Below are 52,769 nucleotides of genomic sequence, written 5' to 3' on the forward strand. Positions count from 1 at the left end.
ATATTCCGTGCTCGATCCCGACAAGCCGGCCGATTTAGCGGATACGCGCAAAGATGCGCCGGCGCTCGCCAAGATGTTTACCGCGGCCAATCCGGAAGTTCGCGTCCTGCTCATGTCGACCTGGAGCCGGGCGGATCAGATCTACCGGCCCGAAGGCCATTGGTACGGCAAGCCTGTAGGCCAGATGGCCATCGACCTGCGGCGCGCGATCGATCTGGTCGCCCGCGAGGCGGACGACATCGACGGCGTAATCCCGGTCGGCGATGCGTGGAACCGCGCGATGCTGGCAGGGTTGGCCGATCCCAACCCTTATGACGGTCGCGATTACGGCAAAGTCGATCTGTGGAGCTACGACCACTACCACGCCAGCGCCGAAGGATCCTATCTCGAGGCTCTGGTGGTCTTCGCATGCGTCACCGGGTACGATGTACGCGACTTCGGCGCCAACGAACGTGCTGCGCATGAGTTGGGCATCGAGCCGAAGATGGCAGTCGCCTTGCAGCAGATCGCGATGCAACAGATGGAGCAAGAGGCTACCCGCTGAGAGTTGTCTATCGGATTGGGATGACTGACATTTCCTGACGTGGTAGACGATCGCCATGAAACAGTGGTTTACCTACCGCTACCTCGACCTGCTCGGCTCTATCTACATCTACAACGAGCACCGCGGGTACACTGCTCTCGACCGGGTGCTGGAAGCGGTCAGGGCCAAGCATCCCGAAGCGGTCGAACTGATCGCGGCGGTCGAAAAGCACCGGGCGGACGAGCGCAAGCACTATACAATGTTCAAGCGCTGGTTCGAACTGCGCGGCAAGATGCCGATCGCACTCGACCGCATGTTCGGCCATATCGACCGGTTCATCGAGATCACTTTCGGATGTACCATCGACAGCCTCGACACCGACGAGATCATAGCGAGCGACGACCTGTTCGAACGCCTGTGCCGGGTAATCTCGCTGACCGAGAAGCGCGGATTGAAGCAGGTCGAAATCCTGCTCGACCATCCGCTGGTCAAGCAGGATAAGGCGCTTCACCGCATCTTCGAGGTCGTCCATGTCGACGAGCCCGACCACTTCCTGCCTTATGACAAATGGCTTGCCGAAAATGCCCGGCGGATGCCCAACCGCCGCGAACGGTGGATCGACCGGCTGATCCATTCCGAACTGCTGTTCATCAAGCTGCCGCTGCTGTTCCTGTGGTTCGGCGCGCCGCGACTGACCGAATGGCGCGATGCGGGAGAGGACAATCCTCGGCCCGTTCCCAAGGTTCTGGCGTCCGCCTGAGCGCAATCGGTCCCGGCATGTTTTCGCGTTTCTTCACGCGCCGTACGGGCGGCATGCTGGTCCGCAACACGGTTGTCAGCACCGGTGTGTTTCTTATGGGGCTGGGCGTATTGTGGCTACTGGTCGAGCGCGCCGGTGTCGATCCGGTGATCGCGACCGGTCTCAGCTTCATCATTGCGAACAGCGTTCATTACGTTTTCGGGCGGACGTGGATCTTCGCCGGTTCGGACCGCAAGTTGTCGACCGGCTATGCGCTGTTCCTCATCAATGCCGTTGTCGGCCTGGCAGTGACGGTTGGCCTTTTCTGGGTACTGACAGAGTTCACACCCATCAACTATCTCGTCGTGCGGGTGATCGTCTCGGTCTTCGCCGGGCTGGCGGTGTTCGCGCTGAACGCGACAGTGAATTTCCGGCAGGTATGATGCGCTTCAGACCAGCGCGAAATACATGACCGCCAGCGCACCCATCACTACGACGCCCGCAAGGCTCAGCACCTTCATCGCTGGGCTGGGACGCGCCTTCTCGGGCATCTCGCAGCGGGTAACCACAAGATAGTTCAGCAGCGCGAGCAGCGGCGCGACGAGGAAGGTGGCCGAGGTCACGAAGTCGAGAAAGGCCGTAAACTCGCGCATCATCGTGAACAGCGCGACCACCGCCAGTACGGCGAGGATCAGGGTGCTGCCGACATATTGCGCGCGGGTACCGGTCTCCTGCTCTGCTCCGCGCAATACCTGGATGGCAGCGGGCAGGGAGCGGGCATAGGCGTCGATCGCGGCGATTACGGTGGTCAGCATCACCGAGAGCGCGGCGATGGCGGCGAGTGCAGCAGCAGCGGGCCGAGCGCCTCGCGGTAGAGATCTATCAACTGGCCGGCGAAACCCGGCGCATCGGGCAGCGGCGCGATCTGTTGTGCGTGCATCACGCCGGCGCCCATGATGCAGAAACATACCGCCATCAGCGTGGTCATGACATAGGGCCACAGGAAGCTCTTGCGCGCCTCGGCCAGCGAGGGGTGCGCATCTTCCGGAAGCGTGCGGTCGGCTTCGACCTTCCATAGCGACAGTGCCACGGAAACATCGACCGGATTGGGCATGAAGCCCGCCAGCGCGACGATGAACAATAGGGCGGTAGTCTGGCCGGCCCATGACAGATCGCCGAGCGTGTCCCACTCGACACGCGGCAGAACCATCACAGTCGTGATGACGGTCGCGATCACGAGAAAGGCCAACAAAACCCCGTTTACACGGTCGAGCAGGCGATATCCGCCCAAAAGCAGCAGCAGCGAGGAGACGGCAATGACCAGCGACGCCATTACCGGGATCGACAGTGTCGGACCGAATATCGTCGCGAAGATTCCCGCCGTTGCCGCGCCCAGTGCCGCCCAGACGATCGGCACCAGCGGGATAACGGCGATCAGGAACAGCCACACGGCCCACGCGCCGAGTTCGCGATAACCCGACAGCAGGGAGCGCCGCCGGACATGCGCATAATCCACTCCGAACCGATAGGCCGGATATTTGAGCAGATTGGCGAGCAGGATCACCGCCAGCAGTGCGACACCGAACATCGCCCCCGCACGCGTCGACTGGACCAGATGCGATGTGCCGATGGCGGCCCCGGTAAAAATCAGGCCGGGGCCGGCTAGGCGGCGCATGATTTCGTTCTTCACCGGCCGCTTTCCCTAGGATTCATAGGCTGCGGCGTGCCCCCAAGCCAATAGTCGTGCAAGCGAAATGATCGAACGTGCAGGCGAAAGAAATTGACTTTTTGCACTGCAACATCCATTTTCAGCGTATCGAAGCGCGCTAGCCAGCGTGAAGCGGCGATGTGGAAACATCCATCGCCCCGGCCGCGCCTCGGTCCAGTTTTCTCAAACTTCCCTGTTCACGCGGGCGGTTTCAAACCCCGCGACCGCGCGACGAATCCGTCTGCGCGCCGCATATTCGATGCGAGTAATCATGACTCAGTTTTCAGATCTCGGGCTGTCGCAGCCCGTCCTCCAGGCCCTCGACCTCAAGGGCTACACCGAACCCACGCCGATCCAGGCTCAGGCGATTCCACCCGTGCTGGAAGGGCGCGACCTGATGGGTATCGCCCAGACGGGTACGGGCAAGACCGCCGCCTTCATGCTGCCCAGCATTGATCGGCTGCGCGAGGCGGACCGGCAGACGCCGTTCAAGTCCTGCCGTATGCTGGTGCTGGCCCCGACGCGCGAACTCGCCGGACAGATTGCGCAGAGCGCCAAGGACTACGGAGCGCTTGCAGGCCTCAAGGTACATTCCATTGTCGGCGGGACTTCGGTCAACAAGGATCGCAACAAGCTGCATCGCGGCACTGACATCCTTGTAGCAACGCCGGGCCGTCTGCTCGACCTGATCGACCAGAACGCGTTCAAGCTCGACGGCGTCGAAATTCTGGTACTCGACGAAGCGGACCAGATGCTCGACCTGGGTTTCATCCATGCGCTGAAGCGCATCAGCCAGCTCGTGCCGAAGGACCGCCAGACGCTGTTCTTCAGCGCCACCATGCCCCGTTCGATCAAGGATCTCGCGGCGCAATATTGCCAGTCGCCGGTCCATGTCTCGGTGACGCCGGAAAGCACTACGGCCGAACGGATCGACCAGTATCTCTTCATGGTTCAACAGGACGAGAAGCAGACACTGCTCGAACTGATCCTCGGGGAGCGCCACGACGTGCCCGGCCAGTTCGAGCGCGTGTTGATCTTCACCCGGACCAAGCACGGTGCGGACCGTGTGGTGAAGAAGCTCTCGCAAAAGGGCATTCCGGCCAATGCCATCCATGGCAACAAGTCGCAGCCTCAGCGCGAGCGGGCCCTGGGTGAATTCCGTTCCGCCCGCACTCCGATTCTTGTCGCGACCGATGTTGCCGCGCGCGGCATCGACATTCCGGGCGTCAGCCACGTGATCAATTACGAATTGCCCAACGTGCCCGAACAATATGTCCACCGCATCGGCCGCACGGCCCGCGCAGGCAAGGACGGCATCGCCATCGCCTTCTGTGCCGAGGACGAGCGGGACTATCTCAAGGACATTCGCAAGAAGACCAACGCGGAATTCGAGCGCCTGCCCCTGCCCGATAACTTTCGCGCCGTGGTCGAAGGCATTGGCCCGACCAAGCGCGAACAGAAGCCGCGTCTCGCCAAGCCGAAAGTCCGACCGACCGGCGATGCCGCGAAGAAGCGCAAGCCCAAGAACAAGCACCCGAACCGTGCCGGCGCGCCCAAGCACGACGGTGCGCCCGGTGGCAACCGGCCGCCGCGCAGCCGCAACCGTAATCGGAGGCGCGCGGGGCGCTAATCCGGGCATGGCGGCGGCCTGCGTGTAACTCGCGACTTGCCGAACGCGTATGGCGGGCCATATCGCACGCCTGCGCAAAGGGAGCCGCTGCATGTCCGAGCAATACGATTTCGACCTTTTCACCATCGGGGCCGGTTCGGGTGGCGTGCGCGCCAGCCGGGTGTCCGCGGCGCACGGGGCGAAAGTCGCGATTGCCGAGGAATTCCGCGTCGGCGGGACCTGCGTCATCCGCGGCTGCGTACCCAAGAAGATGCTCGTTTACGGTGCCCATTTCGCCGAAGATCTCGAGGATTGCGCCAATTTCGGTTGGGAAATCGGCGAAAGGAAGTTCGACTGGATCAAGCTGCGCGACAATGTCCTGAAGGATGTGGACCGGCTCGAGGGCGCTTACACCGATACGCTCGAGAACCACGACGTTACCATCTTCCAAGAGCGCGCCGAAATAACCGGCCCGCACGAAATCACCCTGGCAAGCGGCAAGACCGTCACCGCGAAATATATTCTCATCGCCACCGGCGCGCGTCCGCAGATTCCCGACATCGAGGGTGCCGAACACGCGATCACTTCCAACGAGGCATTTCATCTCGACGAATTGCCGAAGAAGATCATCATTGCCGGCGGTGGCTATATTGCCAATGAATTCGCGGGGATCTTCAACGAGTTCGGCAGCAAGGTCTGCATCGTCAATCGCGGCGACCAACTGCTGCGCAGCTATGACGAGGCGCTGCGGGAACGCCTGCTGCTGATTTCGATGAAAAAGGGCATCGACTTCAAGTTCAACACCTCGTTCGAATACATCAAGCCTTGCGACGAAGGCGGCTTTTTCGTGAAGCTGACCGACAGCGAGGAGGAACGGGTCGACCAGGTCATGTTCGCCACCGGCCGCGTTCCAAATACCGAAGGGCTGGGGCTGGACAAGGCCGGGGTCGAACTGGGCGATAAGGGTGAGATCAAGGTCGATCGCTTCAGCAAGACCAATGTCGATCACATCTATGCCGTGGGGGACGTGACGGACCGGGTGCAACTGACGCCGGTGGCCATCCGCGAAGGACAGGCCTTTGCCGATAGCATATTCGGCAAGGGCGATCCGGTGGCGGTGGACCATTCCTGTATCGCCAGCGCCGTGTTCAGCCATCCGCCGATCGCCGCGGTCGGCATGACCGAAGGCGAGGCGAAGAACAAGCTCGGCTCGGTGAGGGTCTATCTGTCGGACTTCCGCCCGATGAAGAACGTGCTGGCGGGCCGCGACGAACGCAGCCTGTTCAAGATGGTCTGCGACGGCGACAGCGGCAAGATCGTCGGCATCCACATCATCGCACCCGAAGCGGCGGAAATGATGCAAGCCGCGGCCATCGCGGTGAAGGCAGGGCTGACCAAGGCCGACTTCGACGCGACCACCGCGATCCACCCCACCATGGCCGAAGAACTGGTGCTGATGCGCTAGGCAAGGCGGTCGAGCGACAGATTCGATGGCCCCACTCCGACCGCCCGCAATTCGTCGGGCCACTCGCCGTTGGTTGCCAGTGCCTCGGCCGCGAGTGCCATTGCAGGCGACGTCTGCAGGCCGAAGCCGCCCTGGCCCGCCAGCCAGAAAAAGCCCGGCGCCTGTAGATCGAAGCCGCATATGGGCAGGCGGTCCGGGGTGAAGCTTCTCAAACCGGCCCATTTGCTGGCAAGGCGAGGGATGGTGAGGGTGGTCGCCTGCTCCACGCGCCAAGCGGCGAGGGCGACGTCCTCTTCCTCGGGCTGGGCATCGCCCGGTGTACTCTCTCCCTCGTCCATGGGGCTGGCGAGCAAGCGATGGCTGCCCTCTGGCTCGATATAGAAGCCGGGGCCCACAGTCTTCGTGAAGGGCCAGCCGGATACGTCAATATCGGTGTCGAACGTAATCACCGTTCGTCGCAGCGGGCGGATCCCCACCGGAGCTACGCTGCCCAGCACTGCCACCTCATCCACCCAGGCGCCGGCAGCATTGACGACGATGCGCGCGGCATAACTCGCCCCGGGGGTGTCGACGATCCAGCGATTGCCATCATGTCCAAGCGAGATCACCGGTGCTTTGAACGTAAGCGAACCGCCAGCGGCAATCAGCGCTTTGCGATGCGTTTCGAGCAAGGTGTGCGCATCCAGCTTGCGTCCGTGCCGATCGAACAAGGCGCCGACGATACCGCCATCGCCTTCGCGTAGGATCGGCACCTGCTCCTGTGCCTCGGCCACGGACAGGCGACGGACATGCGGCGACCATTCGCGGTAGGCAGATTCAAGTCGATCGAGCGCTTGTTCCTGCTGTTCGAGCGCCAAGAACAGTGCCGGGTGGGGCCGAGCGCCCGGCGCGTCCAGCAGCGGAATGCTCGCAGCGGTCAATGCGCGCACGAGCCAGCCATCCATATCGAAATGGGCAAAGGCCGCGCTGCGTCCAGACGAATGAACCCCCGGCGCCTCCTCCGCCTCGCACACCATGGTCTTCCCGTGTCTTGCCAGCCGCGCCGCTGCCGACAATCCGGCGATCCCGGCACCGATGACGAAAAAATCGACCTGCTGCATCTCGCCTCCGTTGCTCCGCGAAACCATTCCGATTAGTCTTCTCGCGACAGATGACAAGGGGGCAGTCAAATGGCAGGAACGGTACTGGTGACCGGGGGCACGGGCTATATCGGCGGCGAGGTGATCGACCGGCTTCTGGCCAAGGGCTACACCGTTCACACCACCGTGCGAAATACGGCTAAGAGCGAGCCGAAGCTGAGGGCGCGCTGGCCCGAGGCAGGCGATCGACTTAAGGTCTTTCAGGCCGACCTGATGAGCGACGAGGGCTGGGCCGACGCCAATTCCGGCTGCGATGCGGTGGCGCATGTCGCCTCGCCGTTCCCGCTCGGTGTGCCGAAGGACAAGGACGAACTCGTCATCCCCGCCCGCGAGGGCACATTGCGAGCCTTAAGCTTCGCGCATCGGGCGGGCATCGGCCGGTTCGTGCAGACCAGCAGCGCCGCCGCGATTGCCTATGGTCAGCCGGAAAAGGATCACTTCACCCATCTCGACTGGACCAATCTGACGGCCGGCGTTCCGCCCTATATCGAAAGCAAGACCGTGGCCGAGCGTGCCGCGCGCGACTGGGTGGCGACGCATGCGCCGGACATGATCTTCTGTTCGATCAATCCGGTCGCCGTCTTCGGTCCCGTCTACGATGACGATATGTCGACCAGCGTGGAAATCGTGAAAAAGCTCGTCGACGGGTCCATCCCGTTGATCCCGAACATGGGTATCTGCGTGACAGATGTGCGCGATGTGGCCGAAGCACATGTCCGCGCGATCGAGGCCCCTGCCGGGAAGGTGCGCGGAGAACGCTTTCCCACCAGCGAGAAGTTCATGTGGATCCGTGAAATGGCCGATGTGATCCGCGCCCGCGCGCCCGAATATGCGAGGAAGGTCCCCAGCAAGCCGATGCCCGATTGGCTGGTAAAGATACTCGCGCTGTTTATGGACGAGATGGCGCAAATCAAAGGCGAGCTTGGCAATATCCGCGATGTTTCCGGCAGACACACCGAAGAGGTGCTCGGCTTTACCTTCATCCCGGCGGAGCAGACGCTGGAGGATACGGTACGCAGTCTGGTGGCGAAGGGCATCGTGAAAGCGTGATCGAAATGACCGGCGCATCGCCATGGGACGGAATGAACCTGCCGCATTGCCACTCGTACCTGGCCCCGCCAGAAGGCGCATGAAACGAATCGCTGACGGGGTATCTGCATGAACATGCTGGCGTCGCGCGGGCAGCTGCGCGCAAGTTTCATTCGCTGGGCACTGTTTACGGTCCCGCTCTGCGTATTGCTGGGCTTTCTTGCCGGCACGGTGGGCAGCGCCAGCTCCCCATGGTTCCAGAGCCTCGTGAAGCCGGACATCTTTCCCGAACCCAAGTGGTTCGGTATCGTCTGGTCCGTCCTCTATGCGATGATCGGCTTTGCGGTGGCCATGATCGCCGCCGCCTGGGGTGCGCGCGGGAGGACCGCCGCGCTGGCCGTGTTTGCGGCACATTTCCTGCTTAACCTGTCATGGTCGCCGGTGTTCTTCGGCGCGCACCAGATCACCATCGCGCTAGCGATCCTGGGGGCAATCGTGCTGAGCCTGCTCGTCGTGATCGTACTGTTCTGGCGTGTGCGCCGGGGCGCCGCACTGTTACTGTTTCCGTATCTTGCCTGGGTCTGCTTCGCCACCGTGCTCAATTACGAATTCCTCCGCCTCAATCCCGATGCAGACGGGGCGAGTGGCGAAGGGCAGGTCGAGCGGGTGCGGATCGGGAATTGATCCGCGCAGGCGGTGCGCCTAGATAACTGCCATGCAAAGCCAGAACCCGCTGATCGCCGATTTCGTCAAACTCGCCAATTCGGCAGCCGGTACGCTCGCCGGTATTGGTCGTGAGGCACGCGATGCCGCGCGGGAAAGGGCCAAGGAAACCTTCGGCGGCATGGACTTCGTCAGCCGCGAGGAATTCGACGCGGTCAAGGCGATGGCCAGCAAGGCTCGCGAAGAAGCAGAAGACCTCAAGGAACGCGTAGCGGCGCTTGAAGCGAAGCTGAAATAGCCGTCAGCCCGGCGAAAGCCGGGATCGCTCGCCGGTTGGTACCCGACCCCGGCTTTCGCCGGGATGACGAGTGGTCTACGCGGTGACCATGCATCTCACTGCACCCGCCATTCTCGTTGCCGCTCGCTCCCACGGGGAAACGGCGGTGATCGCGCGGATGCTGACCGAGCAAAGCGGGCTCGTTGCCGCCTATGTCGCAGGCGGGCGCGGGCGTCTGTTGCGGCCTGTGGTGATCCCCGGCAATATGGTCCAGGCCGAAATCCGCGCGAAGTCGGATAGCCAACTGCCGTTCGCGCGGCTGGAACTGGTCGCAAGCCGCGGGCCATGGCTGAACGAGCCGCTTCCCGCGGCAGCGATTGCATGGGTAACCGCGCTCACTGCCAGTGCGCTTCCCGAACGCAATCCCTATCCCACGCTCTATGCCGCGCTTGGCGGGTTGCTCGACGCCATCTGTTCGGCCGAGGCGGCGCGGCAATGGGTCGAGGCGTTGGCGACCTACGAAGCGCTGCTGCTCCGCGAGCTTGGCTATGGCGGCGAACGTCCCGCAATAGCGGGCCTTGGGCAGGCCTTGGAAATTCTCGACCGGCAGGAGCCACTTATCGGTCGCTACCTGCTTGCCGACACGCATGCCGACGTCCTAGCTGCACGCGGACTCCTGAGACAGCGGCTGGCAAGGATGATTTCCTGAGCCCGTCATGGCGAGGCGCCGGAAGCGACGAAGCGGTCCACGGAGTTTCGCCGCTCGCAGCGACGAGGTATTGTTTTGAAGATTGCGGTATTTGCAGGCGATGGGATCGGACCGGAAGTCACCGCGCAGGCGCTGCGCGTGCTGGACGAAATGTCGCTGCCCGGCCTCACTCGGTTCGAAGGCGATGTGGGCGCTGCCGCCTATCGCCGCCACGGCCACCCGCTGCCAGAAGAGACGCTGGAGATGGCGCGTGCCGCCGATGCGGTCCTGTTCGGTGCGGTCGGCGATTTTACATGCGACGACCTGCCGCGCCATTTACGGCCCGAGCAGGCGATCCTCGGTCTGCGGAGCGAACTCGGCCTGTTCGCGAATCTGCGGCCCGCGGCGGGTTTTTCCGGCCTGGAGCACCTTTCGTCCCTGAAACCCGAAGTCGCGCGCAGCATCGATCTGCTCGTCGTGCGCGAACTCAATGGCGACGTCTATTTCGGCGACAAGGGCGAACGCGACAGCGCGGGCGGGCGCGAGGGATGGGACGCAATGTCCTATAACGAGGCCGAGGTGCGCCGGATCGCAGATACAGCCTTTCGCGCCGCAATGGGCCGCGGCAAGAAGCTGACCAGCGTCGACAAGGCCAATGTTCTCGAAACCAGCCGCATCTGGCGTGAAACGGTGATCGAGGTGGCCAGGGAATATCCCGAAGTCGCGCTCGACCATATGTATGTCGACAATGCCGCCATGCAGCTGGTGAAATCGCCCGGACAGTTCGATACCATCGTTACCGGCAACCTCTTCGGCGATATCCTGTCCGACCAGGCCAGTGCTTGCGTCGGATCGATCGGTCTGCTCGCCAGTGCCAGCCTCGGCGAACGTCGGACGGATTTCGGCACTTTCGGCCTCTACGAACCGATTCACGGCAGCGCGCCCGACATTGCCGGTCAGGGCAAGGCCAACCCCATCGCGGCAATCCTCAGTCTTGCCATGCTGCTGCGCCATTCGCTCGGGCGTGAGGAAGAGGCCATGCGGATAGAGCGTGCGGTCGAAGGCATTCTGGCCGAGGGGGTCTTCGGTGGCGACCTGGGAGGTACAGCCTCGACGGGCGAAATCGGCGATGCGATTGTTAGGAAGCTGCTAACCATATCTTGAGGATTGCGGCATAACCGGGTCAAGCAATGGATATGACACCGGAATCGCAGCCTTCCATGGCTATGGCCGCCGCTACCAGTCTTGGTTCGCTGGAACTCGCCATCATCCTGCCGACGCTCAACGAGCGCGACAATCTCGCGCCGTTGATCGATCGTATAGAAGGCGCACTCGGCGAAAGCGGCTGGGAAGTCCTGGTTGTCGACGACAACTCCGCCGATGGCACCAGCGACGAAGCGCGCCGTCTTTCGCTGTCCGACCCGCGCGTGCGCGTGATCCAGCGCATCGGCCGCCGGGGACTGTCGAGTGCGGCCATCGAAGGTTTCTGCGCTACCGCTGCGCCTTATGTCGCGGTGATGGATGCCGATCATCAGCACGATCCGAAGCTGCTTGTGGATATGCTGGCCTCGGTCAAGTCGGGCGAGGCGGAAGTCGCCGTCGCCAGCCGTTTCGCCGATGGCGCGAGCATGGCCGAATGGGGCCGCCCGGATCGCGAAAAGCTGTCCAGCGTCGCCAACATGCTTGCCCGCAAACTGACCGGCGTCGAACTGTCCGATCCCATGAGCGGCTTCTTCCTCTTGCCCAGTGCCACGGCGCGTATGCTGGTACCCAACCTCTCGGGCATCGGCTTCAAGATCCTGCTCGACCTCCTCGCCACCTCCGAAACGCCGCTCAAGGTGAAGGATTTCCCGATGAATTTCTCCGCCCGCCGTTCCGGCGAATCCAAGCTCGACCGGGCGATTGCGCTCGATTTCCTCGCCGGTCTCTACGACAAGAGCTTCGGCAGGATCATTCCGACCCGTTTCGCGCTGTTCGGTACGGTCGGCGCGCTGGGTGTGCTGGTCCACATGGCTATTCTCTACGCGTTTATGCAATTGGCGAGCATGAATTTCAGCTGGAGTCAGGCCGTTGCGACCTTCGGGTCGATGACTTTCAACTTCTGGCTCAACAACTTCCTCACCTATCGCGACCGGCGGCTCAAGGATGCCGACAAGGTCTTCTGGGGCTGGGTCAGCTTCATCGCCGCCTGTTCGATCGGCGCTTTCGCCAATGTCGCGGTGGCCACGACGCTGAACGATCGCGGCCTGCACACGGTGTTCGCAGCGCTGGTGGGCATCGGGATCGGTTCGGTCTGGAACTACGCCCTGTCCAGCCGCTTCGTCTGGGGACGCTACTAGATTTTGGCGTGAAACAGCGATGCGCTGCTCGCGCTGGACAGACGCTACCGCCAGGATTCGAACCACGCCCACACGGCGAAACTGTCCGGCCGCGCCAGTGGCGCGGCGCTGATGATCGGGTAGAACCAGGCGAATATCAGCACGCTGCCGACGATGGGGGCAAGCGCGGTCTTGCGCCACCCATTGTGCCAGAGCGCGTCGCAGGCCAGCGCCAGCGCGGCGAGCAGCGCCATGCTGGGCAGGGCGTAATGGTAATAGAACTGCACCGGCTTGTTCGCGAAGATCCAGAAGCCCAGGCTGACCGCGTAAATCAGCGTCGTGCCCAGCGCGGCCCAGTGGCGGCGTGCGATGCCATGCCACGCGCACCATGCCAGCGCGGGCAGGCCGAGCAGCATGGTCAGCGGGTTGCCGATCAGCATGATCCCCCGCTGCACGCCTTCGACCGGTTCGTAGAGATACCAGATCGCGCGCGCATTCAGGACCCATTGCTCCCAGGTCGACTGGTAGGGGTGGGGCTTGAGCACGTTTTCCTGCTGCGACAGCATGAACTCGTGATGGAAGATCAGCCCTTCGGTAATCGGGTTCTGGCGGAAGAAAAAGGCGGGCAGGAAGCTGGCCGCATAGACTAGCAGCGGCACGACACCCAGCCACAGCGCGGCCTCGACCAGGGTGATACCGGGCACGGGCGCGCCGCGGCGGCTGAGAAACAGGCGGCGGCGCCCCGCGCTTGCACGGGCGAAGAAGAACACGATGCCGGGCAGGGCGGCGACTATCAGCGCGTTCCACTTCGCACCCATGGCGAGGCCGAGGGCGACGCCCGTCACGGCGAGCCGCCAGCGCCCTTGTTCGGGTTGGCGGATAGCGGCGGCGAAATGCCAGGCGGCCACGCTCAGGAAAGCGAGGTAGAAGATATCCAGCATCGCGATGCGCGCATGGATGAACAGGTGGAACCCCGTGGCGACCAATATGCCGTAGGAGAGCGTGGCGAAACGGCTCTGCGTACCGAACCACAAAGCCCGCATCGCTGCGAACAGTGCCAGCGTTCCGAACAGGCTGGGCAGCAATCGCCAGCCCCACGGATTGTCGCCGAACATCGCCATGCCCAATGCAATCAGCTCCTTGCCGACCAACGGGTGCTCGCGATTGGTGAAGGAGCCCATGGCAAGCAGTTCGCGCGCCGCCGGCAGATAGTGCACCTCGTCGAAATAGGCGTAGGGGACGGATGCCAGATAGGGCAGGCAGGCAAACCAGAACGCGAAAGCCAGCGCGGCGCACCAGCGGATCGGATCCTGGGGTTGCTCGGGCGCGCGGCTCATCGGCAAGCGGCTTAGGAAAGCCGCGCCCCCGCATCAAGCAGGTTCAGGAAGTTGTGCGCTTCTCCAGCCAGAACAGCCGCGCGACCATGGCGAGCAGGCCGATGCTGGCGGTAGAGACGACGAACAGCAGCCACAACGGCACGTTCATGCCCTGCGCCCGCGCCCGCGGCACGATGAAGAAAGTGGCGATCCCGACCGCGAAAAGCAGGTCCCACCAGACCTGGACGCCCCACATATTGGTGGTGTGGTTGACCCACACCGGCATCACGCCGTCGCTGATTACGGTGACGAGACTGTAGCCCAGGAACAGCCCGCACAATGTCGCCGCGATTACCGAACTGCCCGTCTCCTCGCGCGTGGTGGCGATATGAAGAATGGCGATCACCACAGCGGCAAGACCGGCAGCGGCGAAAATTTCGAGTGGTGTCATGACTTAAGGCTCCCGAGTCGAGCGTAGCGAATGCTACACTTGTAGCGCCATGTAGCACTCGCTACAAGGCCGTATGTCGCCTGCCCGAATGTCCCGCGAAACGCTGCTGCCGCTGCTGGCGGCCCATGTCATGGAGCATGGCCTTGCCGATGCCTCGCTGCGTCCGCTGGCCAGGGCTGCGGGCACGAGCGACCGCATGTTGATCTACCACTTCGGCAACAAGGATGCGCTGATGGCCGCGCTGCTCGAACATCTTGCGGGGATGTTTGCCGCCGCGCTCGATTCGGCGTTTCCTCGGGAGCGGAGCCTGTCTCGCCGTGCCTGTGCCGAAACCGTCTACGCCGTCTCGGGACGGCCCGAATTTGCGCCGTTTTTCCGGGTCTGGTGGGACATCGTATCCGGCTGTTCCAACGGCGATAGGGCGTATATCGAGGCCGCAGCCCGGATGATGGACCTGTTGCTCGCCTGGGTCGTCGATCACCTGCCCTTGGACGATCCGGACCCCGAAATGGGCGCGCGCGCAGTGATGACCGTGATCGAAGGCTCGCAGATGCTGCGCGCGGTAGGGCGCGAAGATATCGGCGAAGCGGGGCTTGCTACGCTGGAAGGCTGAGCCGCTTGCCGCGCGGGCGCGCCGTGCTATCCCGCTGCCCATGAAAAAGACCACCGGCATGGACCGTTCGATTACTTCACGATGGCGTCCCGCCACCCAGGCGGTGCGCGGCGGCACCTGGCGCAGCGATCATGGCGAAACCAGCGAAGCGCTGTTTCTGACCAGCGGCTACACTTACGACAATGCCCAGACCGTCGCCGATCGCTTTGCGGGCGAAGCCGAGGGCATGACCTATTCGCGCCTGCAGAATCCCACGGTGGCCATGCTGGAAGAACGCATCGCCCTGATGGAAGGGGCAGAGGCCTGCCGTGCTCAGGCCAGCGGCATGGCGGCGATGACCACGGCGCTGTTATGCCAGGTTTCGGCCGGTGACCATGTGGTCGGTGCGCGCGCGGCCTTCGGTTCGTGCCGCTGGCTGCTCGATCATTTGCTGCCGCGCTTCGGGATCGAGACCACCGTGGTCGACAGTGCCGACAACGATGCATGGGAGGCCGCGATCCGGCCCAATACCAAGGTGTTCTTTTTCGAAACGCCTGCCAACCCGACGCTCGACGTGGTGGACCTTGCGTATGTCTGCGGCGTCGCCAAGGCGCACGACATAACGACCGTGGTCGACAACGCCTTCGCCACGAGCGCACTGCAAAAGCCCCTCGAATTCGGTGCGGATGTCGTCGCCTACAGCGCAACCAAGCTGATGGACGGGCAGGGCAGAGTGCTTGCGGGTGCCGTGTGCGGGTCGCAGGAATGGATCGACGAAGTGCTGCTGCCGTTCCAGCGCAATACCGGCCCGAACATTTCGCCCTTCAATGCCTGGGTCGTCCTCAAGGGTCTTGAAACGCTCGACCTGCGCGCGCGCAAGCAGAGCGACAATGCCGTCGAGCTGGGGCAGTTCATCGAAGCGCGGGTGCCGAAGATGCTTCACCCCGGCCTCGAGAGCCATCCACGGCACGAGCTGGCGACCCGCCAGATGGCCGCCACCGGGCCGATCTTCGCTTTCGACGTGGGCGACCGCGCAACCGCCTTCGCCATCCTGGACGCGCTGGAACTGGTCGATATCTCGAACAATATCGGCGATGCGCGCAGCCTGATGTGCCATCCGGCCAGCACGACCCATGCCGGGATGACGCCGGAGGCGCGCGACGAAATGGGCGTGACCGAGGGGCTGATCCGCATCAATGTCGGGCTGGAGGATGTCGATGACCTCAAAGAGGATCTCGACCGGGCGCTGTCCGCCGCCGGCCTCTAGCGCCGCCAATTGTTGCGGGTAGCCAGCCGTTCCAGTTCGTTGCCCAGCGCATGGGCCGTGGTCATTGCGGCTGGACAAGGCGCATCGTCGGTCAGCACGCCGTGCACGTCCAGCCCCGCACCGCCGATCAAGGCGATCAGCAGCCCCTCGTCGCGGGTCATGCCCGCTGCGCAGCACGGTGCCAGCAGGATTCTGCGCCGCGATGTCCTGGCCAGATCGACCACAAGCGCCCGCGTCAGAACCAGCAGCTTGCGAAAATCGCTGCCCGCTGCATCGAGTGCCAGCATGGTCGCCCGCGCATCGTGCAGGCCATGGGCGGCGAGCCGGCGGACGAGGACCAGCCCCAGCGTCTGGTGCCGCCGGGCGGGAAGCGGCAAGTCGAGAGCGGTCGAATCGTGCGAATGGGCCATGCGATCTCCTTTCCACCTACCGTATGCTAATGACAATCATTCGCAAGTCATCAATTGAGATTTTTGCCTTTGAGTTTCATGCCCGGCTCTGGAATGTGCGTTGACGCAAGAGGAGGGGGTCATGACCAGAACCGTGGAGTACATCTTCGATTTCGCAGCTCCGAACGGGTATCTTGCCTGGTATCCGCTCAAGGATATCGTGGCCCGCACCGGGGCGAAATTGACGGTGACACCGGTCTTCCTCGGCGGGATTCACAAGCTCACGGGCAATTCCCCGCCGATGATGCGCGATGCGGATGTAAAGGGAAAGGTCCCTTACGCAGCGCTCGAATTCCAGCGCTTCCTCGACCGGCACGACATGACGCGGTTCAGCCTGCACCCGGCATTGCCGTTCAATTCGATCCTGCTGCAACGTGCGCTGGTGGCTGCGGCCAGCGAACAGGAACGACAGGCGCTGATCGATGCGCTGCTGCCCGCCGTGTGGGAACGCAATATCGATTGCGGTAATACGGATGTGGTCGGGCAGGAACTCTCGGATGCGGGTTTCGACGCGGCGCGACTGCTTTCCGCGACCCAGGATTCGGATGTAAAAGAGGCACTTGGCGCCAATACCGCTCACGCGGTCGAGCGCGGCGCCTTCGGCATTCCTACCTTCTTCGTCGGCGGAGAGATGTGGTTCGGTAAGGAACGTCTCGGCCAGATAGAGGAATATCTGTCCGGCGGCAGGCCCTAGGCTGCGAGAAGTATCAAAGCCGGAAGCGGCGCGAGCAGTGCGAGGTTCACGAAGGAATCCCCGCAGTGATCCTGCGTAAGGCGCTTGAAGAAGGCGATAATCATGTCCCAATTCCCCGATCGTTGCGTCCGGGCGCTGCCGAACCGATCCGCGTGCGGTAATAGGGTGTGTTTCTTAGGAGGGGGTCACGAGTCTCGGTAAACCGATTTTAACCTTTGCAAGTGCCCGAAACCGCGCTTGGTGGGGGAAATTCCTGTCCGGAAACTTGCACCTGCGGCATGGAGCATTAGGTTGAGGATGTGATCAAGGAGCTTTTCCAGCATGCCGCCATCACCGACGGCATTACCGTTAGGGTAGCGGTGAATTTCCTGCCCGAGCAATCCCGGCCCGAAGCGGGCAAGTGGTTCTGGGTCTATCACATCCGTATCGAAAACGGTTCTCACGAACGCGTGCAATTGATGACGCGCCACTGGCGCATTACCGACGGTGCGGGCATGGTCAGCCATGTCGATGGGGACGGTGTGGTCGGGGAGAAGCCGGTCCTGATGCCTGGACAGAGCCATGATTACGTGTCCGGCTGCCCGCTCGACACCCCGCATGGTTCAATGGAAGGATTCTACACCTTTCATGCCGAAGACGGTTCGCCGCTGGAAGTGCGCATCCCCTTTTTCCCGCTCGCGGCACCGGCCACGGCAAACTGAGGATTACTCCTCTTCCTCCTCGTCGTCTCCCAGCCCCGAGAACTCGAAACTGCCGATCTTGATCTTCGGCTTGAGGTCGAGCCATTCTGCAAGGATTTCGAAGTCGAGCGTCGCGGGATAGTTGGCGAGCGGTGCGCGACTTTCGTCGAGACGCAGCACGAGGGTCTTCTTCTTGCGCCTCAGCGCGCTAGTGGTCAGAGAAACCTTGCTCCCGCCACCGAGGCGACGCGCCAGGCGGAAGCCGAGACCCCAGGTCATGCCTTCCCGCAGATCGTCGTCGCTGGCGAGGACGCGCAGCTTGTCGGGCAGTTCGGTGCGACCGATGCTGCCGAACAGCGCTGCGCACATCATCGCGCGGCCCCGCGCATCCAGATCGATCCAGCGCTTGCCCAGCGACCATTCGATCGCATGACTGTCGCGCAGATTGGGTTCGACCCGCTGGAGCGCCCCGGATAGCTGCGCTGCCGCGAGGCGGAGGCGCTCGTTCACGGTTCCGTCCCCGTCGGCGAGATCGACGGTCCAGGCTGCGAGCAGCGTCGCTTCGGTAATCGACGCATCGCGCGGCGCGGCATAAGCGGTGACCCCGGCCAGCAGCGGGTCGGCCTTCATCTGCACGGGTTCGAGGCGTGAATAGAGCAGCCCTTCGCGGATACCCCAGGACGAGAAGATGAGCTCGTCCGGCTCAACCGCGTCGAGCAGCGGGCGCAGCAGCGCCGCAGCGTCGGGCAGATAATCCGCGCGCATCGGACTTATTCCGCTGATTTCCATCAGCTTTTCCGGTTTCGCCGCCACCAGCTCCTTGGCCAGTCGGCGGGCGTCGTCGGGCAGCAGCGTGAAGCCGTGCGGGTCGGTAAGCGGGTATTCGAAATAACGCATCGCATAGGCGGCAAGCGCACGCCATGTGCCCCCGATCATATACATCGGACCGGGATGGGCGGCTGCCCAGCCGACCGAGGCGAGCTGTTCGAGCACCGCCGCCTCGAATGCTTCCGATCCCTTGGTGCGCAAGGCGGGTAGTCGGAGCGTGCCGAGCCTCAGGCTCGAAGCTTCGCGGCAGGCATTGTCTGCGATCGAGACCAGTTCGAGGCTGCCGCCGCCGAGATCGGCGACCACGCCCTGTGCCCCGGGAAACGCGCCCAGCGCTCCCATTGCCGAGGCGGTGGCTTCTTCCTCGCCCGAAAGGAGGCGCGGCTTGAGCCCGAGATCGGCCACGGCAGAAAGAAACTCCTCGCCGTTTTCCGCATCGCGCGCCGCGGCGGTGGCCACGGTCTGGACATCGTCGATACCCAGATCCGCGATGATCAGCGCGTAGCGGGCAAGTGCGGCCAGCGCTTCGTCGGAGGCTTCCTGCGGAATGCGTCCGGTTTCCGAAAGATCGCGGCCCAGCCGCGCGGCGACCTTTTCGTTCCAGACGACTTCGGGCGCGCGGCCCGTACCCTCGTAGATTACCATGCGCACGGTGTTGGAACCGATATCGATGACCGCACGCGGCGGCTGGATCAACCTGCGTTGCCATTTGGCCGAACGGGATTTGCTCACTTGGCGGCACCCCGCAAGGTCAGGCGGGGAACTTCGTGGGCTTCGAGCGCCGCGCCGCGGCCTGATAGCGAAGGGTTGGACATGAAATAATCGTGGCAGTTGAAGCCGCCTTCTCCCTGTCGAATGCGGTGATACTCCCCGTCCGAGTCGAGTTCCCAGCTCTGCTCTGTGTCGAGAATATTGGCCAGCATGACTTGCCCGAGGACCTGATCGTGCACGGTTTTATTGGTGATCGGGACCAATACTTCGACGCGGCGGTCGATATTCCGGCTCATCGCATCGGCGCTGGTGACGAAGACCTTGGCCTGCCGACTGGGCAGGTTGCGCCCGTTCGCAAAGGCCCACACGCGCGAATGCTCGAGGAAGCGGCCGATGATCGATTTGACACTGATGTTGTCCGATACGCCGGAAATGCCCGCCCGAAGGCTGCAGATGCCGCGTACCACCATGCGGATTTCGACTCCGGCCTGGCTCGCTTCGTACAGCTTGTCGATCATCGGCTTGTTGGTGATCGAATTCAGCTTGATCCAGATGCCGCTCGGCTTGCCCGCCTTGGCATTGGCAATTTCCTTGTCGATCAGCTGATACAGCTTCTCGCGCATCCCGACCGGCGAAATGGCGATCTTCTCGAGATGATCGGGTTCGATATAGCCGGTGATGAAGTTGAACATCTTCGCCGCATCGCGGCCCAGCGCCGGATCGGCGGTGAAGAAGCTCAGATCGGTGTAGATTTTCGCGTTTACCGGATGGTAATTGCCCGTGCCGAAGTGGCAGTAAGTGCGATATCCGTCCTCTTCGCGCCTGACTACTAGACTGACCTTGGCGTGGGTTTTCCACTCCGTGAAGCCATAGATCACCTGGACCCCGGCGCGTTCCAGCTCGCTTGCCCAATGAATGTTCCGCTCTTCGTCGAAGCGGGCTTTCAGTTCGACTACGGCGGTCACGGCCTTGCCGTTGAGCGCTGCATCGATCAGCGCGGCGATCACAGGCGACTGATCGCCCGCGCGATAGAGGGTCTGCTTGATTGACACGACGCTCGGGTCGCGCGCTGCCTGGCGGAGGAAATCCACCACCACGTCGAAGCTCTCGAACGGGTGGTGGATGACGATGTCCTTCTCGCGGATCGCGCCGAAGCAGTCGCCGTCATGCTCGAGAATGCGCTCGGGATAGCGCGGGCTAAACGGCTGGAACTTGAGATCGGGACGCGGCTCCCGGCAGATGACCGAGAGATCCGCCAGGCCGAGCATGCCCCCGGTCTTGACGATCATCGTCTCCTCGACCTCGAGCTGGTCGCGCAGCAGCGCCTCGGCCACCTCGTCGCAATCGTCGTCGAGTTCGAGCAGTACGGTGCGTCCGCGCCGCCGTCGCTGGATCGCAGTACGGAAATAGCGGACCAGATCCTCGGCCTCTTCCTCGATCTCGATGTCGCTATCGCGCAGTACCCGAAACAGCCCGTCGCCCAGAATCCTGAAACCCGGAAACATCTGCCCGGCAAAACGGCTGACAAGGCCTTCGATCGGGACGTAGATCGCCTTGGCTCCGGGCACGCGGACGAAGCGCGGGGCGCCCGGGGGGATCAGCACCATTTCGATAAGATCGGTCTGTCGTCGACCTCGCTTCAGGCGGAAAATGACCCCCATTCCCATATTGGCGACGAACGGGAAGGGATGGCTCGGATCGATCGCCTGCGGTGTGATCAGCGGCAGGATATCGCTTTCGAAATAGCGTTCGAGCCAATGCTGCTGCCGCTTGTCGAGGTCGTCCACGGCGGCGATGACAATGCCCTCCTGCGACAGTAGCGGACGCAGCACGTCGAGGCTTTCCTGCTGGCGGTCTTCCAGCGCGAGCACTTGTTCGCGGATCGCTTCGAGCTGTTGGCGCGGGCTCTTGCCGTCGATACCCTGCGTTTCGATCCCGCGCTGGACCTGCCCTTCGAGCCCGGCGATGCGGACCATGGTGAACTCGTCCAGATTGCTGGCAGAGATGGAAAGGAATCGCAGCCGTTCGAGCAGCGGGTACCGTTCGTTCTCGCTTTCGGCCAGCACGCGGCGGTTGAAGGACAGCCAGCTCAGTTCGCGGTTGGTATAGCGGTCCTCGGGCGCAAGCTGCGCGGGCGTGTCGGCATCGTTGGCCGGTACGCGGGAGGTGGCTTCCGTGTTCATCTGGCTACGGGTGCGGGGCATGGGCTTCCAATATGACGGTTCGATTACAACCTAGTATGCGAGTAGGTAGATGAAAGGTCCGGTTGCTGCATCTTGTTTCCTCCGCGTGTCGCATTTATGGCGCATCGCACCATGAAGCGTACCCATCTGCCCCTCAACGCCCTGCGCGTTTACGATGCCGCCGCCCGGCACCTTTCGTTCACCCGCGCGGCGGACGAGCTGGCGGTCACGCCGGCTGCCGTCGGCCAGCAGATCCGTGCGCTCGAGGATCATCTCGGCACGGTCCTGTTTCGTCGCACCAGCAAGGGCCTGGAACTGACCCAGGAAGGCGCCGCCGGCCTCGATGCGCTGCGCGAAGGATTTCTCAAATTCGAGGAAAGCGTTTCCGCCATGCAGGCGGGGCAGGCCTCGGACAGTTACACCATCGCCTGCCCGCGCGAATTCTACGCGCAGTGGCTGGCTCCGCGGCTGGCTCGGTTCGGCGAAGCGAGCCCCGACATCCGTTTCACCTTCGTTGCCGACGAAAACGCCGACTTCACCGAAGCCAATCTCGATTGCGCGATCCGGCTGGTCGACGGGCCCGGCGATCTGCAGGGCATCGAACTGGACGAAGCGCGCCGGGTGACAGTGGCGCGGGCGCAGGAGCATGGTGGTGCGCCCGATAAATGGATCGATTGGGGCCTGCCCCTGCAGGATGGCATCGCGGCCCACGTCACCGTGTCCAATGCGGGTCAGGCTCTGTCTTCCGCGCTGGCCGGGTTGGGCAAGGCGATCCTGCCCGAATTGCTGGCCAAGGAATCGATCGATGCGGGCAAGCTCGAGGTGCTCGACGGTCCCCACACCGGCACACGGGCCTACTGGCTGGTCGCTCCGACGCCGCAATGGCGAACGAAGAAGGTCAGGGCACTCGTCTCATTCCTGTCGGAATAGGGGCTGTCTTTCCACATGGAGACGACGGCGGAACCACGGGATCGGCAATATGCGGGATCTCGAGGAACCAAGCCGCCGATCGGCGCCGATTGTCAGCTTCTGCCGTCGAAATAGGCGAAAACGTCGGCAAGGCCCGGCGGGTCGGTCTCTCCCGCGAGCCGCTCCAGCGCCAGTGCGATGTCCAGCGTGTATTCGACCTGCGCGCCGTCCTGTCCCACATGCTCGCCCCCGAGCCGCCGGATGAAACTCCGTGCCGCCTCGTTCTCGGTCAGGACATGCGCAGCAAAGGCCTTCAGCCCTTCGGCGTGCGCATCGAGAAGCAGGGTTGCGGCCAGAAGCCGCCCGATGCCGAGCCCGTGATACGCATCCACGATACCGATTGAAAACTCCGCCACCGCATCCCCCGCATCGGGACGGATGGCACGCACGACGCCCATCGCGGGCTGCGTCGGGTCGATGACGTCCAAAGCGCCCCAGGCAAGATGAAGCACCCCGTCGGCGTCGAGCAAACGCTCGATTACCCAGTCGGGCGGGCTGGCCCCACCCGAAAAGAACCGCATGTAGCGCGAACGCGAACTCATCCGTGCGATCCCCTCGCGCAGGCGATCCTCGTCGGCGGGCGTTACGGTGCGGATGCAGACCGCGCGACCGTCCGCCAGCCGCGTCTGGATCGAGGCGTCGCCGCAGGCGCCCGGCCAGCGTATGCCCGAGGCAGCATCGCCGCTGTCAACCATCGCCATCTCCACCTGCGCAACCCGCCCCGGCTTTACGGACTTTCCGGGCCGCGCGCCAGCATTCGTCAAAATCGTCGCATCACACCAAGCCGGCCCTGGACATAGCTGTAACCCGACCCGACCGAACCGTTGTTCGATGGCGTATCGGTGTATATCGCCTCGCCGAAGACCGACCAGTTCTGCGCATTGTCCGGGCTGCGGAAGCGGACATTGGCGAAGTTCGACTGGCGCCAGTCGGTCGCCGCATCGCGCTGGACGCCGATGCCCCCGGCTCCGATAAGTTCCCACCCGCCTACGAACCGGCGAAGCTGGACCACGGGCATGACCTGCGCATACCAACGCGGCGAATAGTAATCGAACTCACCGGGTTCACCGTCGCGGAAATATCGCCCTCTCAATTGCAGGCTCAGGCCCCATTCCGGCTTCACCACATGGACATAGTTCGCGCGGGCATGAAGGCGCAGATTCTCCCCGCTGAACTCCTGTACACCGCCAAGTAGCGTGACGACGTTCTTTTCGTCCAGCGGCAGATCGATGGCCGCTCCGACGAAGGTGGAGTAGATGTCCTCTTCCAGCCCGCGCGGCGTTTCCACCACGTCGCGTTCGATGAAGACTTCCTTGCGGAACGCGCTGTTGTCATGCACCGAAGCGGACCCGATAATGGTGTGCCCGTCGGTGCCTGCCAGGATGGACCAGGTCCAGTCGCCGCTGGTGCCCGCATAGCGTCCGAAGATGCGTTCGCGTTCACGCGTGCCGGTGCCGGATGGGTCGTACCACGCCTTTTCGACCCGCACCCCGATGCGGTCGTCCTCGCCGGCATTGCGCAGGTCGAAATCGATCGCGGTGCGCAGGATGTCCGTATCGTCGCTGTCGGTGGACACGAAGACTTCCGCGCCAATCGCTGGCGTGGGCTCCATGTCCTGCGCCAGCGCACTGCCGGGCAGGCCGCCGGCCATGATAAGAACGGATAGTGTTACGCTGTGACGCGTCAGTGCCATTGTTTGCGACCTCCTGTCAGTTCGGCGAAATAACCCCACACCGAAACCGGCTGCATCAGCAGCGGATAGATGAAAGCATAGAGAAGGAAGCCACGCAGGCTCTTCTCCATGGTGATGTCGTTGCGTTTCAGCATCCGTGTCTGGATGCGATAGATGACCACGTTTCACAGCGCGGCCAGCGGCAGTACCAGCAGGGTGATCGGCCCCGCCAGCCAGAAGACGCCCAGACAGGCGAGGATCAGGCCGGGAATGAAGGCGAAGGTGAAAGCCAGGTCGATGCTGACGAACAACAGGTTCCACCAGATGAACATGGTGCGCAACCGGGGCGCGACGAGCAGGCCCTTGTGGAGCGCCAGCGCCTCGATCATGCCCCGGGCCCAGCGTTTGCGCTGGTTGGCGAGGCCGCGAAAGGTGGCCGGCGCATGCGTCCAGGCGACGGCATCTTCGGCGTGGCCGGTCTTGTAGCCCATGCGCAGCAGCGACCATGTCAGCACGATGTCCTCGCCCACCATGTCGGGCCAGCCGCCGGCTTCGACCAGCGCTCGCTTGCGGTAGATCGAAAAGGCCCCCTGTGCGACGAGCGTACCGTTATACATGCCCTGCATCCGCTTGACTGCCGCGATGCCGTGGAAATAGTCCCATTGCTGGGCGCGGGTGACCCAGCTGTCTCCGTGATTGCCGACCAGCACTGCACCGGCGATCGCGGCGGTTTCCGGCGGGCTGGCATGAAGGTGCTCGACCAGCGAGACGAGGCAGCCCTTCTCCAGCAGCGTATCGGCGTCGATCGTGACGACGAGATCGTGCGCGGCCAGTTCCAGGCCATGGTTCAGGACGCGCGCCTTGCCGCGGTTCTGCGCGGCGCCGACCAGCACCAGTTCGCGGTTCGCCGCTCCTGCGAACAGCCCCTCGCTCGCGCGGACCTCGGCGGCGGTGCCGTCGGTCGATCCGTCGTCGAGCACCATGATTTGCAGCTTGCCCGGATAGTCGAGCGCGGCGAGGCTGCGCAGCGTCTCGGCAATCAGCGCTTCCTCGTTATAGGCGGCGATCAGGATGCTCAATGCGGGCCAGTGCTCGGGCGTGCGCCGTAGCGGATCGGGCCGCAGCACCAGGCTGGCCATCAGGAAGGCGTTCATGAACCCCGGGACATAGGCGATGAAGGCCAGCACGAACAGCGCGGCCAGCGGGTGCGACAGGTTTCCCAGATCGCTCAGCCAGGGCAGCGACAGCCAGATGCTGAACACCATCCAGGCCAGCGCCAGCGCCATCGACACGACGAAGCGCGCCACCGCCTGCCGGTCGCGCCGATCGTGCCGTTCGCGGCTGCGGTCCGATTGTAGGCCGGGCGCAAGCTGCATTGTCGTTTCGGCCATGACTACCCTCCCTCAATCCACACCCGACCTTCCCCCTAAGACTCGGAAGGCGCGGGAAAATCATCCAAATTCAGGTGTTTGTGGTTAACGGCCCACTAACCGTGGCACCCAACTCTCCGCTAACCGTGGTGCCGAACCGTTCGCTAACCGTAGCTCCACACCCTTCGCTAAGCGCGCCCGTCCATGATGGCGCGGTAGCCAAGGGGAAAGTCCGATGTTCGATACGCTTGCCGAGCGCCTCGTCGATGGCGCCATCGTGCTCGCCCTCTTTGCGGGCAAGGCGAGCATCGCGCTGCTCGCCGTCTGACCCGCGGGTCATTCCGCGCTCTTCGCTTCGGCCCGGCTTTCGCGCGTCGCCCGCCTGGCGATCTGTTCCGCCTTTCCCTCGACCTGCTGGACGAATGCCTTGAGGTCCGGCGGCTGCGCTATGCTGTTGTCGTGCGTCGCGTCTTCCAGCGTGGCCCAGGCGCCCCAAACCAGCGCCACGGCGCCCCCTGCAGCCAGCCCGGCCAGCGCGAACACGCCGCCCGCCTGCGTCCGCCCATAATGATACGCTTCGCCACCAAGCGATTTGTCTTCCATCGTGCAACCCGTTGTTTTTGCGCCCCTGGGGCATTTCCTTCACCTAGGTATAACTACGTTCGAACGGCGTATTGCGGTGCAGCGAAATCCGGCGTTTCATCCGACCGGACAAACGCTTCACCCCGCGTTAACCATGATCGTCAACACTTTGAATTGTCGGGTAGTCCTGCCATAGGATCGGGACGGCATGGAAACGGACGGAATCGCCTCGCCCTGCATCGGCACCTGCCTGCTCGACCGGGCGGGAGAGCTGTGCACGGGTTGCGGCCGCACGCTGGCGGAGATCGCCGGCTGGCCCGATGCGAGCGAGGCCGAACGCCGCGTCATAGTGGAGCGTGCCCGGCAACGGCGCGGGCGTTCCGGCTAGGGCTTGTCCGCCTCCTGCCCGGGTTTGCGCGCGGACCGGCGGTACCACCCGTCCAGCTGCTCGCCGCCTTCGCGCGCGCGCAGTATCGCGGCATTCTCGGCGAGGGTCTTGTCCAGGTCGATCCCGGCGATGCGCGGCCGCCCGTCGAGCTGGTTGTCGACCATGTGATTGATCAGCGCATGGATGTCGTTCATCTTCGTCTGCCGCTCCTTGGCGACGATGTTGCGGGCGACCGCCAGTATTTCCCCTTCCATCTCGGCGCGGATCTCGTCCTCGCTGCGCGGGCGCGGCGGGCCATAGCGCTCGGCCATGCGGTGCGAGAGGAGGAAGCGGAGCAGCGCGTTGTCGGGCTTGTCCCACCAGCCCACGATCTCGCGGGAGGAGACGATGGGCGTGCGCGTGCCCAGCATGGCACGCTCCATCGCGATATCCTCGAGCCGCGTCACACCGCGATCGAGCGCCGCGTCCCAGGCGGCGGCGAAGCCTTCCGCGCCGGGCCGGTGCTTCAGCTTGTAAAGCGCCTCCAGGCTCTTCCCGATCCGCCGCGCCGCCACCTTGACGATGCCCGTCGCCGCCAGCGTCGCAACGAAGCGCCGCTGCAGCACGGGCGTGATCGAATTGCCGCGCGGCGCGGTGTGGATATAGGGGGCAAAGGCCAGCAGCGGATCGTCCTCGTCCGGCTCGGGCGCGACATGGGCCACTGCGGAAGTCGCCTGTCTGGGGACCTTGCGCGTGGGGCTACACTCCTCCCCGGCCCGGGGAGGGGGACCATGCGCAGCAGGGGGGAGGGGCACCGCCTGCTGTTCCGTAGGTGTGGAAGTCTCGTCCGCCCCGCCATCGGCTGGGTCGGTGCTGGTTTGACGCTCGCTAAGGCGCAGAGGCGCGGAGGGTTCTGTGGGGGTATGGTCGCTCATGACCACGCATAGAATGCAGATATATCGCGTGTAGGAAAATGGTTTTTGACGAACCGGCCATTCAACCGGCACCGCTACCGATATTGCATCAATTATAGACATAACAATATCTTTATATCTGCCTTGACGATCGGTTCCTGCTCGTCCATTCAAAGGCGGTCGAAGGTTCTCCGGTCGGTCATCCCGCGCCGGAGCTAAGACGGGAAGCCGGTGCGAAACCGGCGCTGCCCCCGCAACTGTAAGCGGCGAGCGGCGGTCAATTTATGTCACTGGGGCGCAAGCTCCGGGAAGACGGACCGCCTGCACGGACCCGCGAGCCAGGAGACCTGCCTTCGTCGCGATAACGTCCACCGGCGGGGTGCCCGGTTCGGCTGCTTGCTCCGTTCCGCCCGGCAAAACCGGTCGGCTCTATGCACGTGCCCGATCCTGCCCCGCCAATCTTCGGGGTAGAAGACCATGACTATCAGTACTGCCAATCTGGGCTTTCCACGCATCGGCCCGCGCCGCGAACTCAAGTTTGCGCTCGAATCCTTCTGGTCCGGCAAGATCACGGAAACAGAGCTGCGCGACGCGGCCAGCGCATTGCGCGTCGCAGCATGGGCGCGCCAGCATGCTGTCGGCGTCGACATCATACCATCCAACGATTTTTCCCTCTACGATCACGTGCTCGATACCAGTGTGATGGTGGGGGCCGTCCCGCCGCTCTACGATGCTCTTGGTGCGCTGGATTCGCTGGCCGTCTATTTCGCCATGGCCCGCGGCACCCGGACCGTATCCGGCGATGAAGGCTGCATCCACGGTCATAATGCCGCTTCTGACGTTCCTGCGCTCGAAATGACCAAATGGTTCGACACCAACTATCACTACATGGTGCCCGAAGTCCGACCGGAGCAGGAGTTCAGGCTCGCGGGCACAAAGGCGCTCGACGAATTCGTCGAGGCGAAGGCGCTCGGCTATCACACACGCCCGGTCATACTGGGGCCGGTGACCTGGCTGCTGCTGGCGAAATCAACCGCGCCGGGGTTCGAGCCGATCTCTCTGATCGAGCGGCTGGTTCCAATCTACGCGGAACTCCTCCAAGGGCTTGCCGAAGCGGGCGCCGAATGGGTGCAGATCGACGAACCGGCCCTCGTGCTCGACCTGGACGAGACTGCGCGCGACGCCTTCCGCATGACCTACGGCATGCTCAAGGCGGCGGTCCCCGCAATGAAGCTTCAACTCACCACCTATTTCGGCGGCTTGGGCGACAATCTGGAAACCGTTCTCGCGCTGCCGGTTGACGGTCTTCATCTCGATCTGGTGCGCGCTCCGGAGCAATTGGAGCCCGTTCTGCTCTCCGCCCGCCCCGATCTCGTCCTTTCGCTGGGAATCGTCGACGGACGCAATGTCTGGAAGTCGGACCTCGACCGGCTGGTGGACTGGCTCAAGCCGGTGGTGGCGAAGCGTGACATCGTTCTCGCGCCATCCTGCTCGCTGCTCCATGCTCCGATCGACCTCGCGCTCGAAACGTCGCTCGATCCGGAAATCGCCGAATGGCTCGCCTTCGCGGTTCAGAAGCTGGAAGAACTCGCAGTGCTCGGCGACGCCCTGAATGGCGATCGTTATGCGGCGACGGCGGAACTCGTCGCTAATGCCGAGGCTGTCGCCAAGCGGCGGGAATCGCAGTTGACCAACGATCCGGCAGTTCGTCGGCGGCTCGCATCGATCGATGCCGATACCTCGCAACGCGCCCTGCCATTCGCGGAACGTGCGGCATTGCAGCGCGATCGGCTGCGCCTTCCTGCGCTGCCGACGACGACCATCGGGTCTTTCCCGCAGACGAGCGAGGTGCGCAAGGCGCGCGCGGCGCATAGCAGGGGCGATCTCGACGATACGGCCTACCGGGATTTTCTGCGCCAGGAAACCGAGCTGGCGATCCGCTGGCAGGAGGAGATCGGCATCGACGTGCTCGTCCATGGCGAGTTCGAGCGCAACGACATGGTGCAGTATTTCGGCGAGAAACTGGCCGGCTTCGCCTTCACCAAAGCCGCCTGGGTCCAGAGTTACGGTTCGCGCTGCGTGCGCCCGCCGATCATCTACGGCGATGTTTCGCGCCCGGAACAGATGACGGTCGACTGGTGGTGTTTTGCTCAAGGGCTTACCGACAGGCCGGTCAAAGGCATGCTGACCGGGCCGGTCACGATCCTCAACTGGTCCTTCGTCCGCGATGACCAGCCGCGCGAGCTGACGTGCCGCCAGATCGCGCTGGCAATCCGCGACGAAGTGGTGGATCTCGAAGCAGCCGGGGCGAAGATCATCCAGATAGATGAAGCGGCGCTGCGCGAAGGTCTGCCGCTGCGCCGCGCGGAGTGGCAAGGCTATCTGGACTGGGCGGTCGAATGCTTCCGCATCTCCTCCTCCGGAGTACGGCCGGAAACGCAGATCCACACTCATATGTGCTATTCGGAGTTCAACGACATAATTGCCGCGATCGGCGCGATGGATGCCGATGTCATTTCCATCGAGACCGCGCGGTCGAAGCTGGAATTGCTCGATGCTTTCTCCACCTACCGCTACCCCAACGATATCGGGCCGGGCGTGTACGACATTCATTCCCCGCGCGTCCCCACGGTGGCGGAGATGGAGCATCTGCTCCTCAAGGCCGCCGAAACGCTGCCGGCCGGGCAGATATGGGTCAATCCCGATTGCGGGCTCAAGACCCGCAAGTGGGAGGATGTAAAGCCCGCGCTGGTCAACATGACCGCCGCGGCAAGGGCCGTGCGGGAGGCCGTGCAATGAGCGAGGAGACCATGCCGGCAGGCGAAGCCGCGATCCGCGTCACTGCCGTTCCGGCCGATACCAACGTCTATGGCGATATCTTCGGGGGCTGGTTGATGGCGCAGATGGACCTCGCCGCATCCGCCGTGGCCTCGCGCCATTCGGGGGGCAGGGCGGTGACCATCGCGGTGGACGGGATGACCTTCCACCGTCCCGTCTTCGTGGGCGACGAGGTCTCCGTCTTCGCGACGCTGGAGGAAGTCGGGCGAACGTCGATGAAGGTCGCGGTTGCCACCTGGCGGCGCGACCGGCACTCGGACGAGGCCTATCTGGTCACCAGGGCGCGTTTCACCTTTGTCGCCATCGGGCAGGATCGCCGCCCACGCAATGTGAAGCCGATGACCGCCGCCGTGTGAGGGAACGCGTGAGGGGGAAGTAGTGCAACCGGCCGCATCTCCGCGCCTCAATGGCTGCTGACTTGATTCGGCAGACCCACGATGCATGAGCTGCGGCCGCACTATTGCGACACTGCCAAAGGGGTTGGCAAGCTGTGTTCTTGACCCTGCATTCCCTCCAACCACGCGCTTGCCCAAACTGATCGTTTGCGTTATAACATCTGTATGAACGCAACGCTCAAGATCACCCGGATCGGCAATTCCGCCGGAATCGTCCTGCCCAAGGAGGTGCTGGCGCAGCTCAACGCGCAGATCGGCGAAACGCTGTCGGTCGTCACGACCCCGCGCGGCATCGAGCTGTCCGCGGCGGAGCCGGATTTCGAAGAACAGATGGCGGCGGCCCGCGAGGTGATGGCGCGCCGCAAGCGGGCCTTGCGCGAACTCGCCAAATAGCAGTGCCGAAGAACCGGGTCTGGCTTCCCACCGAAGTGGCGCTCGCGGCGCATGTCGAACAACTGGCCGAGCATGGCGGTCCGGCCGGGGTGCGCGATGCCGGGGCGCTCGACAGCGCCATGATGCGACCGCGCAACCTGGCGCTCTATGGCGATCCGGACATGGCGGCGCTCGCCGCAGCCTATGGCTTCGGCATCGCGCGCAACCACCCGTTCGTCGATGGCAACAAACGCACTGCGGCGGTGGTCATGGAAACTTTCCTCGTCCTCAACGGCTGCACTCTCGCGGCCAGCGATGCGGAGCTGGTCGTGGCGGTTCAGGCCCTCGCGGCGGGAGAGCTTGCGGAAGACGAACTGGCCGATTGGCTGCGCCAGCATCTCGGCGGTACTTGACTGGCGCGCGCCATGCGCCTACGTGCGCGCCCATCCGGTGTTGGAACCGCCTCGCGTGATTCCCACATCGGGCAGATAGAGCTGAACATTGCCGGTCATGTCCCGGGGCTCCCTTTTACGGCGGGCCCTTTTCTATTGCAGCGGACTTCACTCTTTTGGTGAAATTCGCTGGGGGCAGCCGTCAAAGTAACCCGGTGGCCGTGTGGGCCGTGGGTGGAGTGTTCAAGCTCGCCAGAGTGCAGCCCCGGACGTGATCCGGGGTCTCGTGCCACAGGCGCAACGCGTGTGGACAGCGATCCCGGCTTTCGCTGGGATGTCGGCGAGCAGCAAACCCTTCATTCCGATACCCGCTAGTCGTCACCGACCCACGGTGAAGAGAAAGATATCTATGCCGACGATCAACCAGCTGGTCCGCAAGGGCCGCGTTCCGCAGAAGGCCAAGAGCAAGGTCCCTGCGATGGAGCAGAACCCGCAGAAGCGCGGCGTCTGCACCCGCGTCTATACGACGACCCCGAAGAAGCCGAACTCGGCGCTGCGCAAGGTGGCCAAGGTCCGCCTGACCAACCAGCGCGAAGTCATCTCCTACATCCCGGGCGAAGGCCACAATCTGCAGGAACACAGCGTCGTGCTGATCCGCGGCGGCCGTGTGCGCGACCTTCCCGGCGTGCGCTACCACGTGCTTCGCGGCGTGCTCGACACGCAGGGTGTGAAGGACCGCAAGCAGAGCCGTTCGAAATACGGGGCCAAGCGTCCGAAGTGATCGGTCCGGGGGACCGGTCATCCTCAAAAAATCGCTTCAGGCGATTTTGTCGGGGATCCAGTCCCAAGGCTTTTTAGGAATTTACCGGCCGCCCATGGATCCCCGCCTGCGCGGGGATGACGAAATCGGGAAGGGCCGGACAAGAGAAGGAATTGCGACATGAGTCGTCGTCGTCGTCCCGAGAAGCGGGAAATCCTGCCCGATCCCAAGTTCGGTGATCAGGTCCTGTCGAAGTTCATGAACAACCTCATGTATGACGGCAAGAAAGCCGTTGCCGAAGGTATCGTCTACACCGCGCTCGACGTGGTGGAAGCCAAGGCCAAGACCAATCCGGTCGAGCTGTTCCATGCCGCGCTCGACAACATCAAGCCGCAGGTCGAAGTGCGCAGCCGCCGCGTCGGCGGTGCGACCTACCAGGTCCCGGTCGAAGTGCGCCCCGAGCGCGCCCAGGCGCTGGCCATCCGCTGGCTGATCACCGCCGCGCGCGGTCGTCCGGAAACCACCATGTCGGCCCGCCTCTCGGGCGAGCTGATGGATGCGGCCAACAACCGCGGCAATGCCGTCAAGAAGCGCGAAGACACGCACCGCATGGCGGACGCCAACCGCGCCTTCTCGCACTACCGCTGGTAGGGCGCCCCGCTTGCAGGACCGGGGGAGGGGGTTTCCTACTCCCGCGGTCTTCAAGTGGTCACATTATTACCCATATGGGGCGGGCTTCCTGCCAACCCCGAAACCCGAGGAAATCCACATGGCTCGCGAATATCCGCTGGAGCGGTACCGCAATATCGGCATCATGGCCCACATCGATGCAGGCAAGACCACCACGACCGAGCGTATCCTCTACTACACCGGCAAGTCCTACAAGATCGGCGAAGTCCATGACGGCGCCGCGACCATGGACTGGATGGAGCAGGAGCAGGAACGCGGCATCACCATCACCTCGGCTGCCACGACCACCTTCTGGTCGGCCGAAGACGGTCAGGGCCCCAAGCACCGCATCAACATCATCGACACGCCCGGACACGTCGACTTCACTATCGAAGTCGAACGCTCGCTGCGCGTGCTCGACGGCGCGGTGGCGGTTTTTGATGGAGTTGCCGGGGTGGAACCCCAATCCGAAACCGTCTGGCGGCAGGCCGACAAGTACGGCGTCCCCCGGATGTGCTTCATCAACAAGCTCGACCGCACCGGCGCCGATTTCTATTATTGCGTCCAGTCGATCATCGACCGCCTCGGCGCGATCCCGCTGGTGCTCTATCTCCCGATCGGCGCGGAAAGCGACCTCAAGGGCGTGGTCGACCTCGTCAATAACCGCGGCATCGTCTGGGAAGACGACGGCCTCGGCGCGACGTTCAACTACGTCGACATCCCCGCGGACCTGGCCGACAAGGCCGCCGAATATCGCGAAAAGCTGATCGAGACCGCCGTCGAGCAGGACGACGATGTCATGGAAGCCTATCTCGAAGGTGAAGCCCCCGACGCGGCGACGCTCAAGAAGCTGATCCGCAAAGGCACCATGGACCGCGCTTTCGTGCCCGTGCTGTGCGGCTCGGCGTTCAAGAACAAGGGCGTTCAGCCGCTGCTCGACGCCGTGGTCGACTACATGCCGAGCCCGCTCGACGTTCCGGCCATCAAGGGCGTTAAGCCCGAGAGCTTGGAAGAAGACACTCGTCCGTCCTCGGACGATGCGCCTTTCGCCGCGCTGGCCTTCAAGATCATGAACGACCCGTTCGTCGGCTCGCTCACCTTCACCCGTATCTATTCGGGCCAGCTCGCCAAGGGTTCGGTACTGAATTCGGTGAAGGAGAAGAAGGAAAAGATCGGCCGCATGCTGCTGATGCACTCGAACAACCGCGAGGACATCGATGAAGCATTTGCCGGAGATATCGTTGCGATTGCAGGTCTCAAAGAAACGACGACGGGCGACACGCTGTGCGCGTCCTCCGCGCCGATCATCCTCGAGCGCATGGAATTCCCCGAGCCGGTTATCGAACTGTCGGTGGAACCCAAGACCAAGGCCGACCAGGAAAAGATGGGCGTTGCGCTCAACCGCCTCGCTGCCGAGGATCCGAGCTTCCGCGTCACGACCGACCACGAAAGCGGTCAGACGATCATCAAGGGCATGGGCGAGCTTCACCTCGACATCCTCGTCGATCGCATGAAGCGCGAGTTCAAGGTCGAGGCCAATGTGGGTGCGCCGCAGGTCGCCTACCGCGAATATCTCGGCAAGCCGGTCGATGTCGACTACACCCACAAGAAGCAGTCGGGTGGTTCGGGTCAGTTCGGCCGCGTGAAGGTGAAGGTCGAGCCGGGTGAGCGCGGCCAGGGCTTTCTCTTCCAGGACGAGATCAAGGGCGGCAATATTCCGAAGGAATACATCCCGGCGATCGAGAAGGGTTTCCGCGAACAGGCCGAAAGTGGTCACCTCGTCGGCTTCCCGATCATCGACTTCACGGTGACGCTGTATGACGGTGCGTACCACGACGTCGACTCGAGCGCGATCGCGTTCGAGATCGCCGGTCGCGGTGCGATGCGCGAAGTGGCCGACCGTTCGGGTATCAAGCTGCTCGAGCCGATCATGAAGGTCGAGGTCGTGACCCCCGAGGATTACCTCGGCGACGTCATCGGCGACCTCAATAGCCGCCGTGGTCAGATCCAGGGCACCGACAGCCGCGGCAACGCCCAGGTGGTCGAGGCCAATGTGCCGCTGGCCAACATGTTCGGTTACGTCAACGAACTGCGCTCGTTCACCCAGGGTCGCGCGCAGTACTCGATGCAGTTCAGTCACTACGACGAAGTGCCGGCGAACGTCGCGCAGGAAGTCAAGGAGAAGCTTGCGTAAGCCAGCTTTGAGGTCTAGGGGCGGCGCCTGATTCAGCGGGCGCCGCATCCTCCCCGCAGAAATCCCAATTTTAAGACAGAGGTTATTTCAAAATGGCGAAGGAAAAGTTCGAGCGTAACAAGCCGCACGTCAATGTCGGCACCATCGGTCACGTCGACCACGGCAAGACCACGCTGACCGCGGCGATCACCAAGGTTCAGGGCGCAGCCGTCGATTTCGCAAACATCGACAAGGCTCCGGAAGAGCGTGAGCGCGGCATCACCATCTCGACCGCGCACGTCGAATACGAAACCGACAACCGTCACTATGCGCACGTCGACTGCCCGGGCCACGCCGACTACGTGAAGAACATGATCACCGGTGCCGCTCAGATGGACGGCGCGATCCTGGTCGTGAACGCCGCCGACGGCCCGATGCCGCAGACCCGTGAACACATCCTGCTTGCACGCCAGGTCGGCGTTCCGCAGCTGGTCGTGTACATGAACAAGGTCGATCAGGTCGACGACGAGGAAATCCTCGAACTCGTCGAACTGGAAGTTCGCGAACTGCTGAGCTCGTACGACTTCGATGGCGACAACATTCCGATCATCAAGGGTTCGGCTCTGGCCGCTCTCGAAGGTCGCGATCCGGAAATCGGCGAAAACTCGATCAAGGAGCTTATGGCTGCCGTTGACGAGTACATTCCGACCCCGGACCGTCCGGTCGACAAGCCGTTCCTCATGCCGATCGAAGACGTGTTCTCGATCTCGGGTCGCGGTACGGTCGTCACCGGTCGTGTCGAAACCGGCATTGTGAACGTTGGCGACGAAGTCGAAATCGTCGGTATCAAGGACACCGCCAAGACCACCGTCACGGGTGTCGAAATGTTCCGCAAGCTGCTCGATCGCGGTGAAGCCGGCGACAATATCGGTGCCCTGATCCGCGGTGTCGGCCGTGAAGACGTCGAGCGTGGCCAGGTACTGGCGAAGCCGGGTTCGGTTACGCCGCACACCGAATTCAGTGCCGAAGTCTACGTCCTGTCGAAGGACGAAGGCGGCCGTCACACGCCGTTCTTTGCCAACTACCGTCCGCAGTTCTACTTCCGCACCACCGACGTGACCGGCGAAGTGATCCTTCCCGAAGGCACCGAAATGGTGATGCCGGGCGACAACGTGACCATCTCGGTCAAGCTGATTGCGCCGATCGCTATGGACGAAGGTCTGCGTTTCGCGATCCGCGAAGGTGGCCGCACCGTCGGCTCGGGCGTTGTGAGCTCGATCACCAAGTAAGCGTCTTTTCGCGAACTGAAAACGTCGGCCCGCTCCTCTTCAAGAGGGGCGGGCCTTCGCTATTTATGAGGGCACCAGACCGGGCTGTCGCGCTGTTTACCTTGTCATATTCCGTCATACTAAACTTGCCGGAATTGAGGGGTTGCCAGATTCGACTCTCACCCGTATATGCGCGCCCACAGACGGGGATTCGTCCTCGAACATAACGAATTCATGAAAGGTCGCCCGTTCCGGGAAACCGGTACCAGCGGGGCTGGCCTTTCTTTTTTGTGGATCGGAAACGGTCCATTGGCTCTTTCGCATCGGTGTAGGTAATGGAAGCTCAGAATATCCGCATTCGCCTCAAGGCGTTCGACCATCGCGTTCTCGACCAGGCAACTGGTGAAATCGCAGACACCGCGCGTCGTACGGGTGCACTTATTCGCGGCCCCATTCCCATGCCGACGCGTATCGAGAAGTTCACCGTGAACCGCGGCCCGCACATCGACAAGAAGTCGCGCGAGCAGTTCGAGGTGCGCACCTACAAGCGGCTGCTCGACATCGTGCAGCCCAACGCCCAGACCGTCGACGCGCTGATGAAGCTCGACCTTGCTGCGGGTGTGAACGTGGAAATCAAGCTCGCCTAATCCGCGACCACGTTTCAGTCCTCCTGCCGGACTCTAAAGCGGGCAGGGAAGTTAAGGGGCGCTCGATAGCCCCGCCGGATCGCAAGATCAGGCAAGACATCGGGATACCGCCGGATCTGATCCGGGTCTGCGTCCCCCGTCTCGCTGCCAAGGCTTTGCAAAGCTGCGGTGGCACTCAGCCCGGACGGGGCGACGCATCACAAAATGGGCTGGCAAGCACCTCGGATGGGCCGGGGTGCCTCTGTTTAGGAGTTTTACGATGCGCACTGGCGTTATCGCAAAGAAAGTCGGGATGACCCGCCTCTTCCAGGAGGACGGTCGGCACGTGCCGGTCACCGTTCTTGCGCTGGAAAATTGCCAGGTCACCGCTCACCGTACGGAAGATCGCGATGGGTACTTCGCGGTCCAGGTCGGGTCGGGCGAGGCCAAGCAGAAGAACGTGAACAAACCGCAGCGTGAAGCCTTCGCCAAGGCCGAAGTTCCGCTGAAGATGAAGGTCGCCGAATTCCGCGTCGACACCCAGGAGGCCCTGCTTCCCGTCGGTGCCCGCATTTCGGCCGAGCACTTCATTGCCGGCCAGAAGGTCGACATCACCGGTCACACCCAGGGTAAAGGCTTTGCCGGTGCCATGAAGCGTTGGGGCTTCGGCGGCCTTCGTGCCACCCACGGTGTTTCGCTCTCGCACCGTTCGCACGGTTCGACGGGTAACCGCCAGGATCCGGGCCGCGTGTTCAAGGGCAAGAAGATGGCCGGCCATATGGGCGATCGTCAGCGCACCCAGCAGAACCTCGAGATCGTCCGTACTGATGCCGATCGCGGACTGCTTTTCGTCAAGGGCTCCGTCCCGGGTGCGAAGAACGGCTGGCTGCTGGTCAAGGACGCCGTCAAGATCGACCATGCCGAACTGCCGTTCCCGGGTGTGATGTATCGCAACCGCGAAGAGTTCGAGCATCAGGAAGCTGATGCAGGTCTGGTCGAGAGCGCAGCCGAGCACGAAGTCGGCACGGAAATTTCCGCCGAACAGCAGGAAAAGCTGCTGAAGGAGCAGGAAGCCGGTGTCGAAACCGAAACCACCACCGATACGCCCGCAGCCGACACTGGCTCGGACGAGAACAAGGAGGGCTGATCCGTGAAGGTGAAGGTCCAGAAAATCGACGGCAAGGCGTCGGGCGACATCGAGCTGAACGATGACGTGTTCGGGGTCGAGCCACGCGCCGACATCCTGCATCGCGTTGTCACCTGGCAGCTCGAGAACCGCCGCGGCACTGCCCGGCCGACGCGCGAGCGTTCGGACGTTGCTCGCACCGGCAAGAAGTGGGGTCGCCAGAAGGGCGGCGGCACGGCTCGTCACGGCGACCGTGGCGCTCCGATCTTCATCGGTGGCGGCAAGGCCCATGGTGCGCGCAAGCGTGATTTCGAGCAGTCGCTGAACAAGAAGGTTCGCGCTCTTGGTCTCAAGATGGCCCTGTCGACCAAGGCGAAAGACGGTCTTGTGATCGTCGACAGCCTAGAGCTCAAGGACGCCAAGACGAAGGCTCTTGTCGCAACCTTCGGCAAGAACGGTTGGAGCGGCAAGGTCCTCGTGATCGATGGCGAAAGCGTCAATGACGGTTTCAGCAAGGCTGCTCGCAACATCCCCGGCGTCAACGTGCTGCCGGCCGTGGGTGCCAACGTCTACGACATCCTGAAGCACGACACGCTGGTCCTCACCAAGGACGCGGTCGAAAAGCTGGAGGCCCGTTTCAATGGCTAAGAAGCAGGAAGTTGAAGCACGTCACTACGACGTCGTGCTCGCGCCGCACATTACCGAGAAGGCTACCCTGGCGTCGGAACACAACGCCGTGGTCTTCAAGGTCGCGAACACCGCCACCAAGCCGCAGATCAAGGAAGCGATCGAGGCCATCTTCGGTGCGACCGTTGCGAACGTGAATACCGTTGTCGTTAAAGGCAAGACGAAGCGCTGGAAGGGCAAGCCCTACAAGCGCACCGACATGAAGAAGGCGATCGTGACGCTTACTGCCGACAGTAAGCCCATCGACGTCACCAGCGGTATCTGAGGGCAGATATAAAATGGCACTCAAGAACTACAAACCCACGAGTCCGGGCCGTCGCGGCCTAATCCTCGTCGACAAATCGGGCCTCTACAAGGGCAAGCCGGTCAAGTCGCTTGTCGAAGGCAAGCGCAAGACCGGTGGCCGTAACAACAAGGGTCATGTCACCTCGCGCGGCATGGCTGGCGGCCACAAGCAGAAATACCGCTATGTCGACTTCAAGCGTCGCAAATGGGACGTCGAAGGTACTGTCGAGCGGCTCGAATACGACCCGAACCGCACGGCGTTCATCGCGCTGGTGAAGTACGAAGACGGCGAGCTGGCCTACATCCTCGCGCCGCAGCGTCTTGCTGTCGGCGACAAGGTCATCGCTGGCGAGAAGTGCGACACCAAGCCCGGCAATGCCATGCTGCTTGGCCAGATGCCGGTCGGGACGATCTGCCACAACGTGGAGATGAAGCCGGGCAAGGGCGGCCAGATCGCCCGCGCCGCAGGCTCCTATGTCCAACTGGTCGGCCGTGACCGCGGCATGGTCATCGTGCGCCTCAACAGCGGCGAGCAGCGTTATCTGCGCGCCGACTGCATGGGCACCGTCGGTGCCGTGTCGAACCCGGACAACCAGAACCAGAACCTGGGCAAGGCCGGCCGTCGTCGCTGGATGGGCATCAAGCCGCTCACCCGTGGTGTCGCCAAGAACCCGGTCGACCACCCGCATGGTGGTGGTGAAGGCCGCACCAGCGGTGGCCGTCACCCGGTCACTCCGTGGGGCAAGCCGACCAAGGGCGCCCGGACCCGCAACAACAAGCAGACGGACAAGATGATCATCCGTTCGCGCCACGCGAAGAAGAAGAGGTAATCCGACATGGCTCGTTCCGTCTGGAAAGGTCCGTTCGTCGAGCTCAGCCTTCTCAAGAAGGCAGAGACCGCCCAGGACGCCGGTGGCGCCAAGCCGATCAAGACCTGGTCGCGCCGTTCCACCATCCTGCCGCAGTTCGTTGGTCTGACGTTCAACGTCTACAACGGTCACAAGTTCATCCCGGTCTCCGTTTCGGAAGAGATGGTCGGCCACAAGCTCGGCGAATTCGCTCCCACGCGGACCTTCCCGGGTCACGCCGCCGACAAGAAGGGTAAGCGCTGATGAGCAAGCAGAAGGCACCCCGTCGCGTAGCCGACAACGAGGCGCTGGCCGTCGGGACCACGATCCGTGGTTCGGCGCAGAAGCTCAACCTCGTCGCCGGCCTGATCCGCGGCAAGAAGGCCGAAGAGGCCATGAACATCCTCGCTTTCTCGAAGAAGGCGATGGCGCGTGACGCCAGCAAGGTTCTCGCTTCGGCGATCGCCAATGCGGAAAACAACCACAACCTCGATGTCGACGCACTGGTCGTTGCCGAGGCTTCGGTGGGCAAGTCGATCACGATGAAGCGGTTCCACACCCGTGGCCGCGGAAAGTCGACGCGCATCCTGAAGCCGTTCAGCCGCCTGCGCATCGTCGTCCGCGAGCAGGAAGAGGCGTAAGATGGGCCACAAGAGCAACCCGATCGGTCTGCGCCTGCAGATCAACCGCACCTGGGACAGCCGCTGGTACGCTGAAGGGCGCGACTACGCCAAGCTGCTCAGCGAAGACGTCGAAATCCGCAAGTATATCGTCGATACGCTGCCGCAGGCCGCGATCTCGAAGGTGGTGATCGAGCGTCCGGCCAAGCTGTGCCGTATCTCGATCTACGCAGCCCGTCCCGGTGTGATCATCGGCAAGAAGGGTGCGGACATCGAGAAGCTGCGCGCCAAGCTGTCGAAGATGACCGAAAGCGAAGTGAAGCTGAACATCGTCGAGATCCGCAAACCGGAAATCGATGCCAAGCTCGTCGCCCAGGGTATCGCCGATCAGCTGATCCGCCGTGTCGCCTTCCGTCGTGCCATGAAGCGCGCGGTGCAGTCGGCTCTCCGCCTCGGTGCGGAAGGCATCAAGATCACCTGCGGCGGCCGTCTTGGCGGTGCCGAGATCGCCCGCGTCGAATGGTATCGCGAAGGCCGCGTGCCGCTGCACACGCTGCGCGCCAACATCGACTACGCGGAAGCCGAAGCGCTCACCGCTTACGGGATCATCGGCATCAAGTGCTGGATCTTCAAGGGCGAGATCATGGCGCACGACCCGACCGCCCAGGACCGCCTCATGATGGAAGCCCAGACCTCTGGCGTCCGTCCGGCGCGCTGATTGCAGGATTAGGAAAGAACCATGCTGCAACCGAAGAAAACCAAGTACCGCAAGGCGTTCAAGGGCAAGATCCATGGCAATGCCAAGGGCGGCACCACGCTGAACTTCGGGTCCTATGGCCTGAAGGCGATGGAACCGGAGCGGATCACCGCGCGCCAGATCGAAGCTGCGCGTCGTGCGATCACTCGCCATATCAAGCGTCAGGGCCGTCTCTGGATCCGCGTCTTCCCCGACGTGCCGGTGTCGAAGAAGCCTGCCGAAGTCCGTCAGGGTAAGGGCAAGGGTTCGATCGAATACTGGGCTGCGCGCGTGAAGCCGGGCCGTATCCTGTTCGAACTCGACGGCGTTGCCGGACCGCTGGCCGCCGAAGCGTTCGAGCGCGCAGCGATGAAGCTGCCGATCAAGACCAAGGTCGTTGCCCGTCTGGGCGACACCTCGCACCTCGGAGGCGAATGATGGCCAAGACTGAAGACCTGCGCCAGAAGTCGGACGACCAGCTGGCCGAAGAGCTGACCACGCTGAAGCGCGAGCAGTTCAACCTCCGCTTCCAGGCGGCGACGAACCAGCTCGAGGCCCCGGCCCGCATCCGCGAGGTTCGCCGCACGATCGCGAAGATCAAAACGCTGCAGGGCGAGCGTTCGCGCTCGGCCGAAGCGAAGGCTTAAGGAGTAGACCATGCCCAAGCGTATTCTGATCGGGACCGTCACCTCCGACAAGACCGACAAGACCGTTACCGTGCTCGTCGAACGTAAGGTGAAGCATCCCCTCTACGGAAAGATCATTCGCCGTTCGAAGAAGTACCATGCCCATGACGAGAAGAACGAGTTCACGCTCGGCGACGTCGTGCGCATCGAAGAAACCAAGCCGATTTCCAAGACCAAGACCTGGCAGGTGATCGATCGCGTTACCGCAGGTGGCACGCAGGCTGTCGAGGCTGACCTCGAAGTCGAAGCCGCCGGTAACTGAGCAAGTTTGACGTAGGAACTGCCGGGCAATCGTCCCGGCAAGCCATTGAGAAGGAACCGGATCGATGATCCAGATGCAATCCAATCTCGACGTCGCGGACAACAGCGGCGCCAAGCGCGTCCAGTGCATCAAGGTACTGGGCGGCTCGAAGCGCCGGACTGCTTCCGTGGGCGACGTGATCGTGGTTTCCGTCAAGGAAGCCCAGCCGCGTACCAAAGTGAAGAAGGGCGATGTCCATCGCGCCGTCATCGTGCGCACGAAGAAGGATGTCCGCCGCCCCGATGGCAGCGTGATCCGCTTCGACAGCAATGCCGCGGTGCTCGTGAACAAGAGCGAGGAGCCGATCGGCACCCGTATCTTCGGCCCGGTGGTGCGCGAACTGCGCGGCCGCGGCTTCATGAAGATCATCTCGCTTGCTCCGGAGGTGCTGTAATGGCCGCCGCTAAGATCAAGAAGGGTGACAGCGTCGTCGTCCTGTCCGGCAAGGACAAGGGCAAGACCGGCACCGTCGCGAAGGTCATGCCGAAGGATGGCAAGATCGTCGTTGAAGGCGTCAACGTCGCTGCGCGTCACCGCAAGCCGACCCAGCAGAACCCGCAGGGTGGTATCGACCGCTTCGAAGCGCCGATGGCCATCAGCAAGGTCGCGCTGGCCGATCCGAAGGATGGCAAGCCCACCCGCGTCCGTTTCGAAGAGAAGGACGGCAAGAAGGTGCGCGTTGCCGTGAAGTCCGGGGAGACCATCGATGGCTGATTACACACCCCGTATGAAGCAGCGCTATGATGACCAGATCGTCAAGGCGATGACCGAGAAGTTCGGCTACAAGAACCGTCTCGAAGTCCCGAAGCTGGAAAAGATCACGCTTAACATGGGCGTGGGCGAAGCCAGCCAGGACAAGAAGAAGGTCCAGACTGCAGCCGAAGAAATGGCGCTGATCGCCGGCCAGAAGCCGGTTATCACCAAGGCCAAGAAGTCGATCGCGCAGTTCAAGCTGCGCGAAGGCATGCCGATCGGCTGCAAGGTAACTCTGCGGCGTGACCGCATGTACGAGTTCATGGATCGTCTGGTGACCGTGGCCATGCCGCGCATCCGCGACTTCCGTGGCCTCAATCCGAAGTCGTTCGACGGTCGTGGCAACTATGCCATGGGCCTGAAGGAACAGATCATCTTCCCCGAGATCAGCTATGATCAGATCGACAAGGTTCGGGGGATGGACATCATCGTAACCACGACGGCGAAAACCGACGAGGAAGCTCGCGAGCTTCTGAAGCTGTTCGGTTTCCCGTTCCCGGCTGAAAAGTCGGAAGAGAAGGAGGCGGCGTGAGCCGCTAGTAGAGGAACTTAAGTCCAATGGCGAAACTGAGTTCGATCAACAAGAACGAGCGTCGCAAGAAGCTCGTCAAGCAGTATGCGGACAAGTACGCGAAGCTGAAAGCTATCGCGAACGATGAAAGTCTCGATGAAGGGGAGCGTCTGATCGCTCGCCTCAAGATGGCTGAGTTGCCGCGCAATGCGAACCCGACCCGAGTGCGCAACCGCTGCTCCACCACCGGCCGCCCGCGCGGCTATTACCGCAAGTTCGGCCTCAACCGCATCGAACTGCGCGATCTCGGCAACAAGGGCCTGATCCCAGGCCTGACCAAGTCGAGCTGGTGAGGTAAAGACAGATGGCTATGACCGATCCCCTGGGTGATATGCTCACCCGCATCCGCAACGGCCAGCGCGCGAAGAAGGACAGCGTCCTTTCGCCCGCGTCGAAGCTGCGTGCAAACGTCCTCGAAGTGCTCCAGCGCGAAGGCTACATCCGTGGCTACAGCGAAGATTCTTCGGGCAAGCATCCCGCGCTGCGGATCGAACTGAAATATTTCGAAGGCGAACCTGCGATCAAGCATGTCGCCCGCGTCTCCAAGCCAGGCCGCCGCGTCTATTCGGGTTCCAAGGAACTCCCGGTCGTGCGCAACGGTCTCGGCATCACCATCGTCTCGACGCCGAAGGGCGTGCTTTCGGATGCCGAAGCACGCACGGAGAACGTCGGCGGCGAAGTGCTGGCGGAGGTGTTCTGATGAGCCGCATCGGCAAAAGGCCGGTGGCGATCCCAAGCGGGGTCACCGCCAATATCGAAGGCGACACGCTCAATGTGAAGGGCCCCAAGGGCGCTCTCGCAATGGGTCTGTCCGACCTGATCGAGTACAAGCTGGAAGACGGCGAGATCTCGGTCAAGCCGGCTAACGATACACGCGCAGCCCGCAACCACTGGGGCATGCAGCGTACGCTGGTTTCGAACCTGGTCGAAGGTGTCACCGAAGGTTTCACCAAGGTCCTCGAGATTACCGGTGTCGGCTATCGTGCGCAGGCGCAGGGCAAGAAGCTCAAGCTTCAGCTCGGCTATTCGCACGATGTGGACCTCGATGTTCCCGAAGGTCTCGAGGTGAAGACCCCGGACCAGACCACCGTGGAGATTTCCGGCATCGACAAGCAGGCCGTTGGCCAGTTTGCCGCCGAAGTCCGTCGCTGGCGCAAGCCCGAGCCCTATAAGGGCAAGGGCATCAAGTACCGCGGCGAGTATATCTTCCGCAAGGAAGGGAAGAAGAAGTAAGATGGCAAAGCTCTCTCTCTTTGAACGCCGCCGTCGCCGCGTCCGCACCGCGCTCCGCAACGTGTCGGGCGGCAAGCCCCGCCTGTCGGTGCACCGCACCGGCAAGCACATCTACGCGCAGATCATCGACGACGCTGCCGGCAAGACCGTTGCCGCCGCCTCGACGCTGGGTGTGAAGGGCTCGGGTGCCAATGTCGATGCTGCCAAGAAGGTCGGTAGCGATATCGCTGCCGCTGCCAAGAAGGCCGGCGTCACGACCGTCGTGTTCGATCGCGGCGGCTTCCTGTTCCATGGTCGCGTCAAGGCGCTGGCCGACGCCGCCCGCGAAGGCGGGCTGGAGTTCTGATGATGGCTGACGAAAACAAGAACGAAGAAACCGTGACCGCGGAAACGGAAACCGCGGTGACCACCGAACAGCCGGCAGTTGCCGACGCGCCTTCCGAAGCATCCGACAACCAGTCGGCCGCCCAGGGTGACGAAGGTCAGCCCCGCCAAGGCCGTGGCCGTGGTGGCAATCGCGAAGGCGGCCGTGGCCGTGGTCGCGGTCGTCGCGACGATCGTCGCCAGCGCGAGGAAGAAGACGACGGCATCATCGAGAAGCTCGTCCACATCAACCGCGTCAGCAAGACGGTGAAGGGCGGTAAGCGCTTCGGTTTCGCTGCGCTCGTGGTTGTCGGCGATGGCCAGGGCCGCGTCGGCTTCGGCAAGGGCAAGGCTCGCGAAGTGCCTGAAGCGATCAGCAAGGCGACCGCCGCTGCCCGCAAGAAGATGATCCGCGTCGCGCTGAAGGAGGGCCGCACCCTCCATCACGACGGCAAGGGCCACTTCGGTGCCGGCAAGGTTACCGTGCGCACCGCGCCTCCGGGTACCGGCATCATCGCCGGTGGTCCGATGCGTGCCGTGTTCGAAAGCCTCGGCGTTGCCGACGTGGTGACCAAGTCGGTCGGCACTTCGAACCCCTACAACATGATCCGCGCCACCTTCGACGCGCTGCAGGACCAGACTTCGCCGAAGTCGGTTGCCCAGCGTCGCGGCAAGAAGGTCGCCGACCTGCTCGGCCGTGGTGGCGCTTCGGCGGCAGAGGCTGAAGCCGACGCTGCGGCTATTGCGGAGTAAGATCGATGGCTGACAAGAAGAACACCATCAAGATCAAGCAGATCGGTTCACCGATCCGCCGCCCCGAAAGCCAGCGCCAGATCCTCATCGGTCTGGGGCTGAACAAGATGCACAAGATCGTCGAACGCCAGGACACCCCCGAGGTGCGCGGCGCGATCGCCAAGATCCCGCATCTGGTGACTGTGGTCGACTAAGCGACCCGTTCCCGAGAATCGAAACCCCGGCCTGTGCGCCGGGGTTTTTTATGCGCAATGTACCGGGCTTGCGGCGAAGCTCAGCGCATTCCGATCGCCCGCTTCAAAGGCCGAGCCAGTCGCCGCAGGGTCGGGAATCGCGGCGCCACGTTGGCGTGCGGAAAGGGCACGTTCGGCACTGGCTTGCCTAGGAAACCGCACAGCTCTGCCCAGCCATCGCCCTTAGCCCAGTTCACCATGAGCAGATCATCTGGCCGGTCCGCGAAATAGGCGCGGACATCCGTGATGTGCCGCTCGTATCGATCGATAAGCTGCCGGTCGGTTACGTTCGGAAACGGTAGGTCATAGAGCTTGCTGCGCCACTCGCTTGCCTGCTGACCCTGATTGGAACGTGCCAGCTGCTTGCGGTAGCTGATGATCCAGCTCTCGGAATCTCGCAGGGTGAGGATGAACTTGGTGCCCGGGAAACGCTCGTCGAACTGACGATAGAGCAGCAGCCAGGGCCAATCTTCGAAGGAATCGTACTGCTTCGCCAGCTCGTAGATCCGCTCCTCTTCGCTTGTGCGCAGATAGGAAACCAGCGGAAGGTCCTGGGACTTGTGATTATACCCCAACAGCTTGAGCGCATTGCCGAGGCTGGTCGTGCCGGTCTTCGCCCATCCAATGCCAAGAACCTTCATTTCCGACTTCCTTTTGCCCGGTTATGTTGCTTTGCTGAGATCGGCGCGCGGCAATTGTGGCCGCGAACGGTCGCTCAGGGCACCTTTGTGCTGCTTGCGACACGCTGCAGCGGAAATTCGCAAGGTGCCGACGATCGATTGCGGCGAGGCGGGCAATCTTTACGGCGAGCCCATCTCTCCGGGAAAGTCATGCGGAATAGAGCCACGGCGTTTCGGACGCTCGGCCTTCAAATCGAAACGATGTCGATGAATTTTGCGCTTCAGCGAAGACGCCGCAGAAAGACCGTGACAATGGTGGGCTGCACGTGTAACGGGCGCGGCTTCCCTGACAGCGCGAACAAAAGCGAAAGCGAGTGCACTATGAAACTGAATGATATCCGCGACAATTCCGGCGCACGCAAGGGCCGCATCCGTGTCGGCCGTGGCATCGGCTCGGGCAAGGGCAAGACCGGCGGGCGCGGCCAGAAGGGCCAGAAGAGCCGTTCGGGCGTGGCCATCAAGGGCTTCGAAGGCGGCCAGATGCCGCTGCACATGCGTCTGCCGAAGCGCGGCTTCAACAATCCGTTCGGCAAGGATTATGCCGAAGTGAACATCGGCATGGTGCAGAAGTTCATCGATGCCAAGAAGCTCGACGCCAAGGGCGTGCTCGACCACGAAGCGCTGCAGGCTGCTGGCCTTGCACGCGGTGGCAAGGATGGCGTCCGCCTGCTCGGCAAGGGTGAACTCAAGACCAAGGTCAGCTTCAAGGTTGCCGGTGCCTCGAAGGGCGCCATCGAGGCAGTCGAGAAGGCCGGCGGCAAGGTCGAAGTGATCGCTGCCGACAAGCCCGAGCACGAGAAGAAGGCTGCTCGCGCCGAAGCCAACAAGGCGAAGAAGGCAAAGTAAGCGGGAAAATTCAGGGGGCGGGGTTCGACATTCCGTCCCCTGCTCCCTATCTAGCCTTCCTGTGCCGGGAGGGACCGGCGCCAATTCAGGATTGAACAGATTCCCATGGCATCACGCGCCGACAATATCGCGAGCAATCTGAGCCTCGCAAACTTCTCCAAGGCTACCGAGCTGAAGAACCGCATCTGGTTCACCATCGGGGCCCTGATCGTGTTCCGCTTCCTCAGCTTCGTGCCGCTGCCCGGCGTGAATCCGCTGATCCTGAGCGATCTCTACGACCAGACGCGGGGCGGGATCCTCGACCTGTTCAACACATTCTCGGGCGGCAGCCTTGAGCGCATGAGTCTCATCGCGCTCGGCGTCATGCCCTACATCACCGCTTCCATCGTCGTGCAGCTGGCCGCGGCGCTGCATCCGACGCTCGCTGCGCTCAAGAAAGAGGGTACGGTCGGGCGGCAGAAGCTCAATCAGTACACGCGTTACGGCACCGTTTTCCTCTGTGCCATCCAGGGCTGGTTCCTGGCTTCGGGCCTGGAAAGCTTCGGCGCGCAGAGCGGCATGCAGGCAGTCGTGGATCCGGGCGTCATGTTCCGCATCGGCGCCGTCATCAGCCTGGTCGGCGGAACGATGTTCCTGCTGTGGCTGGGTGAACAGATCACCAGTCGGGGCATCGGCAACGGTGTATCGCTGATCATCATGGCCGGCATCGTCGCCCAGTTCCCGACCTTCGTATCGAACCTCGGCTCGGGGTATTCCGAAGGCTCGATCGCGACGGGTATCATCGTCGGTCTGATCGCCATGGTCGTCATCCTCATCCTCGTGATCTGTTTCATGGAACGAGCCCAGCGCCGCCTGCTGATCCAGTATCCCAAGCGTGCCACCCAGCGCGGTATGATGCAGGCGGATCGTTCGCACCTGCCGCTCAAGCTCAACACTGCCGGCGTCATCCCGCCCATCTTCGCCAGCTCGCTCTTGCTGCTGCCGCTGACCATCACTCAGTTTGCGGGCAATTCGGTCGATACCGATACCGCTGCGGGCGGTGTGTTGCAGTCGGTACTGCAGTATCTCCAGCACGGCCAGCCACTCTACATGGCGTTGTATGGCCTCGGCATCATCTTCTTCTGCTTCTTCTATACAGCCATCGTCTTCAATCCCGAAGAAACCGCCGATAATCTGAAGAAGAATGGCGGGTTCATCCCCGGCATCCGTCCGGGCAAGCGGACCGAAGAATATCTCGATTACGTCCTGACCCGCATTACCGTGATCGGCGCGATCTACCTGACCATCGTCTGCGTATTGCCCGAATACATGATTGCGCAGACCGGCGTACCGCTGTTCCTCGGCGGCACCAGCCTGTTGATCGTGGTCAATGTGACGGTGGACACCATCAGCCAGATCCAGTCGCATCTCCTGGCGCACCAGTATGGCGACCTGATCAAGAAAGCGAAGTTGAAGGGACGCCTGCGTTAAGGCACACCGGGCGCGAAGGGGACTTTACGCAATGGATATCATCCTCCTGGGGCCTCCGGGCGCTGGCAAGGGAACTCAGGCGCAGCGACTGGTCGAGCATCACGGGATGCTCCAGCTGTCGACCGGCGACATGCTGCGCGAAACGCGCAAGGCCGATACCGAACTGGGCCGCAAGGTCGCCGACATCATGGATTCGGGCGGTCTCGTTTCCGACGATATCGTGTCGGCGATGATCGACGCCAAGCTGGCCGGTATGGGCGCCGAGATCGGTGCCATCTTCGATGGTTACCCGCGCACCGCCGCGCAGGCCCAACAGCTCGACGAAATCCTCGCCAAACACGGCCGCCAGCTCGACCATGTGATCGAACTCGAAGTGAACGAGGATGCGCTCGTCGAACGCATTACCGGACGTTACACCTGCGCCAATTGCGGCGCAGGATATCACGACGTCTTCAAGCAGCCGGCAGTCGACGGTGTATGCGACAAATGCGGCTCGACCGAGTTCAAGCGTCGTCCCGACGACAATGAGGAAACGGTGCGCACCCGTATGCAGGAATATCGTGGCAAGACCGCGCCGATCCTGCCGGGCTACGAGGCAAGGGGGATTGTGAGCCGGGTCGACGGCATGGCCTCGATCGAAGATGTGGCACACGCCATCGATGCCATCCTGTCTCGCTGAACGTCGGGTCGCTTTCAAAGTCCCGCGACTTCGCCTAGGGTTTCGACCCATACACGGGGGAAGGTCATATGCGTCTTGCCGCTATCGTTGTCGCTGCAGCTTCAGTGGCGGGTACAGCTCCGCTTTCGGCTGAAATAGCGCAATCGAGCACGAACGGTTTCGTGACGCAGGATTCGGCGGAAGTGGCAGCCAGTCCGATGGAAACATGGCTGGCGCTGATCAAGCCGGGCGACTGGTGGAATGATGAGCACACCTGGTCTGCCGATGCCGGAAACATGACGCTCACCCCGCAGGCAGGGGGGTGCTTCTGCGAGCAGGTTCCCGGCGAGGACCGCGATGACGGGTTTTCGCTGGACGGGAGCGTCGAGCATATGACCGTCGTTCAGGCCTATCCGCTCAAGAGTCTGCGTATGCGCGGGGGATTGGGCCCGCTTCAGGGTGAACCTGCAGAAGGCGTGCTTACGATTACGCTGGAGGAAATCGAAGGGGGTACCCGGGTTCGCTGGACATATGTGGTGGGCGGGTACATGCGATACGAGGTCGACACGATCGCGAAGGCAGTGGACGGCGTTATGACCCAGCAATTGCATGGGTTGCGCGACTATCTCGGCCCGCTTCAAGGCTCGAGTCCGTCTGATCCCGGCGATGCTGCCGACGCGACGTCGTAGCCCGGTTCTGCAAGCCTTTTGACCTTGTCGTCGCAAGGCGCTATGAAGGTTGAACTATCCGACGGGCCGCCCATATCGGCGACCTCGTCGATTTGCGCGCGCTTGGCGGTTGACGCCACAGGCGAATCCGCCTAAGCGCCCGGTTCATTCGACATTGCGGTGGGTCCGGCAGGCGGCAGCCAATGTGCGCCATCCGGGCTTTTTGCGTTAGCGTTCACCCGGATGTGTTTGATGAACGAAAGCGATGAGATGGGGCAGCGGCATTCGCCACCCCGTGGAGCATGGAGAAGTAAGTGGCTCGTATTGCCGGGGTCAATATCCCCACCAACAAGCGCGTTATCATCGCGCTGACCTATATTCACGGTATCGGTCGTACCACGGCCGTCGAGATTGCCGACAAGCTCGGAATCGATCACGCCCGTCGCGTTCAGGACCTGACCGACGAGGAAGTTCTGCGTATTCGTGAAACGATCGATGCGGATTTCACCGTGGAAGGCGACCTCCGTCGTGAAACGGCGATGAACATCAAGCGGCTCATGGACCTCAAGTCCTTCCGCGGCCTGCGTCACCGTGCCGGCCTGCCCGTTCGTGGCCAGCGCACTCATACCAACGCCCGCACCCGCAAGGGCAAGGCCAAGCCGATCGCCGGCAAGAAGAAGTAAGCTTCGGTTGATCCGAAAGCTTTTCCCTTCTTGATAGATTGTAAGGAAGACAAACCATGGCACGCGAACCCGGCCGCGTAAGGCGCCGCGACAAAAAGAACATTTCGAGCGGCGTTGCGCACATCAATGCCAGCTTCAACAACACAATGATCACCATCACCGACGCGCAGGGCAATGCGATCAGCTGGTCCAGCGCCGGAATGATGGGCTTCAAGGGCAGCCGCAAGTCGACTCCCTACGCTGCGCAGGTCGCTGCCGACGACGCTGGCCGCAAGGCCGCCGAACACGGCGTGCGCACCCTCGAAGTTGAAGTGAAGGGCCCGGGCTCGGGTCGCGAGAGCGCACTGCGCGGTCTTGCGGCGGTGGGCTTCACCATCACCTCGATCCGCGACGTGACGCCGATCCCGCATAACGGGGTCCGTCCTTCCAAACGTCGCCGCGTCTGATCCGTACCTGCCTGGTGGCTCGCTAGCGGGCCACCGACACACCCTCACGGACCGGACGCTCTAGTCAAGAGCGCCGGTCCTGCCCGCATCCGAACCAGGGGATTTTCATGTCCGTCAACATCAAGAACTGGCAGGAACTCAAGAAACCCAATATCCTTGATATCAAGGATTCCGGCGACAAGGCCCGCAAGGCGACCTTCGTGGCCGAACCGCTCGAACGTGGCTTCGGCCTGACGCTCGGCAATGCGCTGCGCCGCGTGCTGCTCAGCTCGCTTCAGGGCGCCGCGATCACCTCGATCAAGATCGAGAACGTACTCCACGAATTCAGCTCGCTCGCCGGCGTGCGCGAAGACGTGACGGACATCGTGCTCAACGTGAAGCAGATCGCGTTGAAGATGGAAGGCGAAGGCATGAAGCGCCTGCAGCTTTCGGCAACCGGTCCGGGCGAAGTCAAGGCCGGCGATATTGCCGTGTCGGGCGACATCGAGGTGATGAACAAGGATCTCGTGATCTGTCATCTCGACGAAGGCGCCACGCTCAACATGGAGCTGACCGCCGACACCGGTAAGGGCTATCGCCCTGCCGTCATGAACCGTCCGGCCGATGCGCCGATCGGTCTGATCCCGGTCGACAGCCTCTATTCGCCGGTTCGTCAGGTGAGTTACAAGGTCGAGAACGCCCGCGTCGGTCAGGAACTGGACTACGACAAGCTCTCGCTGACGGTCGAAACCGACGGCACCGTCACCCCGGAAGATGCCGTGGCCTATGCCGCACGCATCCTCCAGGACCAGCTGACGCTGTTCGTCCACTTCGAAGACGGCATTCCGCAGCCGACCTCGGCCATGATCGGCCAGGCCGCTGAACCGCAGGAAAGCGACACCAACCAGCTCAACCGCTACCTCCTCAAGAAGGTCGACGAGCTGGAACTGTCGGTCCGTTCGGCGAACTGCCTCAAGAACGACAACATCATCTATATCGGCGACCTGGTCCAGAAGACCGAGGCCGAGATGCTCCGCACGCCGAACTTCGGCCGCAAGTCGCTCAACGAGATCAAGGAAGTGCTCTCTTCGATGGGTCTGCGCCTCGGCATGGACATCCCCGGCTGGCCGCCGGAGAACATTGAGGAAATGGCCAAGAAGCTCGAACAGGAACTTCTCGGCTGAATGGGTTCCGGCGGCGCACCCCCCAGTTACGGGAAAGCGCCGCCAGCACTGGGCTACCTAGAACGGGCCCTTTTCGAACGAAGGACAAGTTGAAATGCGTCACAAGATTTCCGGCCGCAAGCTGCAGCGCAAGACCGGCCACCGCAACGCGATGTTCCGCAACATGGCTGCCGCGCTGATCAAGCACGAACAGATCATGACCACGCTGCCCAAGGCGAAGGAAATGCGTCCCTATATCGAGAAGCTGATCACGCTGGCCAAGCG

At 62.7% G+C, this 52,769-nt stretch carries 68 protein-coding genes and 1 riboswitch (2 of these 69 only partly in view); of the genes, 53 read left to right on the plus strand and 15 right to left on the minus strand.

What is annotated here, in order from left to right:
• The 3 genes in view from K3174_RS08740 to K3174_RS08750 are tightly spaced (at most 55 nt apart) and all read left to right on the plus strand, a layout consistent with a single transcriptional unit that may run on beyond the window.
• A protein-coding gene (locus tag K3174_RS08740; RefSeq protein ID WP_221557874.1) for an SGNH/GDSL hydrolase family protein crosses the window boundary here: on the plus strand, positions 1–544 show its 3' portion. The gene continues 329 nt to the left of window position 1, outside the view; only the last 544 of its 873 coding nucleotides appear in the window; the start codon falls outside the window, past its left edge; its stop codon occupies positions 542–544.
• A 55-nt stretch (positions 545–599) separates the two neighbouring features.
• Positions 600–1,283: a ferritin-like domain-containing protein gene (locus tag K3174_RS08745; protein ID WP_221557875.1), complete on the plus strand. Its 684-nt coding sequence runs from the start codon at positions 600–602 to the stop codon at positions 1,281–1,283.
• A gap of 17 nt (positions 1,284–1,300) precedes the next feature.
• Complete coding sequence (locus tag K3174_RS08750; RefSeq protein WP_221557876.1) at positions 1,301–1,705, plus strand: GtrA family protein; 405 nt, start codon at positions 1,301–1,303, stop codon at positions 1,703–1,705.
• A gap of 6 nt (positions 1,706–1,711) precedes the next feature.
• Here K3174_RS08750 and K3174_RS08755 read toward each other — a convergent pair whose 3' ends face one another.
• Positions 1,712–2,077 (minus strand): hypothetical protein, encoded by a 366-nt coding sequence (locus tag K3174_RS08755; RefSeq protein ID WP_221557877.1) that lies wholly within the window; start codon positions 2,075–2,077, stop codon positions 1,712–1,714.
• A complete protein-coding gene (locus K3174_RS08760) occupies positions 2,077–2,952 on the minus strand; it encodes a divalent metal cation transporter (protein WP_221557878.1) in 876 nt (291 codons plus the stop codon). The genes K3174_RS08755 and K3174_RS08760 overlap by 1 nt, the downstream gene beginning before the upstream one ends.
• 289 nt (positions 2,953–3,241) lie before the next feature.
• On the opposite strand from K3174_RS08760, the gene K3174_RS08765 reads away from it, so the two are divergent.
• Positions 3,242–4,600, plus strand: coding sequence for a DEAD/DEAH box helicase (locus K3174_RS08765; protein ID WP_221557879.1), 1,359 nt, complete (start codon positions 3,242–3,244; stop codon positions 4,598–4,600).
• Between the two features lie 91 nt (positions 4,601–4,691).
• Positions 4,692–6,044 (plus strand): glutathione-disulfide reductase, encoded by a 1,353-nt coding sequence (gorA, locus tag K3174_RS08770; RefSeq protein WP_221557880.1) that lies wholly within the window; start codon positions 4,692–4,694, stop codon positions 6,042–6,044.
• On the opposite strand, the gene K3174_RS08775 is transcribed toward gorA, so the two are convergent.
• The gene (locus tag K3174_RS08775) at positions 6,041–7,144 is read right to left on the minus strand and encodes an NAD(P)/FAD-dependent oxidoreductase (protein WP_221557881.1); all 1,104 of its coding nucleotides are present in this window, start codon (positions 7,142–7,144) and stop codon (positions 6,041–6,043) included. The two genes, gorA and K3174_RS08775, sit on opposite strands and share 4 nt — an antisense overlap.
• Before the next feature lie 69 nt (positions 7,145–7,213).
• Here K3174_RS08775 and K3174_RS08780 point away from each other — a divergent pair, with 69 nt between their 5' ends.
• The 6 genes from K3174_RS08780 (at position 7,214) to K3174_RS08805 (ending at position 12,179) form a co-directional block, all read left to right on the plus strand.
• Entirely contained in the window at positions 7,214–8,233 is a 1,020-nt protein-coding gene (locus K3174_RS08780) for an NAD-dependent epimerase/dehydratase family protein (RefSeq protein ID WP_221557882.1), read from the plus strand.
• Between the two features lie 108 nt (positions 8,234–8,341).
• Positions 8,342–8,896: a TspO/MBR family protein gene (locus tag K3174_RS08785; protein ID WP_221557883.1), complete on the plus strand. Its 555-nt coding sequence runs from the start codon at positions 8,342–8,344 to the stop codon at positions 8,894–8,896.
• Positions 8,897–8,927: 31 nt separating this feature from the next.
• Positions 8,928–9,173, plus strand: coding sequence for an accessory factor UbiK family protein (locus K3174_RS08790; protein WP_221557884.1), 246 nt, complete (start codon positions 8,928–8,930; stop codon positions 9,171–9,173).
• Between the two features lie 88 nt (positions 9,174–9,261).
• Positions 9,262–9,861: a DNA repair protein RecO gene (gene recO, locus K3174_RS08795; protein WP_221557885.1), complete on the plus strand. Its 600-nt coding sequence runs from the start codon at positions 9,262–9,264 to the stop codon at positions 9,859–9,861.
• 75 nt (positions 9,862–9,936) lie between these two features.
• The gene (leuB, locus tag K3174_RS08800) at positions 9,937–11,004 is read left to right on the plus strand and encodes a 3-isopropylmalate dehydrogenase (RefSeq protein ID WP_221557886.1); all 1,068 of its coding nucleotides are present in this window, start codon (positions 9,937–9,939) and stop codon (positions 11,002–11,004) included.
• 32 nt (positions 11,005–11,036) lie between these two features.
• On the plus strand, positions 11,037–12,179 hold the full coding sequence (locus tag K3174_RS08805; protein ID WP_247712018.1) for a glycosyltransferase: 1,143 nt from the start codon (positions 11,037–11,039) through the stop codon (positions 12,177–12,179).
• 44 nt (positions 12,180–12,223) lie between these two features.
• Here K3174_RS08805 and K3174_RS08810 read toward each other — a convergent pair whose 3' ends face one another.
• Together K3174_RS08810 and K3174_RS08815 are read right to left on the minus strand one after the other, a co-directional pair.
• Complete coding sequence (locus K3174_RS08810; protein ID WP_221557888.1) at positions 12,224–13,495, minus strand: phospholipid carrier-dependent glycosyltransferase; 1,272 nt, start codon at positions 13,493–13,495, stop codon at positions 12,224–12,226.
• A gap of 43 nt (positions 13,496–13,538) precedes the next feature.
• Positions 13,539–13,925, minus strand: a complete 387-nt coding sequence (locus tag K3174_RS08815; protein ID WP_221557889.1) for a hypothetical protein — start codon at positions 13,923–13,925, stop codon at positions 13,539–13,541.
• Between the two features lie 88 nt (positions 13,926–14,013).
• Between K3174_RS08815 and K3174_RS08820 the strand changes: the two genes are divergently transcribed.
• Positions 14,014–14,538, plus strand: coding sequence for a TetR/AcrR family transcriptional regulator (locus tag K3174_RS08820; RefSeq protein ID WP_221557890.1), 525 nt, complete (start codon positions 14,014–14,016; stop codon positions 14,536–14,538).
• Positions 14,539–14,578: 40 nt separating this feature from the next.
• Positions 14,579–15,784 (plus strand): O-succinylhomoserine sulfhydrylase, encoded by a 1,206-nt coding sequence (gene metZ, locus K3174_RS08825; RefSeq protein WP_221557891.1) that lies wholly within the window; start codon positions 14,579–14,581, stop codon positions 15,782–15,784.
• Here the strand turns inward: metZ and K3174_RS08830 are convergent.
• Complete coding sequence (locus K3174_RS08830; RefSeq protein ID WP_221557892.1) at positions 15,781–16,194, minus strand: DUF6628 family protein; 414 nt, start codon at positions 16,192–16,194, stop codon at positions 15,781–15,783. The genes metZ and K3174_RS08830 overlap by 4 nt on opposite strands.
• Positions 16,195–16,315: 121 nt before the next feature.
• Here K3174_RS08830 and K3174_RS08835 point away from each other — a divergent pair, with 121 nt between their 5' ends.
• Both K3174_RS08835 and apaG read left to right on the plus strand, forming a co-directional pair.
• A complete protein-coding gene (locus K3174_RS08835) occupies positions 16,316–16,927 on the plus strand; it encodes a 2-hydroxychromene-2-carboxylate isomerase (protein WP_221557893.1) in 612 nt (203 codons plus the stop codon).
• A 302-nt stretch (positions 16,928–17,229) separates the two neighbouring features.
• Positions 17,230–17,628: a Co2+/Mg2+ efflux protein ApaG gene (gene apaG, locus K3174_RS08840; RefSeq protein ID WP_221557976.1), complete on the plus strand. Its 399-nt coding sequence runs from the start codon at positions 17,230–17,232 to the stop codon at positions 17,626–17,628.
• A 3-nt stretch (positions 17,629–17,631) separates the two neighbouring features.
• On the opposite strand, the gene K3174_RS08845 is transcribed toward apaG, so the two are convergent.
• Positions 17,632–19,167 (minus strand): Ppx/GppA phosphatase family protein, encoded by a 1,536-nt coding sequence (locus K3174_RS08845; protein WP_345719613.1) that lies wholly within the window; start codon positions 19,165–19,167, stop codon positions 17,632–17,634.
• Entirely contained in the window at positions 19,164–21,350 is a 2,187-nt protein-coding gene (locus K3174_RS08850) for an RNA degradosome polyphosphate kinase (RefSeq protein WP_247712019.1), read from the minus strand. Before K3174_RS08850 ends, K3174_RS08845 begins: the two co-directional genes overlap by 4 nt.
• A gap of 111 nt (positions 21,351–21,461) precedes the next feature.
• On the opposite strand from K3174_RS08850, the gene K3174_RS08855 reads away from it, so the two are divergent.
• Entirely contained in the window at positions 21,462–22,259 is a 798-nt protein-coding gene (locus K3174_RS08855; RefSeq protein ID WP_221557894.1) for a LysR family transcriptional regulator, read from the plus strand.
• A 92-nt stretch (positions 22,260–22,351) separates the two neighbouring features.
• Here K3174_RS08855 and K3174_RS08860 read toward each other — a convergent pair whose 3' ends face one another.
• The 5 genes from K3174_RS08860 to K3174_RS08880 all read right to left on the minus strand — a co-directional run bounded on the left by K3174_RS08860 (position 22,352) and on the right by K3174_RS08880 (position 25,943).
• On the minus strand, positions 22,352–22,993 hold the full coding sequence (locus tag K3174_RS08860) for a GNAT family N-acetyltransferase (protein WP_247712020.1): 642 nt from the start codon (positions 22,991–22,993) through the stop codon (positions 22,352–22,354).
• Positions 22,994–23,058: 65 nt separating this feature from the next.
• Positions 23,059–23,991 carry a hypothetical protein gene (locus tag K3174_RS08865; RefSeq protein WP_221557895.1) on the minus strand — a complete coding sequence of 311 codons (933 nt, stop codon included), beginning with the start codon at positions 23,989–23,991 and terminating at the stop codon, positions 23,059–23,061.
• Complete coding sequence (locus tag K3174_RS08870; protein WP_221557896.1) at positions 23,982–24,152, minus strand: hypothetical protein; 171 nt, start codon at positions 24,150–24,152, stop codon at positions 23,982–23,984. The genes K3174_RS08865 and K3174_RS08870 overlap by 10 nt, the downstream gene beginning before the upstream one ends.
• Positions 24,153–24,155: 3 nt before the next feature.
• Positions 24,156–25,361 (minus strand): glycosyltransferase family 2 protein, encoded by a 1,206-nt coding sequence (locus K3174_RS08875; protein ID WP_221557897.1) that lies wholly within the window; start codon positions 25,359–25,361, stop codon positions 24,156–24,158.
• 315 nt (positions 25,362–25,676) lie between these two features.
• Positions 25,677–25,943 (minus strand): hypothetical protein, encoded by a 267-nt coding sequence (locus tag K3174_RS08880; RefSeq protein ID WP_221557898.1) that lies wholly within the window; start codon positions 25,941–25,943, stop codon positions 25,677–25,679.
• Between the two features lie 187 nt (positions 25,944–26,130).
• Between K3174_RS08880 and K3174_RS08885 the strand changes: the two genes are divergently transcribed.
• A complete protein-coding gene (locus K3174_RS08885) occupies positions 26,131–26,310 on the plus strand; it encodes a DUF1289 domain-containing protein (RefSeq protein ID WP_221557899.1) in 180 nt (59 codons plus the stop codon).
• Here K3174_RS08885 and K3174_RS08890 read toward each other — a convergent pair.
• Positions 26,307–27,011, minus strand: a complete 705-nt coding sequence (locus tag K3174_RS08890; protein WP_221557900.1) for a hypothetical protein — start codon at positions 27,009–27,011, stop codon at positions 26,307–26,309. The genes K3174_RS08885 and K3174_RS08890 overlap by 4 nt on opposite strands.
• Before the next feature lie 359 nt (positions 27,012–27,370).
• A riboswitch (cobalamin riboswitch) is annotated at positions 27,371–27,571 on the plus strand.
• A gap of 109 nt (positions 27,572–27,680) precedes the next feature.
• Between K3174_RS08890 and metE the strand changes: the two genes are divergently transcribed.
• The 28 genes from metE to rpmD all read left to right on the plus strand — a co-directional run bounded on the left by metE (position 27,681) and on the right by rpmD (position 45,852).
• The gene (gene metE / locus K3174_RS08895; protein WP_221557901.1) at positions 27,681–30,002 is read left to right on the plus strand and encodes a 5-methyltetrahydropteroyltriglutamate--homocysteine S-methyltransferase; all 2,322 of its coding nucleotides are present in this window, start codon (positions 27,681–27,683) and stop codon (positions 30,000–30,002) included.
• Entirely contained in the window at positions 29,999–30,397 is a 399-nt protein-coding gene (locus K3174_RS08900; protein ID WP_221557902.1) for an acyl-CoA thioesterase, read from the plus strand. The genes metE and K3174_RS08900 overlap by 4 nt, the downstream gene beginning before the upstream one ends.
• Positions 30,398–30,601: 204 nt before the next feature.
• Positions 30,602–30,829 carry an AbrB/MazE/SpoVT family DNA-binding domain-containing protein gene (locus K3174_RS08905; protein WP_221557903.1) on the plus strand — a complete coding sequence of 76 codons (228 nt, stop codon included), beginning with the start codon at positions 30,602–30,604 and terminating at the stop codon, positions 30,827–30,829.
• Between the two features lie 2 nt (positions 30,830–30,831).
• Positions 30,832–31,221: a type II toxin-antitoxin system death-on-curing family toxin gene (locus K3174_RS08910; protein WP_345719614.1), complete on the plus strand. Its 390-nt coding sequence runs from the start codon at positions 30,832–30,834 to the stop codon at positions 31,219–31,221.
• Between the two features lie 388 nt (positions 31,222–31,609).
• Positions 31,610–31,981: a 30S ribosomal protein S12 gene (gene rpsL / locus K3174_RS08915; RefSeq protein ID WP_006831873.1), complete on the plus strand. Its 372-nt coding sequence runs from the start codon at positions 31,610–31,612 to the stop codon at positions 31,979–31,981.
• Positions 31,982–32,140: 159 nt separating this feature from the next.
• Positions 32,141–32,611 (plus strand): 30S ribosomal protein S7, encoded by a 471-nt coding sequence (gene rpsG, locus K3174_RS08920; RefSeq protein WP_221557904.1) that lies wholly within the window; start codon positions 32,141–32,143, stop codon positions 32,609–32,611.
• Positions 32,612–32,729: 118 nt separating this feature from the next.
• A complete protein-coding gene (gene fusA / locus K3174_RS08925) occupies positions 32,730–34,823 on the plus strand; it encodes an elongation factor G (RefSeq protein WP_221557905.1) in 2,094 nt (697 codons plus the stop codon).
• A 92-nt stretch (positions 34,824–34,915) separates the two neighbouring features.
• Complete coding sequence (gene tuf, locus K3174_RS08930) at positions 34,916–36,091, plus strand: elongation factor Tu (protein ID WP_221557906.1); 1,176 nt, start codon at positions 34,916–34,918, stop codon at positions 36,089–36,091.
• A 314-nt stretch (positions 36,092–36,405) separates the two neighbouring features.
• Positions 36,406–36,717: a 30S ribosomal protein S10 gene (rpsJ, locus tag K3174_RS08935; protein WP_006831877.1), complete on the plus strand. Its 312-nt coding sequence runs from the start codon at positions 36,406–36,408 to the stop codon at positions 36,715–36,717.
• 259 nt (positions 36,718–36,976) lie between these two features.
• Positions 36,977–37,843: a 50S ribosomal protein L3 gene (rplC, locus tag K3174_RS08940; RefSeq protein ID WP_221557907.1), complete on the plus strand. Its 867-nt coding sequence runs from the start codon at positions 36,977–36,979 to the stop codon at positions 37,841–37,843.
• Between the two features lie 3 nt (positions 37,844–37,846).
• The gene (gene rplD, locus K3174_RS08945; protein ID WP_221557908.1) at positions 37,847–38,470 is read left to right on the plus strand and encodes a 50S ribosomal protein L4; all 624 of its coding nucleotides are present in this window, start codon (positions 37,847–37,849) and stop codon (positions 38,468–38,470) included.
• Positions 38,463–38,774 (plus strand): 50S ribosomal protein L23, encoded by a 312-nt coding sequence (locus K3174_RS08950; RefSeq protein ID WP_221557909.1) that lies wholly within the window; start codon positions 38,463–38,465, stop codon positions 38,772–38,774. Before rplD ends, K3174_RS08950 begins: the two co-directional genes overlap by 8 nt.
• Before the next feature lie 13 nt (positions 38,775–38,787).
• Entirely contained in the window at positions 38,788–39,624 is an 837-nt protein-coding gene (rplB, locus tag K3174_RS08955) for a 50S ribosomal protein L2 (protein WP_221557910.1), read from the plus strand.
• A gap of 6 nt (positions 39,625–39,630) precedes the next feature.
• Positions 39,631–39,906, plus strand: a complete 276-nt coding sequence (gene rpsS / locus K3174_RS08960) for a 30S ribosomal protein S19 (RefSeq protein WP_067464762.1) — start codon at positions 39,631–39,633, stop codon at positions 39,904–39,906.
• Complete coding sequence (rplV, locus tag K3174_RS08965) at positions 39,906–40,283, plus strand: 50S ribosomal protein L22 (RefSeq protein WP_173215000.1); 378 nt, start codon at positions 39,906–39,908, stop codon at positions 40,281–40,283. The genes rpsS and rplV overlap by 1 nt, the downstream gene beginning before the upstream one ends.
• 1 nt (position 40,284) lies before the next feature.
• Positions 40,285–40,980 (plus strand): 30S ribosomal protein S3, encoded by a 696-nt coding sequence (rpsC, locus tag K3174_RS08970; protein WP_221557911.1) that lies wholly within the window; start codon positions 40,285–40,287, stop codon positions 40,978–40,980.
• A gap of 21 nt (positions 40,981–41,001) precedes the next feature.
• Positions 41,002–41,436: a 50S ribosomal protein L16 gene (gene rplP / locus K3174_RS08975; RefSeq protein WP_200980818.1), complete on the plus strand. Its 435-nt coding sequence runs from the start codon at positions 41,002–41,004 to the stop codon at positions 41,434–41,436.
• Positions 41,436–41,645 (plus strand): 50S ribosomal protein L29, encoded by a 210-nt coding sequence (gene rpmC, locus K3174_RS08980; RefSeq protein WP_221557981.1) that lies wholly within the window; start codon positions 41,436–41,438, stop codon positions 41,643–41,645. The genes rplP and rpmC overlap by 1 nt, the downstream gene beginning before the upstream one ends.
• Positions 41,646–41,655: 10 nt before the next feature.
• A complete protein-coding gene (gene rpsQ, locus K3174_RS08985; protein ID WP_067690112.1) occupies positions 41,656–41,946 on the plus strand; it encodes a 30S ribosomal protein S17 in 291 nt (96 codons plus the stop codon).
• A gap of 64 nt (positions 41,947–42,010) precedes the next feature.
• A complete protein-coding gene (gene rplN / locus K3174_RS08990; protein ID WP_067464754.1) occupies positions 42,011–42,379 on the plus strand; it encodes a 50S ribosomal protein L14 in 369 nt (122 codons plus the stop codon).
• Positions 42,379–42,699, plus strand: a complete 321-nt coding sequence (gene rplX / locus K3174_RS08995; protein ID WP_067690109.1) for a 50S ribosomal protein L24 — start codon at positions 42,379–42,381, stop codon at positions 42,697–42,699. The genes rplN and rplX overlap by 1 nt, the downstream gene beginning before the upstream one ends.
• Complete coding sequence (rplE, locus tag K3174_RS09000; protein ID WP_221557912.1) at positions 42,692–43,270, plus strand: 50S ribosomal protein L5; 579 nt, start codon at positions 42,692–42,694, stop codon at positions 43,268–43,270. Before rplX ends, rplE begins: the two co-directional genes overlap by 8 nt.
• Before the next feature lie 26 nt (positions 43,271–43,296).
• Positions 43,297–43,602 carry a 30S ribosomal protein S14 gene (rpsN, locus tag K3174_RS09005; RefSeq protein WP_103023204.1) on the plus strand — a complete coding sequence of 102 codons (306 nt, stop codon included), beginning with the start codon at positions 43,297–43,299 and terminating at the stop codon, positions 43,600–43,602.
• Positions 43,603–43,613: 11 nt separating this feature from the next.
• Entirely contained in the window at positions 43,614–44,009 is a 396-nt protein-coding gene (gene rpsH, locus K3174_RS09010; RefSeq protein WP_221557913.1) for a 30S ribosomal protein S8, read from the plus strand.
• Positions 44,009–44,542 (plus strand): 50S ribosomal protein L6, encoded by a 534-nt coding sequence (gene rplF / locus K3174_RS09015; protein ID WP_221557914.1) that lies wholly within the window; start codon positions 44,009–44,011, stop codon positions 44,540–44,542. Before rpsH ends, rplF begins: the two co-directional genes overlap by 1 nt.
• A gap of 1 nt (position 44,543) precedes the next feature.
• Positions 44,544–44,888 (plus strand): 50S ribosomal protein L18, encoded by a 345-nt coding sequence (gene rplR / locus K3174_RS09020; protein ID WP_221557915.1) that lies wholly within the window; start codon positions 44,544–44,546, stop codon positions 44,886–44,888.
• Between the two features lie 2 nt (positions 44,889–44,890).
• Positions 44,891–45,658, plus strand: a complete 768-nt coding sequence (gene rpsE, locus K3174_RS09025) for a 30S ribosomal protein S5 (protein WP_425594430.1) — start codon at positions 44,891–44,893, stop codon at positions 45,656–45,658.
• Between the two features lie 5 nt (positions 45,659–45,663).
• Positions 45,664–45,852, plus strand: a complete 189-nt coding sequence (rpmD, locus tag K3174_RS09030; protein ID WP_221557916.1) for a 50S ribosomal protein L30 — start codon at positions 45,664–45,666, stop codon at positions 45,850–45,852.
• An 80-nt stretch (positions 45,853–45,932) separates the two neighbouring features.
• On the opposite strand, the gene K3174_RS09035 is transcribed toward rpmD, so the two are convergent.
• The gene (locus K3174_RS09035; protein WP_221557917.1) at positions 45,933–46,532 is read right to left on the minus strand and encodes a sulfotransferase family protein; all 600 of its coding nucleotides are present in this window, start codon (positions 46,530–46,532) and stop codon (positions 45,933–45,935) included.
• 360 nt (positions 46,533–46,892) lie between these two features.
• Here K3174_RS09035 and rplO point away from each other — a divergent pair, with 360 nt between their 5' ends.
• The 8 genes from rplO to rplQ form a co-directional block, all read left to right on the plus strand.
• Entirely contained in the window at positions 46,893–47,417 is a 525-nt protein-coding gene (gene rplO / locus K3174_RS09040) for a 50S ribosomal protein L15 (protein WP_221557918.1), read from the plus strand.
• A 105-nt stretch (positions 47,418–47,522) separates the two neighbouring features.
• Positions 47,523–48,887 carry a preprotein translocase subunit SecY gene (secY, locus tag K3174_RS09045; protein ID WP_221557919.1) on the plus strand — a complete coding sequence of 455 codons (1,365 nt, stop codon included), beginning with the start codon at positions 47,523–47,525 and terminating at the stop codon, positions 48,885–48,887.
• Positions 48,888–48,918: 31 nt separating this feature from the next.
• Positions 48,919–49,566 (plus strand): adenylate kinase, encoded by a 648-nt coding sequence (locus K3174_RS09050; RefSeq protein ID WP_221557920.1) that lies wholly within the window; start codon positions 48,919–48,921, stop codon positions 49,564–49,566.
• A 68-nt stretch (positions 49,567–49,634) separates the two neighbouring features.
• On the plus strand, positions 49,635–50,234 hold the full coding sequence (locus tag K3174_RS09055) for an SRPBCC family protein (protein WP_221557921.1): 600 nt from the start codon (positions 49,635–49,637) through the stop codon (positions 50,232–50,234).
• Between the two features lie 293 nt (positions 50,235–50,527).
• A complete protein-coding gene (gene rpsM, locus K3174_RS09060) occupies positions 50,528–50,896 on the plus strand; it encodes a 30S ribosomal protein S13 (protein ID WP_221557922.1) in 369 nt (122 codons plus the stop codon).
• Positions 50,897–50,952: 56 nt separating this feature from the next.
• Positions 50,953–51,342, plus strand: a complete 390-nt coding sequence (gene rpsK, locus K3174_RS09065; RefSeq protein ID WP_006831904.1) for a 30S ribosomal protein S11 — start codon at positions 50,953–50,955, stop codon at positions 51,340–51,342.
• Between the two features lie 107 nt (positions 51,343–51,449).
• Entirely contained in the window at positions 51,450–52,505 is a 1,056-nt protein-coding gene (locus tag K3174_RS09070) for a DNA-directed RNA polymerase subunit alpha (protein WP_221557923.1), read from the plus strand.
• A 94-nt stretch (positions 52,506–52,599) separates the two neighbouring features.
• Positions 52,600–52,769, plus strand: the start of a protein-coding gene (gene rplQ / locus K3174_RS09075) for a 50S ribosomal protein L17 (RefSeq protein ID WP_221557924.1). Its footprint extends 250 nt past the window's final position; 170 of the gene's 420 nt are visible here — the first part of the coding sequence; the start codon lies at positions 52,600–52,602; its stop codon lies off the right edge, out of view.

The sequence above is a fragment of the Qipengyuania qiaonensis genome (assembly GCF_019711515.1).
GTDB lineage: Bacteria > Pseudomonadota > Alphaproteobacteria > Sphingomonadales > Sphingomonadaceae > Qipengyuania > Qipengyuania qiaonensis.

Excerpts from the sequence above, each read along its gene's own strand:
- K3174_RS08745 (WP_221557875.1), top strand. The coding sequence starts at position 600 with ATGAAACAGTGGTTTACCTACCGCTACCTCGACCTGCTCGGCTCTATC.
- K3174_RS08750 (WP_221557876.1), top strand. The coding sequence starts at position 1,301 with ATGTTTTCGCGTTTCTTCACGCGCCGTACGGGCGGCATGCTGGTCCGC.
- K3174_RS08755 (WP_221557877.1), bottom strand. The coding sequence starts at position 2,077 with ATGCTGACCACCGTAATCGCCGCGATCGACGCCTATGCCCGCTCCCTG.
- K3174_RS08765 (WP_221557879.1), top strand. The coding sequence starts at position 3,242 with ATGACTCAGTTTTCAGATCTCGGGCTGTCGCAGCCCGTCCTCCAGGCC.
- gorA (WP_221557880.1), top strand. The coding sequence starts at position 4,692 with ATGTCCGAGCAATACGATTTCGACCTTTTCACCATCGGGGCCGGTTCG.
- K3174_RS08775 (WP_221557881.1), bottom strand. The coding sequence starts at position 7,144 with ATGCAGCAGGTCGATTTTTTCGTCATCGGTGCCGGGATCGCCGGATTG.
- K3174_RS08780 (WP_221557882.1), top strand. The coding sequence starts at position 7,214 with ATGGCAGGAACGGTACTGGTGACCGGGGGCACGGGCTATATCGGCGGC.
- K3174_RS08785 (WP_221557883.1), top strand. The coding sequence starts at position 8,342 with ATGAACATGCTGGCGTCGCGCGGGCAGCTGCGCGCAAGTTTCATTCGC.
- K3174_RS08790 (WP_221557884.1), top strand. The coding sequence starts at position 8,928 with ATGCAAAGCCAGAACCCGCTGATCGCCGATTTCGTCAAACTCGCCAAT.
- recO (WP_221557885.1), top strand. The coding sequence starts at position 9,262 with ATGCATCTCACTGCACCCGCCATTCTCGTTGCCGCTCGCTCCCACGGG.
- K3174_RS08805 (WP_247712018.1), top strand. The coding sequence starts at position 11,037 with ATGACACCGGAATCGCAGCCTTCCATGGCTATGGCCGCCGCTACCAGT.
- K3174_RS08810 (WP_221557888.1), bottom strand. The coding sequence starts at position 13,495 with ATGAGCCGCGCGCCCGAGCAACCCCAGGATCCGATCCGCTGGTGCGCC.
- K3174_RS08815 (WP_221557889.1), bottom strand. The coding sequence starts at position 13,925 with ATGACACCACTCGAAATTTTCGCCGCTGCCGGTCTTGCCGCTGTGGTG.
- K3174_RS08820 (WP_221557890.1), top strand. The coding sequence starts at position 14,014 with ATGTCCCGCGAAACGCTGCTGCCGCTGCTGGCGGCCCATGTCATGGAG.
- metZ (WP_221557891.1), top strand. The coding sequence starts at position 14,579 with ATGAAAAAGACCACCGGCATGGACCGTTCGATTACTTCACGATGGCGT.
- K3174_RS08830 (WP_221557892.1), bottom strand. The coding sequence starts at position 16,194 with ATGGCCCATTCGCACGATTCGACCGCTCTCGACTTGCCGCTTCCCGCC.
- K3174_RS08835 (WP_221557893.1), top strand. The coding sequence starts at position 16,316 with ATGACCAGAACCGTGGAGTACATCTTCGATTTCGCAGCTCCGAACGGG.
- K3174_RS08850 (WP_247712019.1), bottom strand. The coding sequence starts at position 21,350 with ATGCCCCGCACCCGTAGCCAGATGAACACGGAAGCCACCTCCCGCGTA.
- K3174_RS08855 (WP_221557894.1), top strand. The coding sequence starts at position 21,462 with ATGAAGCGTACCCATCTGCCCCTCAACGCCCTGCGCGTTTACGATGCC.
- K3174_RS08860 (WP_247712020.1), bottom strand. The coding sequence starts at position 22,993 with ATGGTTGACAGCGGCGATGCTGCCTCGGGCATACGCTGGCCGGGCGCC.
- K3174_RS08865 (WP_221557895.1), bottom strand. The coding sequence starts at position 23,991 with ATGGCACTGACGCGTCACAGCGTAACACTATCCGTTCTTATCATGGCC.
- K3174_RS08875 (WP_221557897.1), bottom strand. The coding sequence starts at position 25,361 with ATGGCCGAAACGACAATGCAGCTTGCGCCCGGCCTACAATCGGACCGC.
- K3174_RS08880 (WP_221557898.1), bottom strand. The coding sequence starts at position 25,943 with ATGGAAGACAAATCGCTTGGTGGCGAAGCGTATCATTATGGGCGGACG.
- K3174_RS08885 (WP_221557899.1), top strand. The coding sequence starts at position 26,131 with ATGGAAACGGACGGAATCGCCTCGCCCTGCATCGGCACCTGCCTGCTC.
- metE (WP_221557901.1), top strand. The coding sequence starts at position 27,681 with ATGACTATCAGTACTGCCAATCTGGGCTTTCCACGCATCGGCCCGCGC.
- K3174_RS08900 (WP_221557902.1), top strand. The coding sequence starts at position 29,999 with ATGAGCGAGGAGACCATGCCGGCAGGCGAAGCCGCGATCCGCGTCACT.
- K3174_RS08905 (WP_221557903.1), top strand. The coding sequence starts at position 30,602 with ATGAACGCAACGCTCAAGATCACCCGGATCGGCAATTCCGCCGGAATC.
- rpsL (WP_006831873.1), top strand. The coding sequence starts at position 31,610 with ATGCCGACGATCAACCAGCTGGTCCGCAAGGGCCGCGTTCCGCAGAAG.
- rpsG (WP_221557904.1), top strand. The coding sequence starts at position 32,141 with ATGAGTCGTCGTCGTCGTCCCGAGAAGCGGGAAATCCTGCCCGATCCC.
- fusA (WP_221557905.1), top strand. The coding sequence starts at position 32,730 with ATGGCTCGCGAATATCCGCTGGAGCGGTACCGCAATATCGGCATCATG.
- tuf (WP_221557906.1), top strand. The coding sequence starts at position 34,916 with ATGGCGAAGGAAAAGTTCGAGCGTAACAAGCCGCACGTCAATGTCGGC.
- rpsJ (WP_006831877.1), top strand. The coding sequence starts at position 36,406 with ATGGAAGCTCAGAATATCCGCATTCGCCTCAAGGCGTTCGACCATCGC.
- rplC (WP_221557907.1), top strand. The coding sequence starts at position 36,977 with ATGCGCACTGGCGTTATCGCAAAGAAAGTCGGGATGACCCGCCTCTTC.
- K3174_RS08950 (WP_221557909.1), top strand. The coding sequence starts at position 38,463 with ATGGCTAAGAAGCAGGAAGTTGAAGCACGTCACTACGACGTCGTGCTC.
- rplB (WP_221557910.1), top strand. The coding sequence starts at position 38,788 with ATGGCACTCAAGAACTACAAACCCACGAGTCCGGGCCGTCGCGGCCTA.
- rpsS (WP_067464762.1), top strand. The coding sequence starts at position 39,631 with ATGGCTCGTTCCGTCTGGAAAGGTCCGTTCGTCGAGCTCAGCCTTCTC.
- rplV (WP_173215000.1), top strand. The coding sequence starts at position 39,906 with ATGAGCAAGCAGAAGGCACCCCGTCGCGTAGCCGACAACGAGGCGCTG.
- rpsC (WP_221557911.1), top strand. The coding sequence starts at position 40,285 with ATGGGCCACAAGAGCAACCCGATCGGTCTGCGCCTGCAGATCAACCGC.
- rplP (WP_200980818.1), top strand. The coding sequence starts at position 41,002 with ATGCTGCAACCGAAGAAAACCAAGTACCGCAAGGCGTTCAAGGGCAAG.
- rpmC (WP_221557981.1), top strand. The coding sequence starts at position 41,436 with ATGGCCAAGACTGAAGACCTGCGCCAGAAGTCGGACGACCAGCTGGCC.
- rpsQ (WP_067690112.1), top strand. The coding sequence starts at position 41,656 with ATGCCCAAGCGTATTCTGATCGGGACCGTCACCTCCGACAAGACCGAC.
- rplN (WP_067464754.1), top strand. The coding sequence starts at position 42,011 with ATGATCCAGATGCAATCCAATCTCGACGTCGCGGACAACAGCGGCGCC.
- rplX (WP_067690109.1), top strand. The coding sequence starts at position 42,379 with ATGGCCGCCGCTAAGATCAAGAAGGGTGACAGCGTCGTCGTCCTGTCC.
- rplE (WP_221557912.1), top strand. The coding sequence starts at position 42,692 with ATGGCTGATTACACACCCCGTATGAAGCAGCGCTATGATGACCAGATC.
- rpsN (WP_103023204.1), top strand. The coding sequence starts at position 43,297 with ATGGCGAAACTGAGTTCGATCAACAAGAACGAGCGTCGCAAGAAGCTC.
- rpsH (WP_221557913.1), top strand. The coding sequence starts at position 43,614 with ATGGCTATGACCGATCCCCTGGGTGATATGCTCACCCGCATCCGCAAC.
- rplF (WP_221557914.1), top strand. The coding sequence starts at position 44,009 with ATGAGCCGCATCGGCAAAAGGCCGGTGGCGATCCCAAGCGGGGTCACC.
- rplR (WP_221557915.1), top strand. The coding sequence starts at position 44,544 with ATGGCAAAGCTCTCTCTCTTTGAACGCCGCCGTCGCCGCGTCCGCACC.
- rpsE (WP_425594430.1), top strand. The coding sequence starts at position 44,891 with ATGGCTGACGAAAACAAGAACGAAGAAACCGTGACCGCGGAAACGGAA.
- rpmD (WP_221557916.1), top strand. The coding sequence starts at position 45,664 with ATGGCTGACAAGAAGAACACCATCAAGATCAAGCAGATCGGTTCACCG.
- K3174_RS09035 (WP_221557917.1), bottom strand. The coding sequence starts at position 46,532 with ATGAAGGTTCTTGGCATTGGATGGGCGAAGACCGGCACGACCAGCCTC.
- rplO (WP_221557918.1), top strand. The coding sequence starts at position 46,893 with ATGAAACTGAATGATATCCGCGACAATTCCGGCGCACGCAAGGGCCGC.
- secY (WP_221557919.1), top strand. The coding sequence starts at position 47,523 with ATGGCATCACGCGCCGACAATATCGCGAGCAATCTGAGCCTCGCAAAC.
- K3174_RS09050 (WP_221557920.1), top strand. The coding sequence starts at position 48,919 with ATGGATATCATCCTCCTGGGGCCTCCGGGCGCTGGCAAGGGAACTCAG.
- K3174_RS09055 (WP_221557921.1), top strand. The coding sequence starts at position 49,635 with ATGCGTCTTGCCGCTATCGTTGTCGCTGCAGCTTCAGTGGCGGGTACA.
- rpsK (WP_006831904.1), top strand. The coding sequence starts at position 50,953 with ATGGCACGCGAACCCGGCCGCGTAAGGCGCCGCGACAAAAAGAACATT.
- K3174_RS09070 (WP_221557923.1), top strand. The coding sequence starts at position 51,450 with ATGTCCGTCAACATCAAGAACTGGCAGGAACTCAAGAAACCCAATATC.